Source organism: Azotobacter salinestris (genome assembly GCF_009363155.1).
Taxonomy (GTDB): domain Bacteria; phylum Pseudomonadota; class Gammaproteobacteria; order Pseudomonadales; family Pseudomonadaceae; genus Azotobacter; species Azotobacter salinestris.
In genome coordinates, this window is the sequence record NZ_CP045302.1 from 984177 (window position 1) to 1041178 (window position 57002).

The 57002-nt window shown below is 63.3% G+C and carries 48 protein-coding genes and 2 pseudogenes (1 of these 50 only partly in view); 21 read left to right on the forward strand and 29 right to left on the reverse strand.

What is annotated here, in order from left to right; translation table 11 throughout:
- From GCU53_RS04740 to GCU53_RS04750, 3 genes are all read left to right on the forward strand, one after another.
- A protein-coding gene (locus tag GCU53_RS04740) for a ribonucleoside-diphosphate reductase subunit alpha (protein ID WP_152386595.1) crosses the window boundary here: on the forward strand, nt 1-2590 show its 3' portion. Its footprint begins 293 nt before the window's first position; 2590 of the gene's 2883 nt are visible here — the last part of the coding sequence; its start codon lies beyond the left edge, outside the window; its stop codon occupies nt 2588-2590.
- Nucleotides 2591-2876: 286 nt separating this feature from the next.
- Complete coding sequence (locus GCU53_RS04745; RefSeq protein WP_152386596.1) at nt 2877-4124, forward strand: ribonucleotide-diphosphate reductase subunit beta; 1248 nt, start codon at nt 2877-2879, stop codon at nt 4122-4124.
- A 331-nt stretch (nt 4125-4455) separates the two neighbouring features.
- A complete protein-coding gene (locus tag GCU53_RS04750; protein WP_152386597.1) occupies nt 4456-5091 on the forward strand; it encodes a toll/interleukin-1 receptor domain-containing protein in 636 nt (211 codons plus the stop codon).
- A gap of 137 nt (nt 5092-5228) precedes the next feature.
- Here GCU53_RS04750 and GCU53_RS04755 read toward each other — a convergent pair whose 3' ends face one another.
- Nucleotides 5229-6209, reverse strand: a complete 981-nt coding sequence (locus GCU53_RS04755) for an IS5 family transposase (RefSeq protein ID WP_152385958.1) — start codon at nt 6207-6209, stop codon at nt 5229-5231.
- Nucleotides 6210-6730: 521 nt separating this feature from the next.
- On the opposite strand from GCU53_RS04755, the pseudogene GCU53_RS26655 reads away from it, so the two are divergent.
- Nucleotides 6731-6805 (forward strand): annotated as a pseudogene (locus GCU53_RS26655) (REP-associated tyrosine transposase); the annotation flags it as partial.
- Nucleotides 6806-7011: 206 nt separating this feature from the next.
- Nucleotides 7012-7545: an REP-associated tyrosine transposase gene (locus GCU53_RS04760; RefSeq protein ID WP_152386598.1), complete on the forward strand. Its 534-nt coding sequence runs from the start codon at nt 7012-7014 to the stop codon at nt 7543-7545.
- 107 nt (nt 7546-7652) lie between these two features.
- Here the strand turns inward: GCU53_RS04760 and GCU53_RS04765 are convergent, their stop codons facing one another.
- From GCU53_RS04765 to GCU53_RS04775, 3 genes are all read right to left on the reverse strand, one after another.
- The gene (locus GCU53_RS04765) at nt 7653-8396 is read right to left on the reverse strand and encodes a class I SAM-dependent DNA methyltransferase (protein WP_208845492.1); all 744 of its coding nucleotides are present in this window, start codon (nt 8394-8396) and stop codon (nt 7653-7655) included.
- A gap of 260 nt (nt 8397-8656) precedes the next feature.
- Nucleotides 8657-8905 (reverse strand): FmdB family zinc ribbon protein, encoded by a 249-nt coding sequence (locus tag GCU53_RS04770; RefSeq protein ID WP_152386600.1) that lies wholly within the window; start codon nt 8903-8905, stop codon nt 8657-8659.
- A gap of 573 nt (nt 8906-9478) precedes the next feature.
- On the reverse strand, nt 9479-9703 hold the full coding sequence (locus GCU53_RS04775) for a hypothetical protein (protein WP_152386601.1): 225 nt from the start codon (nt 9701-9703) through the stop codon (nt 9479-9481).
- A gap of 423 nt (nt 9704-10126) precedes the next feature.
- On the opposite strand from GCU53_RS04775, the gene GCU53_RS04785 reads away from it, so the two are divergent.
- A complete protein-coding gene (locus tag GCU53_RS04785; protein ID WP_152386602.1) occupies nt 10127-11164 on the forward strand; it encodes an IS630 family transposase in 1038 nt (345 codons plus the stop codon).
- Between the two features lie 139 nt (nt 11165-11303).
- Here the strand turns inward: GCU53_RS04785 and GCU53_RS04790 are convergent, their stop codons facing one another.
- The 3 genes from GCU53_RS04790 to GCU53_RS04800 form a co-directional block, all read right to left on the reverse strand.
- On the reverse strand, nt 11304-11513 hold the full coding sequence (locus GCU53_RS04790) for a hypothetical protein (protein WP_152386603.1): 210 nt from the start codon (nt 11511-11513) through the stop codon (nt 11304-11306).
- A 166-nt stretch (nt 11514-11679) separates the two neighbouring features.
- Entirely contained in the window at nt 11680-12021 is a 342-nt protein-coding gene (locus tag GCU53_RS04795) for a hypothetical protein (RefSeq protein ID WP_152386604.1), read from the reverse strand.
- Between the two features lie 154 nt (nt 12022-12175).
- Nucleotides 12176-13027 carry a CAP domain-containing protein gene (locus tag GCU53_RS04800; protein ID WP_152386605.1) on the reverse strand — a complete coding sequence of 284 codons (852 nt, stop codon included), beginning with the start codon at nt 13025-13027 and terminating at the stop codon, nt 12176-12178.
- Nucleotides 13028-13367: 340 nt separating this feature from the next.
- Here GCU53_RS04800 and GCU53_RS04805 point away from each other — a divergent pair, with 340 nt between their 5' ends.
- Entirely contained in the window at nt 13368-14111 is a 744-nt protein-coding gene (locus tag GCU53_RS04805; protein ID WP_152386606.1) for a hypothetical protein, read from the forward strand.
- Nucleotides 14112-14256: 145 nt separating this feature from the next.
- Here the strand turns inward: GCU53_RS04805 and GCU53_RS04810 are convergent, their stop codons facing one another.
- Complete coding sequence (locus GCU53_RS04810) at nt 14257-14667, reverse strand: HPF/RaiA family ribosome-associated protein (protein WP_152386607.1); 411 nt, start codon at nt 14665-14667, stop codon at nt 14257-14259.
- A gap of 641 nt (nt 14668-15308) precedes the next feature.
- Between GCU53_RS04810 and GCU53_RS04815 the strand changes: the two genes are divergently transcribed.
- Nucleotides 15309-17309 (forward strand): peptidase U32 family protein, encoded by a 2001-nt coding sequence (locus tag GCU53_RS04815; RefSeq protein ID WP_152389788.1) that lies wholly within the window; start codon nt 15309-15311, stop codon nt 17307-17309.
- Between the two features lie 129 nt (nt 17310-17438).
- Here GCU53_RS04815 and GCU53_RS04820 read toward each other — a convergent pair whose 3' ends face one another.
- Nucleotides 17439-18011, reverse strand: coding sequence for a histidine phosphatase family protein (locus GCU53_RS04820; RefSeq protein WP_152386608.1), 573 nt, complete (start codon nt 18009-18011; stop codon nt 17439-17441).
- 522 nt (nt 18012-18533) lie between these two features.
- Here GCU53_RS04820 and GCU53_RS04825 point away from each other — a divergent pair.
- From GCU53_RS04825 to GCU53_RS04830, 3 genes are all read left to right on the forward strand, one after another.
- Nucleotides 18534-18863 (forward strand): hypothetical protein, encoded by a 330-nt coding sequence (locus tag GCU53_RS04825; protein WP_244307051.1) that lies wholly within the window; start codon nt 18534-18536, stop codon nt 18861-18863.
- A 276-nt stretch (nt 18864-19139) separates the two neighbouring features.
- Complete coding sequence (locus tag GCU53_RS26475; RefSeq protein ID WP_280115867.1) at nt 19140-19271, forward strand: hypothetical protein; 132 nt, start codon at nt 19140-19142, stop codon at nt 19269-19271.
- A gap of 116 nt (nt 19272-19387) precedes the next feature.
- Complete coding sequence (locus tag GCU53_RS04830) at nt 19388-19669, forward strand: peptidylprolyl isomerase (protein WP_152386610.1); 282 nt, start codon at nt 19388-19390, stop codon at nt 19667-19669.
- Between the two features lie 183 nt (nt 19670-19852).
- Here the strand turns inward: GCU53_RS04830 and GCU53_RS04835 are convergent, their stop codons facing one another.
- From GCU53_RS04835 to GCU53_RS04865, 7 genes are all read right to left on the reverse strand, one after another.
- A complete protein-coding gene (locus tag GCU53_RS04835) occupies nt 19853-21094 on the reverse strand; it encodes an acyltransferase family protein (RefSeq protein WP_244307053.1) in 1242 nt (413 codons plus the stop codon).
- A gap of 612 nt (nt 21095-21706) precedes the next feature.
- Nucleotides 21707-22000 (reverse strand): hypothetical protein, encoded by a 294-nt coding sequence (locus GCU53_RS04840; RefSeq protein WP_152386612.1) that lies wholly within the window; start codon nt 21998-22000, stop codon nt 21707-21709.
- Between the two features lie 223 nt (nt 22001-22223).
- Complete coding sequence (locus tag GCU53_RS04845) at nt 22224-22508, reverse strand: cell division protein ZapA (protein WP_152386613.1); 285 nt, start codon at nt 22506-22508, stop codon at nt 22224-22226.
- On the reverse strand, nt 22505-22732 hold the full coding sequence (locus tag GCU53_RS04850; RefSeq protein ID WP_152386614.1) for a hypothetical protein: 228 nt from the start codon (nt 22730-22732) through the stop codon (nt 22505-22507). The genes GCU53_RS04845 and GCU53_RS04850 overlap by 4 nt, the downstream gene beginning before the upstream one ends.
- Nucleotides 22733-22875: 143 nt before the next feature.
- Nucleotides 22876-23661: a TSUP family transporter gene (locus GCU53_RS04855; RefSeq protein ID WP_152386615.1), complete on the reverse strand. Its 786-nt coding sequence runs from the start codon at nt 23659-23661 to the stop codon at nt 22876-22878.
- A gap of 171 nt (nt 23662-23832) precedes the next feature.
- Entirely contained in the window at nt 23833-24675 is an 843-nt protein-coding gene (locus GCU53_RS04860; protein WP_152386616.1) for an MBL fold metallo-hydrolase, read from the reverse strand.
- Nucleotides 24676-24813: 138 nt separating this feature from the next.
- Nucleotides 24814-25854, reverse strand: a complete 1041-nt coding sequence (locus GCU53_RS04865) for a DUF1176 domain-containing protein (protein ID WP_152386617.1) — start codon at nt 25852-25854, stop codon at nt 24814-24816.
- Between the two features lie 241 nt (nt 25855-26095).
- Between GCU53_RS04865 and GCU53_RS04870 the strand changes: the two genes are divergently transcribed.
- Entirely contained in the window at nt 26096-26473 is a 378-nt protein-coding gene (locus GCU53_RS04870) for a DUF3597 domain-containing protein (RefSeq protein ID WP_152386618.1), read from the forward strand.
- 293 nt (nt 26474-26766) lie between these two features.
- Here the strand turns inward: GCU53_RS04870 and GCU53_RS04875 are convergent, their stop codons facing one another.
- The 3 genes and pseudogenes from GCU53_RS04875 to GCU53_RS25935 form a co-directional block, all read right to left on the reverse strand.
- Nucleotides 26767-36987 (reverse strand): VCBS domain-containing protein, encoded by a 10221-nt coding sequence (locus tag GCU53_RS04875; RefSeq protein ID WP_167520033.1) that lies wholly within the window; start codon nt 36985-36987, stop codon nt 26767-26769.
- Between the two features lie 646 nt (nt 36988-37633).
- Entirely contained in the window at nt 37634-38119 is a 486-nt protein-coding gene (locus GCU53_RS04880) for a hypothetical protein (protein ID WP_152386620.1), read from the reverse strand.
- Nucleotides 38120-38581: 462 nt separating this feature from the next.
- Nucleotides 38582-38800, reverse strand: a pseudogene (locus tag GCU53_RS25935) (beta-barrel domain-containing protein); the annotation flags it as partial.
- A 60-nt stretch (nt 38801-38860) separates the two neighbouring features.
- Between GCU53_RS25935 and GCU53_RS26480 the strand changes: the two are divergent.
- Both GCU53_RS26480 and GCU53_RS26485 read left to right on the forward strand, forming a co-directional pair.
- Complete coding sequence (locus tag GCU53_RS26480) at nt 38861-39262, forward strand: IS5 family transposase (RefSeq protein ID WP_152388120.1); 402 nt, start codon at nt 38861-38863, stop codon at nt 39260-39262.
- Nucleotides 39214-39714, forward strand: a complete 501-nt coding sequence (locus GCU53_RS26485; protein WP_244307155.1) for an IS5 family transposase — start codon at nt 39214-39216, stop codon at nt 39712-39714. The genes GCU53_RS26480 and GCU53_RS26485 overlap by 49 nt, the downstream gene beginning before the upstream one ends.
- On the opposite strand, the gene GCU53_RS04895 is transcribed toward GCU53_RS26485, so the two are convergent.
- Both GCU53_RS04895 and GCU53_RS04900 read right to left on the reverse strand, forming a co-directional pair.
- The gene (locus GCU53_RS04895) at nt 39659-40918 is read right to left on the reverse strand and encodes an HlyD family type I secretion periplasmic adaptor subunit (protein WP_152386621.1); all 1260 of its coding nucleotides are present in this window, start codon (nt 40916-40918) and stop codon (nt 39659-39661) included. The genes GCU53_RS26485 and GCU53_RS04895 overlap by 56 nt on opposite strands.
- The gene (locus tag GCU53_RS04900; RefSeq protein ID WP_167520034.1) at nt 40915-43065 is read right to left on the reverse strand and encodes a type I secretion system permease/ATPase; all 2151 of its coding nucleotides are present in this window, start codon (nt 43063-43065) and stop codon (nt 40915-40917) included. Before GCU53_RS04900 ends, GCU53_RS04895 begins: the two co-directional genes overlap by 4 nt.
- 270 nt (nt 43066-43335) lie before the next feature.
- Between GCU53_RS04900 and GCU53_RS04905 the strand changes: the two genes are divergently transcribed.
- Nucleotides 43336-44034, forward strand: a complete 699-nt coding sequence (locus tag GCU53_RS04905) for a YebC/PmpR family DNA-binding transcriptional regulator (RefSeq protein ID WP_039803344.1) — start codon at nt 43336-43338, stop codon at nt 44032-44034.
- Between the two features lie 75 nt (nt 44035-44109).
- Here GCU53_RS04905 and GCU53_RS04910 read toward each other — a convergent pair whose 3' ends face one another.
- Nucleotides 44110-44355: a hypothetical protein gene (locus GCU53_RS04910; protein WP_152386623.1), complete on the reverse strand. Its 246-nt coding sequence runs from the start codon at nt 44353-44355 to the stop codon at nt 44110-44112.
- Nucleotides 44356-44568: 213 nt separating this feature from the next.
- Between GCU53_RS04910 and GCU53_RS04915 the strand changes: the two genes are divergently transcribed.
- Entirely contained in the window at nt 44569-44844 is a 276-nt protein-coding gene (locus tag GCU53_RS04915; RefSeq protein ID WP_244307054.1) for a DUF3144 domain-containing protein, read from the forward strand.
- A gap of 68 nt (nt 44845-44912) precedes the next feature.
- Here GCU53_RS04915 and GCU53_RS04920 read toward each other — a convergent pair whose 3' ends face one another.
- The 3 genes from GCU53_RS04920 to GCU53_RS04930 form a co-directional block, all read right to left on the reverse strand.
- Complete coding sequence (locus tag GCU53_RS04920; protein WP_152386624.1) at nt 44913-45398, reverse strand: MaoC family dehydratase; 486 nt, start codon at nt 45396-45398, stop codon at nt 44913-44915.
- Nucleotides 45399-45426: 28 nt separating this feature from the next.
- The gene (locus tag GCU53_RS04925) at nt 45427-46689 is read right to left on the reverse strand and encodes an OprD family porin (protein ID WP_208845443.1); all 1263 of its coding nucleotides are present in this window, start codon (nt 46687-46689) and stop codon (nt 45427-45429) included.
- 704 nt (nt 46690-47393) lie between these two features.
- Nucleotides 47394-47654 carry a hypothetical protein gene (locus GCU53_RS04930; protein ID WP_152386625.1) on the reverse strand — a complete coding sequence of 87 codons (261 nt, stop codon included), beginning with the start codon at nt 47652-47654 and terminating at the stop codon, nt 47394-47396.
- Nucleotides 47655-47984: 330 nt separating this feature from the next.
- On the opposite strand from GCU53_RS04930, the gene GCU53_RS04935 reads away from it, so the two are divergent.
- The gene (locus GCU53_RS04935; protein WP_152386626.1) at nt 47985-48341 is read left to right on the forward strand and encodes a heavy-metal-associated domain-containing protein; all 357 of its coding nucleotides are present in this window, start codon (nt 47985-47987) and stop codon (nt 48339-48341) included.
- Between the two features lie 177 nt (nt 48342-48518).
- Entirely contained in the window at nt 48519-48863 is a 345-nt protein-coding gene (locus tag GCU53_RS04940; protein WP_152386627.1) for a zinc ribbon domain-containing protein YjdM, read from the forward strand.
- A 132-nt stretch (nt 48864-48995) separates the two neighbouring features.
- Here the strand turns inward: GCU53_RS04940 and GCU53_RS04945 are convergent, their stop codons facing one another.
- Entirely contained in the window at nt 48996-49736 is a 741-nt protein-coding gene (locus GCU53_RS04945; protein WP_152386628.1) for a DUF2076 domain-containing protein, read from the reverse strand.
- A gap of 484 nt (nt 49737-50220) precedes the next feature.
- On the opposite strand from GCU53_RS04945, the gene GCU53_RS04950 reads away from it, so the two are divergent.
- The 3 genes from GCU53_RS04950 to GCU53_RS04960 all read left to right on the forward strand — a co-directional run bounded on the left by GCU53_RS04950 (nt 50221) and on the right by GCU53_RS04960 (nt 53043).
- The gene (locus tag GCU53_RS04950; RefSeq protein ID WP_152386629.1) at nt 50221-50661 is read left to right on the forward strand and encodes an anthrone oxygenase family protein; all 441 of its coding nucleotides are present in this window, start codon (nt 50221-50223) and stop codon (nt 50659-50661) included.
- Nucleotides 50662-50806: 145 nt separating this feature from the next.
- On the forward strand, nt 50807-52564 hold the full coding sequence (locus GCU53_RS04955) for an AAA family ATPase (RefSeq protein WP_152386630.1): 1758 nt from the start codon (nt 50807-50809) through the stop codon (nt 52562-52564).
- Between the two features lie 83 nt (nt 52565-52647).
- The gene (locus tag GCU53_RS04960; RefSeq protein ID WP_152386631.1) at nt 52648-53043 is read left to right on the forward strand and encodes a group II truncated hemoglobin; all 396 of its coding nucleotides are present in this window, start codon (nt 52648-52650) and stop codon (nt 53041-53043) included.
- 159 nt (nt 53044-53202) lie between these two features.
- Here GCU53_RS04960 and GCU53_RS04965 read toward each other — a convergent pair whose 3' ends face one another.
- From GCU53_RS04965 to GCU53_RS04975, 3 genes are all read right to left on the reverse strand, one after another.
- A complete protein-coding gene (locus GCU53_RS04965; RefSeq protein WP_152386632.1) occupies nt 53203-53586 on the reverse strand; it encodes a DUF1850 domain-containing protein in 384 nt (127 codons plus the stop codon).
- Nucleotides 53583-55607 carry a TRAP transporter permease gene (locus GCU53_RS04970; protein WP_152386633.1) on the reverse strand — a complete coding sequence of 675 codons (2025 nt, stop codon included), beginning with the start codon at nt 55605-55607 and terminating at the stop codon, nt 53583-53585. The genes GCU53_RS04965 and GCU53_RS04970 overlap by 4 nt, the downstream gene beginning before the upstream one ends.
- A 115-nt stretch (nt 55608-55722) precedes the next feature.
- A complete protein-coding gene (locus GCU53_RS04975; RefSeq protein ID WP_152386634.1) occupies nt 55723-56679 on the reverse strand; it encodes a TAXI family TRAP transporter solute-binding subunit in 957 nt (318 codons plus the stop codon).
- Nucleotides 56680-57002: the final 323 nt, after the last annotated feature.

The window sequence follows — 57002 nt, forward strand, 5'->3', positions numbered from 1 at the left end:
CGAGGAAATCCAGGACCAGGTGGAGCTGGCGCTGATGCGCGCCGGCGAGCACAAGGTCGCCCGCGACTACGTGATCTACCGCGAAGCCCGCGCCCAGGAGCGCAAGCGCGCCGCCGCCGTCCAGGAAGTCGCCCAGCCGCACCCGAGCATCCGCGTCGCCCGCGCCGACGGCGTCCTCGTGCCGCTGGACATGGGCCGCCTGGACACCATCATCGGCGAGGCCTGCGAAGGCCTGGCCGAGGTGGATGCCGCGCTGATCCAGAAGGAAGCCCTGAAGAACCTCTACGACGGCGTAGCCGAGAAGGACGTCAACACCGCGCTGGTGATGACCGCGCGCACCCTGGTCGAGCGCGAGCCGAACTACTCCTACGTCACCGCGCGCCTGCTGATGGACACCCTGCGCGCCGAAGCCCTGGGCTTCCTCGGCGTCGTCGAGTCCGCCACCCACCACGAGATGGCCGACCTCTACGCCAGGGCCCTGGCGGTGTACGTCGAGAAAGGCATCGAGTTCGAACTGCTCGACCCGAAACTGCAGGGCTACGACCTCGCCAGGCTGGGCGCCGCCCTCGATCACGAGCGCGACCAGCAGTTCACCTACCTCGGCCTGCAGACCCTCTACGACCGCTACTTCCTGCACAAGGGCGGCGTCCGCTTCGAGCTGCCGCAGGTGTTCTTCATGCGCGTCGCCATGGGCCTGGCCATCGAGGAGCCGCAGAAGGAAGAACGCGCCATCGAGTTCTACAACCTGCTGTCGTCCTTCGACTACATGGCCTCCACGCCGACCCTGTTCAACGCCGGCACCCTGCGCCCGCAGCTGTCGTCCTGCTACCTGACCACCGTGCCGGACGACCTCTCGGGCATCTACAACGCCATCCACGACAACGCCATGCTGTCCAAATTCGCCGGCGGCCTGGGCAACGACTGGACCCCGGTGCGCGCGCTCGGCTCCTACATCAAGGGCACCAACGGCAAGAGCCAGGGCGTCGTGCCCTTCCTCAAGGTGGTCAACGACACGGCCGTAGCGGTCAATCAAGGGGGTAAAAGGAAGGGCGCGGTCTGCGCCTACCTGGAAACCTGGCACCTGGACATCGAGGAATTCCTCGAGCTGCGCAAGAACACCGGCGACGACCGCCGCCGCACCCACGACATGAACACCGCCAACTGGATTCCGGACCTGTTCATGAAGCGCGTGTTCGAGGACGGCCCCTGGACCCTGTTCTCGCCGTCCGACGTGCGCGACCTGCACGATCTCACCGGCCGCGCCTTCGAGGAGCGCTACGAGTACTACGAGGCGCTGACCCAGTACGGCAAGATCAAGCTGTTCAAGACCCTGCCGGCCAAGGACCTGTGGCGCAAGATGCTCTCGATGCTGTTCGAGACCGGCCATCCCTGGCTGACCTTCAAGGACCCGTGCAACCTGCGCAGCCCGCAGCAGCACGTGGGCGTGGTGCACAGCTCCAACCTGTGCACCGAGATCACCCTCAACACCAGCGCCGACGAGATCGCCGTGTGCAACCTGGGGTCGATCAACCTGGTCAACCACATCAATGACGGCAAGCTGGACACCGCCAAGCTCGCGCGCACCGTGAAGACTGCCGTGCGCATGCTCGACAACGTCATCGACATCAACTACTACAGCGTCGACACCGCGCGGAACGCCAACTTCCGCCACCGCCCGGTCGGCCTCGGCATCATGGGCTTCCAGGACGCGCTGTACCTGCAGCACATCCCTTACGGCTCGGAGGCGGCCATCGCCTTCGCCGACCAGTCGATGGAAGCCATCAGCTACTACGCCATCCAGGCCTCCTGCGACCTGGCCGAGGAGCGCGGCGCCTACTCCAGCTTCGCGGGTTCGCTGTGGTCCAAGGGCGTCCTGCCGCTGGACTCGCTGGACATCCTCACCGAACAGCGCAGCCAGAAGTACATCGCGGTGGACCGCTCCAGCACCCTGGACTGGGCGCCGCTGCGCGAGCGCGTGAAGAAGGGCATGCGCAACTCCAACATCATGGCCATCGCCCCGACCGCGACCATCTCCAACATCGTCGGCGTGTCGCAGTCGATCGAGCCGACCTACCAGAACCTCTACGTGAAGTCGAACCTCTCCGGCGAGTTCACCGTGATCAACCCCTACCTGGTCCACGACCTCAAGGCGCGCGACCTGTGGGACGGGGTGATGGTCAACGACCTCAAGTACTACGACGGTTCGGTGCAGCAGATCGAGCGCATCCCGGCCGACCTCAAGGCCCTCTACGCCACCGCCTTCGAGGTGGAGACCAAATGGATCGTCGAGGCCGCCAGCCGCCGCCAGAAGTGGATCGACCAGGCCCAGTCGCTGAACCTGTACATCGCCGGCGCCTCGGGCAAGAAGCTCGATGTGACCTACCGCATGGCCTGGTTCCGCGGCCTGAAGACCACCTACTACCTCCGCGCCCTGGCCGCCACCAGCGCCGAGAAGTCGACCATCAACACCGGCAAGCTCAACGCCGTGTCCTCGGTGATCGACGAGAGCCTGTCCGCCGCCGAACCCAAGCCGGCGCCGGTGCCGCAGGCGTGCAGTATCGACAACCCCGACTGCGAAGCTTGTCAGTGACAGGTGCCGCACGAATCTGAGCGGCGCCCGCGTTGTTGCCGGCCCGCCCGACCCCGGTCACGTACTTCAGTACGCTCCCGGGGCCGGGCAACCCGGCGCCTAGCGCTCACTCGCTCAGCTTCGCGCTGGTACGGAGATGACTTCGACGCCCTCTCCCCCAAGGGAGAGGGCCAGGGAGAAGGCGAAGCCAACGCCCCGTTCCCCCAGATTCCGCGCTTCCCGCGCCGCGGGAAGCCAACCGACTTGCACCGACCGGCCCGCCCGGTCCCGACCAGGAGAACCCGCCATGCTCAGCTGGGACGAATTCGATCAACCCGAAGAAGGCGCCGCCAAGCCCGCCGCCGCCGCGCAACCGCAGGCCACCATGACCCTGGAGCGTCTGAACAGCGTCGGCGACGCCGCCGCCCACGAGGCCCGCGCCGTCACCGCCGACGACTCCGACGCCGTGGCCCGCGCCAAGGCCGCGCTCAACGAACTGGACATCCGCGAGGGCCTCGAAGACCTCGAAGGCGCCAGCGCCCGCGTGCGCGTCGACGAGAAGCGCATGATCAACTGCCGCGCCGACCTCAACCAGCTCGTCCCCTTCAAGTACGACTGGGCCTGGCAGAAGTACCTCGACGGCTGCGCCAACCACTGGATGCCGCAGGAAGTCAACATGAACGCCGACATCGCCCTGTGGAAGAGCCAGGACGGCCTGACCGAGGACGAGCGGCGCATCGTCATGCGCAACCTCGGCTTCTTCTCCACCGCCGACAGTCTGGTCGCCAACAACCTGGCGCTGGCCGTGTACCGCCTGATCACCAACCCCGAGTGCCGCCAGTACATCCTGCGCCAGGCCTTCGAGGAGGCCATCCACACCCACGCCTACCAGTACTGCATCGAGTCGCTGGGCATGGACGAGGGCGAGATCTTCAACATGTACCACGAGATCCCCAGCGTCGCGAAGAAGGCGTCCTGGGGCCTCAAGTACACTCGCTCGATCTCCGACCCGACCTTCGACACCGGCACCCCGGAAACCGACCGCCAACTGCTGCGCAACCTGATCGCCTACTACTGCGTGCTGGAAGGCATCTTCTTCTACTGCGGCTTCACCCAGATCCTCTCCATGGGCCGCCGCAACAAGATGACCGGCACTGCCGAGCAGTTCCAGTACATCCTGCGCGACGAGTCCATGCACCTGAACTTCGGCATCGACATGATCAACCAGATCAAGATCGAGAACCCGCACCTGTGGGACGCCGAGATGAAGGACGAAGCGACCCAGATGATCCTCCAGGGCACCCAGCTGGAAATCGAATACGCCCGCGATACCATGCCCCGCGGCGTGCTCGGCATGAACGCGGCGATGATGGAGGACTACCTCAAGTTCATCGCCAACCGCCGCCTGAGTCAGCTCGGCCTGCCGGAACAATACCCCGGCACCACCAACCCCTTCCCGTGGATGAGCGAGATCATGGATTTGAAGAAGGAGAAGAACTTCTTCGAGACGCGGGTGATCGAGTATCAGACTGGGGGGGCGTTGAGCTGGGATTGAAGTAGGGCCAATGAGCTTCGGCTTGCCGCCCATGGTGCATAACGCCCTGAAAGACACCAGCTTCATGCTGAAGGCCGCAGCCCACAAGAGGTTCACCGGGATCGGCGAGGGAATGTTATGCACCAAATGGTGTGTTTGTTCACAACATCTGGTGTCGAATAGTATTAATCCGGCAATACGAAAGCACAAATAAGGCTCATACCAGTATCGGCATATATCCTTGATTTTCAAGGAGAAACCAAAATACAGAAAGTGCCCTATTGTATTGCCGGATTAATAGTTAGGCCACAAGTTTCGCCGCCTATCACCATGTTCAATTTTTGAGGACCTCATGACAATTCCAAAGGTTTTCATCTCTTATTCACATGATTCACAGGATCATAAGAAGTGGGTCATGGATCTGGCTGTTCGACTACGAAACTCAGGGGTCGATGCAATTCTGGATCAATGGGAGCTTCAACCTGGAGATGACATTCCTCACTTCATGGAGCGCCACGTGGCGTCCTCGGATCGAGTGGTCATGGTATGTACTGAAAAGTACGTTGAGAAGGCAAACGCGGGAAGGGGAGGTGTTGGCTACGAGAAAATGATTGTGACCTCCGATCTCATGAAGTCGATCGACTCCAACAAGGTGGTCCCAATCATCCGCCAAGCTGGAACGCATCATGTACCAACGTTTTTGAAGAGCAAGCTCTTTGTCGACTTCTCTCAGAATGCAGATATTGAGTTCTCCTTTGACGAACTCGTTAGAACACTTGTGGGAGCACCACTCTTCCAAAAGCCACCGATTGGGAACAACCCATTCAAGCCGGTCTCCGAGACGCCTGTAGAGAGGACCGCCGACGCCGTAATGGAACTCATGCGATTCGTCGTGGGACGATTTGAGAGGAGCGTCCTGGATTGGGTCCTGTACTCCGAAGTCGTTGCCGGAATGCGCGTGTCTCGGATTCTTCTAGGGATGGTCTGAAGTAGTCATGTATTTCTGGCTGACTTCAGCCCCCCGCCGACTTTGAAAGCGGAGAATCGATCAAAAACGATCAGATCACCCGCTCGTTTCTGCGTTTTTTAGCTGCCGCGAGCACGTCGCAGCAACCGTTTCCCGCATTACAGGCGCACCTCTCCTGCATTCGCCAGTAAATATCGGCGCGCCATCCACAGATTCGACAAGGCGAACAGCGTCACCAACTGTGACGTGTTTTTGGCCAATCCCCGGAAGCGCACCTTGGTGTAGCCAAACTGGCGCTTGATCACGCGGAACGGATGTTCGACCTTGGCTCGTACCTGGGCCTTGGCCTTCTCGATCTTGCGGATCGCTTTGTATAAGGCGCTACGCTTGCCATGCTTCTTGTAGGTACTGCGCCGGGCCGCGACCTGCCAGATGACCTGCCGACCTTCATGCTCGGGGCGCTTCTCTACGCCGGTATAGCCCGCATCGGCACTCACTACGTTTTCCTCGCCATGCAGCAGTTGGTCGACTTGGGTGACATCTGCCACGTTGGCTGCCGTGACCACCACGCTGTGCACCAGACCCGACTCAGCGTCGGCACCAATGTGAGCTTTTGCGCCGAAGTAGTACTGGTTGCCCTTCTTCGTCGAGTGCATTTCCGGGTCGCGCTTGCCGTCCTTGTTCTTCGTCGAGCTCGGCGCATGGATCAGGGTGGCGTCGACAATGGTGCCCTGGCGCAGCGACAGTCCGCGCTCGCCCAGATAGCCGTTGATCACCTCCAGTATTCCCCCGGCCAGTTCGTGCTTCTCCAGCAGGCGACGGAAGTTGAGGAGGGTCGTTTCGTCCGGGATGCGCTCCAGGCTCAGGCCGGCGAACTGGCGCAGGAGAGTGGTTTCGTACAGCGCTTCCTCCATCGCCGGATCGCTGTAGCCGAACCAGTTCTGCATCAGGTGCACGCGCAGCATGGCTGCCAGCGGGTAGGCGGGCCGACCGCCTTCGCCCTTGGGATAGTAGGGCTCGATCAGGGCGATCAGCCCCTGCCACGGCACCACCTGGTCCATCTCGAGCAGGAAGCGCTCGCGGCGGGTCTGCTTGCGCTTGCCGGCATACTCGGCATCGGCGAAGGACAGTTGCTTCATCGGGAAACTCGGACAAGGGAGCGGGTGTATTTCACCAGAATCGGGAAGTCTTTTTCAGGATTTCCCTAGACATGACGATTGGGCAGGCGGTAAAGCAAGGACTGATCGAGCTTGACGCCTCAGGCGACCTGTACTTGACCGCTGTAGGAAAGCACTATGCCGTTCAGCACAACCTCATTCGGAAGTAATGTGGCCTAACACCTCAATCCACCGGACCTCCGGCAAGCTGCGCTTGCCTACGTCCGGTGATTTACAACGTTTTGATCGTTCCCACCTCGCCTTGTGACGCAAAGCATCACCCTGCTCCCACGCAGCGAGTTGCCCGGACATCCCCGGTGGAAAATCGCTTCGCGAGTTTTCCACCCTACGCGGAGTTGCGGCCACGTAGGGTGGACAACGGCGCAGCCTTGTCCACCAATCAGGCAGGCAGCGGCCCACAAGATCAGTTCTGTAAGGTGGACAACGCTTCGCTTGTCCACCGACCATGGTCATGACAGGCACGAGGCTCAGGGAGGCAGCCCATGTCCAACTACCGCCGCGCCCGCGTGCCGGGGGCGGCCTACTTTTTCACGGTGAACCTGCGCGATCGGCGCAGCAAGTAGCCCGGGTATCCCCAGTGGAAAATCGCTTCGCGAGTTTTCCACCCTACGCGGAGTTGCGGCCACGTAGGGTGGACAACGGCGCAGCCTTGTCCACCAATCAGGCAGGCAGCGGCCTACAAGATCAGTTCCGTAGGGTGGACAACGCTCCGCTTGTCCACCGAGCATGGCCATGGCAGGCACGAGGCTCAGGGAGGCAGCCCATGTCCAACTACCGCCGCGCCCGCGTGCCGGGGGCGAGCTACTTTTTCACGGTGAACCTGCGCGATCGGCGCAGCGACCTGCTGGTGCGGGAGGTGGACCTGCTGCGCGCCACGGTACGGGCGACCAAGGCGCGTCATCCCTTCCACATCGATGCCTGGGTGGTGCTGCCGGAACACATGCACTGCATGTGGACGCTACCGCCGGGCGACAGCGACTTCGCCCTGCGCTGGAAGGTCATCAAATTCGCCTTCTCCAGACGCCTGCCGGATGACGAGACGCACACGGCCGCACAGGCCGCCCGTGGCGAGCGCGGCATCTGGCAACGACGCTACTGGGAGCATTTGATCCGCGATGATCGGGACTACCAGCGCCACCTCGACTACCTGCACTACAACCCGGTGAAACACGGGCATGTCGCACGGGTGGCGGACTGGCCGTGGTCGAGCTTCCACCGTGCGGTGCGCGAGGGGATCTATGCGCCGGATTGGGCGGGCGATGGAAGCGACGGTCGGGCAGGAAGTTGGGGCGAGTGAGGCGGGAGTCGGCGCGGTCGTGGTGGAAAATCGCTGCGCGAGTTTTCCACCCTACACAAGACGATGCTCCGGGCGGCGGCGAGAAGTGCCCCCTGGCCTGGAACAACTCAGCGCTTCACACAGGCAAAAAGGGCATTCCCCGAGGTTCCGCTCCAGGGAATGAGCTTTTCGTAATCATGCTCGAACACATGGACCTCGAAGTACGGTTGCAGCAGCATCTGCAACTCGTCGAAACTCACCGCGACCATGGGGTGTTCGTCGTGCCACACCTGGGTTTCGCCCGCCACGCTGCGTTCGATACGCAGTTTGAGCGACTGCCGCTCGCCCTGGCCGGGGTAGTTCCAGCCGGAACTGAAGCGGAACAGGCCGTCAGCGTGCCGTACGCTGTGCGTCACGAATGAAGCGTTGTCGATTTGGTGCTTGTCGACCGCGTTGAAGCAGAAGAGCCCGTTGGCGGCCAGTGCGCGGTGCGCGCTGGCGATGCATGCCTTCAGCCTGTCGACTCCGCCGCTGTAATGGATGGAATACAGAAAGCAGGTGATCAGGTCCTGCGGTTCGTCCACCCTGAAGGCGCACATATCCTGGCGGGAGAATTGCGCCTCCGGACAACGCATGACGGCGCGGTCCAGCATCGGCTGATTGATGTCGAGGCCACTGCCCGAATAGCCGGCATCGATGAAATGGCGGACATGCGGCCCGGTTCCACAGGCCAGATCGAGATGCCGGCGCCCGCCATTGCCGAACAGTTGCTGCAGCCGGTGAACGCAGTGGCTTTGCGCCTGGTAGTCGATATCGGCGCACATCAGGTCGTAATAACCGGACAAGTCGTTATAAAGGGCATTGCCGGACATGATGGCCTGATGTTCCAAGCGGAGCGTGGGGGCGCGCATCATAGCCCAACCCAGGCATGGGAGGCATGGCCACAGATGGTGAAAGCAGGGGACATCGTCATCCGCCCGCCATCCCAGGTGCTGCGACGCCGTGTAGACAATGGCGCAGCCTTGTCTACACGAAGGGGCTCACGACAACGCCCACCACAACGAGCAATCCGGAACGCTGCGGTGGAAGATCGCTGCGCAAGTCTTCCACCCTACGAGGTGCGGCTGTCCGTTCAGCGGCAGTTGCCGGCGCAGTTTCCCCGGGCGCAGGCCGGGGGTTCCGGGTTCTTCAGCACCCGGCTGTTGACCACGCCGGCTGCGCTCATCAGCTTGGTCACCGGCGCGTCGTCCGGGATCGACGGATCTTCCGCCAGCGTGCAGGCGGCGCGCAGTTCGCCCCAGGTTTTCGGGCTCAGGGCCATCGGATGCTGGACTTCATACACCTGACCGTTGGCTTCGCAACGGTAATCGTAGGTCGGCATGGGTATTTCTCTCGCGGTTGATGCGTGATCGGCAATCTGCGGCAGCCGGCGTGAATGGCAGGCGCGGCCGCCGTCATGCCCCTCCCGTGCTGGAGAGGGGCGGGACAGGTCAGGATTGTACGCCGCGCGGGGCGACGCGGCCCAGCGACCAGTCTGGCCCTCCCCTGCGGGAAAATCGCTGCGCCGGTTTCCTGCAGGGGAAATATTCGCTCCGCCACAACGGCAAGATCCGTCACACAGGCTTCAGCTCCAGCAACACGAACCCGCAAGCGATGCCGGCCATGGCGATCAGGTAACCGATCCGATAAGCATGATTCTTCTGTGCCTGGCGAACGGGGTCCAAGGGCTTCTTCTTTCTCACAAATCCACCTGCCTCTCGATAAAACCAGAACGATGCGCGGCAACCGGCGGCTCTCGCGAGCCGGCGGCCGCTTACGGCAGGCGGGCCCGCCCTGCGCGACGCGGTCCTTTGTAGGGCGGACGGGCCGGCTTGTCCAGCCCGGCGAATTGCATTCCCGCCCTCGCCCACACGGCATCCCCGGTGGAAAACCGCTGCGCGGCTTTCCCACCCTTTCACCCCTGCAACTCGGGATGATCCTGGCTTGCCCACACCAGGCCGAGCCGGCTGTGCCGGCGCACGCAGTACCTCGTGTACTGGCCTCCGCTGAGCGGCGCCCAGATCGGAGCCGTGACGACGACGAACGAATCCATCGGCCAGGTCCTCATGCCTCCGGCTTCCGGCCCGTCGATGATGGGCAAGGCGACATTCGGGTCACGCAGGGATTGTTCGATATTCATTTCAGGGGACCTCCCATCACTGGTTTTCCGTTTCTCGCCTCGCGATGGCGAAAGCAGTAGTGACTGAATACGAGCTATCGCGCCAACTTCGGCAAACCACTGAGGATTTGTCAAAGCTCCTCTCCCTGGCAGGCCATTACTCTGCCAGTGCATGCGATGATCGCCGCACCGATTCCGACCTCCGGGAAACATGCTTTCAATCCGATATCCGCAAGGATATGCCCAAGCATTCCTGCGACATTTCATATAACTTCGAGGAAACTCGACTTTCCCAACAGTCATATCGGTCTTGAAAGCATCTCTTACGCGGGAAGATACGAACTTCGAAGTGAAAAAAAGCAAATGAAAATGTGAAAAATAGATTCTTCGTCGGCCTCAACATCGATTATTAACGCGGCAATCAAATTCACGATATAAAGAGGCATGAAAAAGATCGATGCCCGAAAGCTCTCTCGAGAAACTCAGGACCAGATGCGGCGCCTGGCCATGAATCTGCGTGAGCAGCGCGAACTGACTTGGCAAGAGGTTGCCGACGCATTGGGCGTACATCTGAGTACCGTACTAGCCTGGTCCAAACGCTACAGCGAGCAAGGCAGCGAAGGTCTGAAATCCAGGACACGAGGTCGGCGCCAGGCAAGCGGACGGACCTTGACGCTCGCACAGGAGTGGCAGTTGCGCTCGATTCTGGTGGGCCAGACCCCGAACCAGTTGCAACTCGACTTTGCCCTGTGGAACCGCCGGGCCGTCATGCAGTTGATCAAGCACTTGTATGGCATCGAGATGCCGATCCGGACGGTGGGTCAGTACCTTCAGCGCTGGGGATATACCCCACAGCGGCCGACCCGGCAGGCGCTGGAACAGAACCCGGAGGCGGTCGAGCACTGGCTTGAAGAGACCTATCCGGCCATCGTGGCACGCGCCAAGGCCGAAAACGCGACGATCTACTGGGGCGATGAAACGGCCGTAGCTGAAGATGGGCATTGGATTCGAGGCTATGCGCCGGCAGGCGTCACGCCGGTGCTGGTGGCGCCGACTCGGCGTCATGGCCTGAGCATGGTCTCAGCGATCAGCAACCAGGGACTGGTACGGTTCGAGTTCCTGGAGGGGGCCATGAATACTGAGCGGATGATCGGTTTCATGTCGAGGCTGGTGGCGGACAGTGACAGGAAGATCTTTCTGATCCTGGACAACCTGCGTGTCCATCATGCGCGTCTGGTCAGGGAATGGCTCGAAGGGCACCAGGAAGAAATCGAAGCGTTCTACCTGCCACCCTATTCGCCTGAGTGTAATCCGGACGAGTATTTGAACCGCGACCTCAAGACACGCTTGCGCACCAGTGACCGGGCGCGAAACAAGTCGGAATTGCTGGAGAAGGCCGAGGCATTCATGAGCTGGTTGGCCAAAACCCCGGAGCGGGTAGTTGCCTATTTCCAGCATGCGTCGGTGCGTTATGCCACTTAGATTGGGTATTTGATTGCCGGGTTAATAAGGCAACGATCCCCCTGATCTGGACAAGGATTATGACCGCAACGAAGTCATCCGCCACGCCAAAACGCAAAACCCCGGCACAAGGCCGGGGCTCCGCACAGGTTCGCCTTTTCTAGGCGACGCCAATCTTCTTCGCGAACGCCTCGATATTCACATGGTGGTCGAGCACTTCGCCGGAAGCCATTTCGATCAGATACAGGTTTCCCAAACCCTCGTACCTATCGCTGTCGGGCTGGCAGCGCTTGATCTGCCGTTTCCCTTTCGCAGCCAGAAAATGATTGACCTTGGCCGACAATGCCAGACTTGCCCCTGCCGTGCTCATGCCTGTCCCCGGTAGCGGATCAACGTGGAGCCTCAGGATGGGCGAAAGCGTTACAGCAATAAAGCCATAAAAAACGCCCCAGCCCCATCGGGCGCCCCTTGCACTGGATACTCGGGGCACTCCGGATAGCGCCGGCTATCCCCACGCGTTCTCCGGGCCGGCGACGCTACATCAGTGAGTCGATCAGCAGCGCATTGCTGTAGATCAGACTGCCGTCGCTGGCCCGATGGCCGACCAGGTGAAACTGCCCGCGCTGGTCATCCGGCCGCAGGTAGACCCGCAAGTGGCAGTCGGACAGTGGACCGCATCCGGGCGGAGTGACCAGCTCCAGGGTCCTCCGGTCGACATCGACGAGCACCTCGGATTCGCCACTGTTCTGCAGACGCTCCTCGGCCTGCTCCAGCCTCACGCGGTCGTCGCCGCTGATATAGAAGTGGATCAACCCCTGGGGAACCGATTTCTCGGTAGGGCTGGTCTTGCACCAGCTCTCGATCTCGAAGCTGCTCATCGCGCGTTCTCCCGAGCCGACTAGAAAGACAGGCCCCATGCCCACCCTTCAGCATAGCCAAGTGGGCATCATCCTCGCGCCCGCTCGCCCACCTTGTCCTCGGCCGCCATGCCGCGGCATCCGGACCTCCACTGGCTGTCGCACCCCCGAGCGCTCAGGGCGCCCCGAACAGCGCCGTCCAATAGATGCCCGCATCGCTCTTCGGATCGGCCGCGTAGGCGGCGCCCAGCTCGCTGAACTGCGGGTTCATCAGGTTGGCGCAGTGACCGGGACTGGCCAGCCAGCCGTCGACCACCTTGCTCGCGCTGTCCAGCGCGGCGGCGATGTTCTCGCCGACCAGAGTGCCGCTGTAGCCGGCCAGTTCCGCCCGGTCGCTCGGGGTGCGGCCGTCGCGGTCCTTGTGATCGAGGAAGTTGCCGTTGGCCATGGCCCGGCTGTGGCTTTCGGCCGCGGTCGCCAGCGTGGCATTCCAGGCCAGCGGCGCCGCCGCGGCGAAGGACTGCCGGCCGCACTGGCGAGGCTGCGCACGGGCTGCGTTGATCCGTTCGAGCACCTTCTGTCCTTCCGCCTGCCAGTCGCCCATGCGCCCGGCCAGCAGCGGCCGCGCCAGCACGATGCGCCAGTCGCGCCCCGCGTGGCTGACGCCGATATCGACGAATTGCGGGTTCAGCAGTACCTGGCAGAAGCTCTGCTGCAACACCGTCATGGCCGCCTGTGCATCGCGCGGCCCGGACAGGTTGATCGCCTGGGCGTTGACCAGCGGATAGGCGGCGAGGCTCAGGGCTTCCCGCAAATCCCCGACACTGCCGGCCGGCAGAACCAGCCGCGGATCGTCCGCCAGCGGCGGCAGCTCCCCGGACGCCTGGCCGGCACAGCTCTGCACCTGCGCCCGGTAGGCGTTGATCGACTCCACCAGCCGCGCCTCCTCGGCGGCCCCGGCAGCAGCGGCGAACAGCAAACCCAGCGACACGGCGGCAAGCCGCGCCACGAATGAAGCAATGCGCATGGAAACCTCCTCGATATGACGGCCTCCATGATGCGCGATTGCAGGCCTTTCGATCACGTTCGGGGTTTCGATCGCGCCTACGCAGAGCGAGCGATCGGGTTCGTAACGCCTTGCCATGCAGGCCTACAGCCAGTCATGGCGGCGACTCTATCCGTTCGGACTTTTCGTACGGAACCCAACTTGGCCGTTCGTAGAATTCCGTTGCTCATGGGCCACTTTGTGCTTTCGTTGATGTGTTGCAGAGAAAAAGCCCGTAGTAGCAAATGCATGACAGTGGAATATCAAGACTAGCCTGGCGAGGGCTCTACACCACTATCGAAACGGCACTGAGGAGACAGTCATGGAAAACATCAATCAATGCCTGAAGGGATTTCAGGAGCAACTGGAACACCTTCAGAACAATGCGGCGCTGAAAACTCTCCAGGAGCAGATGGAAAATTTTCAGAAGAATGGCGCACTGAAAGCGATCCAGGAGCAGATGGAGCACTTACAGAGCAATTCGATGCTGAAAACGCTCCAGGAGCAGATAGAGCAACTTCAGAACAATCAGGTGCTGAAGGGATTTCAGGAGCAGATGGAAAAATTCCAGTGCAATCCGCTGCTGAAGGAGTTTCAGGAGCAGATGAAGTGCTTTCAGAACGATCCGGAGCTGAAAGCGCTCCAGGAGCAGATGGAGCAACTTCGAAACAATCCGGTAATGAAGGGATATCAGGAGCAGATGGAGTACTTTCAGAACAATATGGAGCTGCAAGCGATCCGCGAAGAAATGGAGAAACTGCAAAACAACCCGGTGCTGAAAGCGCTCCAGGAGGAGATGGAACACCTGCAGAACAATCCGGCGCTGAAAGCGATCCAGGAAGAAATAGAGCAATTTCAGAATACTGAGGCACTGAAAGCGATTCAGGAGGAAATGGAGCACTTTCAGAACAACCCGGCGCTGAAAACGTTCCGGGAACAGATAGAGCATCTTCAGAACAACCCGGCGCTGAAAACGATTCAGGAGGAGATGGAACACTTTCAGAACCATCCGGCGCTGAGAGCGATTCAGGAGCAGATGGAGCAAATCCAGCAAAAACCGGCCTGAACCACAGGCGCAGCGCTAGCCCAGCGCTTGCGCAAAGGCACACCGCTGCCCCGCTCCCACGCAGCCTGGTGGGAGCAATCATTCAAGCGGGCAATAAAAAACCGCCGGCAGGTCCGGCCTGCCGGCGGTTTTTTCTGCTGTGGATTCAGGCGATGCGCAGTTGCTCCTCGGCGAGGAAGTCCTCCTCCAGCAGGCGGTCACGGCTGGCCACGCTGCCGGCGACGTCACGTCCGCTGGTGATGCGCTTGTTGCGCTGCTTGCCGAGCCGGTGGGCCAGGGCGTGGCCGAGTTTCTCCATCGCACCGTCCAGGGCGAATTCCAGGGACTCGGCGTTGTGACTCACCGACAGCGGCTGGTATCCCTTGGCGCGGGCCTCGATCTGGCAGCGCTTTTCGTTGGCGCCGGCCTTGTTGCCTTTCTCGTCGTTCAGGTGGACGACAACGCGGGTCAACTCCTCGTCGTAACGCTCGAATTTGCTGGCGACAGTGGCACGAACCCAGCCCGCCAGGCGGGCACTGCCTTCGATATGGTTATCGCTGTGAACCTGGAGTTGCATACGCCATTCCTTCTTCAGCCGATCAGCAAGGGTGCCGCGTAGTAGCATCGCGACGCCTCCAGACTACTCCGAACCGAGGCGCCTGGAAGCCCCTGCAGCAGGAAAAATATGCATTGCTGACTTCTGTCAGAAGTTCGTAACAATGGCGGCGATGAGGGATGGACATGGAGTCCGGGACAGGCCTAGGATCGATTTTTCAGTCGCTCCCGAACCCTCACCGCCCCCGTCGGCTACCTGTCCTGCCTTTACGCAGGCGCATGGAGTCGACCGGTGAAAGACGCCCCTGCCGAGGATCGTTCCCACGCAAAAGCATGGGAACGACCGGGCAGGCTATTTGCGATCCTTCTCCTTCCTCTCCCTCACGGTCGCGCGTCCGCCCATGCTGGGCTCGCCGGTCGTGGACGGCCAGTTCTTGGGCGGCAACCCTTCGCCACCGCCCTTCTCGTGGGTGGGCTCGCCCTTGTGTCCACCCTTGGATCCGCTGGTCTTCGGCATAACGATCACCTCGCTGGGTACTTCGCGGCATGCACCCTGTCAGTCTAGACGACGCATCGCCCGACTCCCGTTCGGGCGCGTGATGCGATCAGAAATCGCACAAGGCGGGTACAATGGCCGCCCTGTTTCACACCGGTTTCCACGCCATGTCATTACCTAAGCACCATCTGGAACTGCTGAGCCCGGCACGGGACGTGTCCATCGCCAGGGAGGCCATCCTGCATGGCGCCGATGCCGTGTATATCGGCGGCCCCAGCTTCGGTGCGCGGCACAATGCCGGCAACAGCGTGGCGGAGATCGCCGGGCTGGTGGAGTTCGCCCACCTGTTCCATGCCCGGGTGTTCGTCACCCTCAACACCATCCTGCACGACGACGAGCTGGAGCCGGCCCGCCAGCTGATCGGGCAGCTGTACGACGCCGGTATCGACGCGCTGATCGTGCAGGACATGGGCATCCTGGAGCTGGACATCCCGCCCATCGAGCTGCATGCCAGCACCCAGTGCGACATCCGCACCCCGGAAAAGGCCAGGTTCCTTTCGGATGCCGGCCTTACCCAGCTGGTGCTGGCCCGCGAGCTCAGCCTGCAGGAGGTCCGCGCCATCGGCGCGCAGGTGGACGCGACCATCGAGTACTTCATCCATGGCGCACTGTGCGTGGCCTTCTCCGGGCAGTGCTACATCTCTCATGCGCAGACCGGGCGCAGCGCCAACCGCGGCGACTGCTCGCAGGCCTGCCGGCTGCCCTACACCCTGCAGGACGACCAGGGCCGCGTGGTGGCCTACGACAAGCACCTGCTGTCGATGAAGGACAACAACCAGAGCGCCAACCTGCGCGCCCTGATCGATGCCGGCGTGCGCTCCTTCAAGATCGAGGGCCGCTACAAGGACATGGGCTATGTGAAGAACATCACCGCCTACTACCGCCAGCGGCTCGACGAGATCCTGAACGAGCGCCCCGAGCTGGCGCGGGCCTCCAGCGGCCGGACCGAGCACTTCTTCGTGCCGGACCCGGACAAGACCTTCCACCGCGGCAGCACGGACTACTTCGCCAACGAGCGCCAGATCGACATCGGCGCCTTCGACTCGCCGACCTTCACCGGCCTGCCGGTGGGCGAGATCCTCAAGGTCGGCAAGAAGGACCTGATCGCCAGGACCCATGAGCCGCTGTCCAACGGCGACGGCCTGAACGTGCTGGTCAAGCGCGAGGGGGTGGGTTTCCGCGCCAGCGTCGTCGAAGAACTCGAGCGGTTCGAGCAGGACGGCAAGCCCCGCTGGCAGTACCGCATCGAGCTCAACGAGATGCCGCCGGCGCTGAGGCAGCTGCGTCCGCAGCATGCGCTGAACCGCAACCTGGATCACAACTGGCAGCAGGCGCTGCTGAAGACCTCCGCCGAGCGCCGCGTGGCGGTCCGCTGGTACGTCCAGCTGAGCGAAGAACGACTCGTCCTGACGGTGACCAGCGAGGAAGGCATCGGCGCCTCGGCGAGCCTGGCGGGGCCCTTCGGTCTGGCGAAGAGGCCGGAGCAGGCGCTCGAGCAACTGCGCGACCTGCTCGGCCAGCTGGGCACGACCCTCTACCATGCCGAGGGCGTGGAGATCGACGCGCCGCAGGCCTTCTTCGTCCCCAACTCCCAGCTCAAGGCCCTGCGCCGCGAGGCCATCGACGCGCTGAGCGCCGCGCGCCTGGCCGCCCACCCGCGCGGCGGCCGCAAGCCGGTCAGCGTGCCGCCGCCGGTGTATCCGGAATCGCACCTGACCTTCTTGGCCAACGTGTACAACGAGAAGGCCCGGGCCTTCTATCACCGCTACGGTGTGCAGCTGATCGACGCGGCCTACGAGGCCCACGAGGAAACCGGCGAGGTGCCGGTGATGATCACCAAGCACTGCCTGCGCTTCTCCTTCAACCTGTGCCCGAAACAGGCCAAGGGCGTTACCGGCGTGCGCACCAAGGTCGCGCCGATGCAACTGGTGCACCAGGACGAGGTGCTGACCCTGACCTTCGACTGCAAGGCCTGCGAGATGCACGTGATGGGCAGGATCAAGGGCCACATCCTCGACCTGCCCCAGCCCGGCAGCACGGCCAGCGTGGTCGGCCAGATCAGCCCCGAGGATCTGCTCAAGACCATCAGGAACAGGCCGCAGCGCTGAGCCCGGCTGCTCTTCTGCCTTGATCGTTCCCACGCTCCCGCGTGGGAACGCCACTCCGGACGCTTCGGTCTCCATGTACACGCCGAAGAACCGCCGCGCGGGTTTTCCAGCCCTCGGCGCCACCGCTGCCTACCGATCAGGCAGCGCTTTCCGATAAACGCTGGCATGCCAGTAGCCCTTCATCAGCAGATGCCGCGGCCCTGCCCAGCCGCGCCTGCGCAGTTGCCGCGCGATGAGGATGTTCATGATGCCGTGGCCCATCAGCAGCACGCTGCCGTGCGTCTCGGCCAGCTGGACGAGCCGCTCCGCCGCCGCGCCGGCCCGTCTGTTCGACTCACGGATCGGCTCGGTGTGCCGGGCGAAACCGCAGAACCAGGCGCTGCGAAACAGCAGTCGCCAGAAGCCGGCCGGCAGCTTCGGGAAGGGCCAGTCCAAGTAGGGCAGATGGGCTTCGGCGAACAGCGGATCGGGCTGCCGGCAGCTGTCCACACCCAGGCAGGCTCTCGATTGCACGCAGCGCGCGATGGAGCTGCAGACCACCGCCCCCGCCGCACGGGCGAGCGTGACGAGCCCGTCGGGCATCTCATGGACGGCCACGTCGGCCTCGTTGTAGCGCGCGAGCCAGTCCTTCATCTGCGCCGGACTGCACCAGCACGCAGCGCCATGATCGGGCCTGCCATGGCGCACCAGAATGATCTGCATGGACAACCCCCTGTAGTGGACTAAAAAAAACACTACAAAACCATTGACACAACCGTGTCTGCCCTTGGATGATGGAACTGCTTCCCTAAGAGGGAGCCCTGGTAAGGGTGTTCGCGGTTTGCTCGACCCACTCGTCGAGCCACTTCGCGGCTGTACTGCCCACAAGGCGGACTGATGAAGTTGACTGGCAGTAATCGCATCTGGCGGCGAGAAGTGCTGGCGAAACATTCGGATGATGCTTGTGGCGGGCCGTACTACCCCTCCGGCCCCGCTACCGGACACCATCGATGCTCGCCTCCTTCCTCCTCCTCGCGATCTTCCGTCCCGGCTTCTCCAGGCTTGCTTTGTGTAGTTAGCTCAGATCAGCGCTACATAAGGCTCATGTTGTGATCTGAACCCAGCTGCACGGCATGCAGGCCGCCGTCCGATCCGTAGATTCACGGACGGCGGGCCTGAATCCGAAGACAGCACACGTTTTTTCGCAAAACGTTCGATCAATGGATGACCATGAGGACCTTGCACATGAACCTGAACGATGCACTCTCCCCCGAAGACCTGGCTCAACTGTTCGCCCAGCGCAGGGACAAGAGCGAAAGCCATATCCTCTGGGTCTGCGAAGAGGGTGAAGTCCATCTCGATCGCCTTCCGGCCGGCATGGAGGAAGAGGAGTTCGAAAAACGTACTCCCGCCATGCGTGTCAGGCTCAGAGCCTATCACCGTGGAAAAGGCTACGTCGGGAAGAAGGCCGCGGCCGACCGGGAATTCATCGGGCGCGTTCACCAGACCCTGACCGAGCACTGGCGCGTCGCCCGGAGCAAGCCCGGCGTTCACTACCTGGACAGGTACTGCTGATCGGCTGACCATTCCACCACTGACCCTGCCTACCCGGTTCGCCGGCGATCCCCAGCGAACCGAGTAGGCATCTCCGTTCCCACGCACCCGCGTGAGAACACCGCCCCGCTCCGGCGCTCCCCGCAAAAACGCCCATCCGTCGACGCCCCACCGCCGTCCCGCTCCGGTACTAGACTGAAAGCGACCCCACAACCGAGGCCCAACGCCAGGGAGGTGATGGTGCACGCCCCGCGCACTCCCCTTTGATCCACTCCCCTTTCCCTGGAGATCGCCGTCATGAGCAAAAAACACGAGTCGCACAAGGAAGCCAAGAAGAAACCGCTGAAGAGCGCCCAGGAAAAACGTCAGGCCAAGCGCCTCAAGAAGTCCGAGCACACCCTGCTGGGCAGCCACAGCGCCACATCCTGAACACCACCCCGGCCCGGCCGCCACGCGCCGGGCCTGCCCATCGCCCCGTACCCGCCAGCTTGCACGGCCTGCGCATTAGGGTAGGCTGGGCGTCCTCATTGAACAGGAGTCTCCCCATGGCCCGTGCCACCGCCCGCCACATTCTGGTTCCCACCGAAGCCAAGTGCCTCGAACTGAAGGCCGCCATCGAAGCCGGCGCCGACTTCGCCCAGGTCGCCCGTGACAACTCCACCTGCCCCTCCGGCCGCGACGGCGGCGACCTCGGCTCCTTCGGCCGCGGCCAGATGGTGAAGGAGTTCGACGCCGTGGTGTTCAGCGCCCCGCTGAATGTCGTGCAGGGTCCGGTCAAGACCCAGTTCGGCTACCACCTGCTCGAAGTCACCAGCCGCCAGGACTGAACCGGCCGGCGCCATGCCGGGGCTGTCCGGCGTGGTCTCTCCAGGGCCGCCGCCCGCTCTCGCCCCCTCCAGCCCTCATGAGGCGTCCACGGGAACACGGACGAACGCCCATGCCCGGCTGTCTTTGCGAAGAACCAGCCCAGAAGCTCCCGCAAACCGGCCCCCGCCACCTGTCCGGCAGGATCAATTCTGCCTGCGATCGGAGGCCGTCGCAGGCCGGGCTGCAGGCTCCGCGAGGACCTGGTCGATACCGAGCAGTCTGCCGCCGTTCATCAGAGTGAAACAGCGCGGCGCCGTGCGTGTCAGCAGCAGAGCGGCGAGCAGCGCGACGGTCACGGTGACGAGGACACTGGCCAGGTAGTGCGCCAGCATCCAGCCGTCGGTCGGGGCCGGGATCAGGCGCCACAGCTGGATTTTTACCGCAGCGATGAGCGGAAAATGCGTGGCGTAGAGGAAGAAGGCCAGCCCTCCATAGCGCGCGACGGCGGCGCCCAGCGGAGTCGCCGCCAGATGCAGAACGATTCCCCAGCACGCCAGCACGCCGATCAGGCGCATGGCGCGGGTCGCCGTCGTCAGCCATTCGGGGCGTTGGTCGTCCCAGGCCAGGAACAGCGGTGCTGCGGCCCGCAGGGCGACGAGAGCGACATAGAGCGCCGCCAGCAGCAGTGCAGCGCGCTGCCCCATTTCCAGCGACACGCCGCGCACACGCAGCCAGCCGCCCAGGAAAAAGAAGAACACCACGTCGGAGCGGAAGAAGATCAGCAGGTCGTGGCCGGCCATCCACGCCAGCCCCAGTGTCGCCAGCCCCAGGTAGGGCGCATGGCGCAGCAGCAGCCACAGGACCGGACTGACCAGCACGGTGACGAACAGGTCGCGCACGAACCAGAACTGGAATCCCACCGGGTGGCGGGTGAGGCCGAAGACGGCGTTGAGATAGTCGAACCAGCCGGCGCGCGCGAAGCGGATATTGAGGTCGTCCAGGAGCGGGTCGTCCGAGCGCCAGATGAACAAGGCCAGCAGGAGCGCCAGGAACACGGCGTTCCAGAATACCAGCGGCAGGTACAGGGACAGCAGGCGCCGCCGGATACGCCGCGGCAGTTCGAAGCGGGCGGCATGCGGGCGCTCGGCGAAGGAGAAGAACAGCCAGCCGGAGATCAGGCTGAGCAGGGGAACCGCGCTGAAGAAGAAGAACAGGACGAAGCTGTTGACGAAGGTCGCCAGCGGATGATGCGCGACATCCATGCCTTCGAACGGCGAAACCTGTGCGTTCGGGAACTTCAGGTAATGCAGGAAGACCAGGCCGACGATCAGGGTGATGCGCGCAAACCCGATGGCCTGCGACAGGTCCCGATCAGTCAGCGGACGTGCGTCACGGCGTAGCCACCGCGTAAAACCATCGCCGAATTTCACTGCCTGGAGTTTCACTGGCGTGTCCTCCATGGTTCATGATCAAGGGCGCGTATTTACTTCGAGGATATGGCTCCGCTGGCCTTGAATGTGGGTCGTCGCCCGGCGGCACGAGCCGCCGGCCTTCCCAAGGGACTCCGGGCGCTCCCCCAAGGTCCGGCCAGGCGACGGCCTGCACGCCATTCGTCCAGAAGACTCGGGCAAGGAAAACCTGCGGGATGGTCCCGCTCTCCTCCGCCCTCGCCAGGGGCGCGGTCGCGGGCATCAGGCGGCACCATACCCACGGCGGCAATGGCCGGGCTGGTCATTGCCTGGCTCTGGCCTCGTAGACCGGATTGCCTTCGATCTCGAAGTAGTCTTGGCCATAGGGTCTGTTGACGTTTTGGCGTAGGCCGCGACGGAGGCCCGTTTGGCGCAGAACAAGGAACGAGGAGAGAGGTTTGGTCATTCCAAATGAACGACGAGCGACGCGGTGCTGCGCCAAACGGGCCCCGTCCCTGCGGGTTGCGCGGCAAATGCCGCCATGCGGCGTTGCGGGTCTTGGCAAGGGAACACCATTGCCGGCGACCCGCGCCTTGCCTGGCGGCATTTGGCGCGGCAACGCGGCTCACGCCAAAACGTCAACAGACCCTAGTGGATGTACCAGACGCCGCGCTTGACGGTCACATCCGACAGTGCGACGGCGCCCGGCGCCTTTTCTATGGCGTTGTCCATGGCTTCCTTCATGCTCGGGTACATGCCGGTCGGGATGAAGGAGATGATATGGATGACATCCCGCCCCTGGACTCGCCGCCGCGTATCGACGCGGTGCGCTTCGGATTTGATGTCGATGTTCTTGGTCGAGGCGACGGTGAAATCGCCGACCCGGTTGACGCAGCCTTGCAGGGCGGACATGGCCAGCACGGACAGCAGCAGCTTTTTCAATCTCGAATCCTTTGTCCATCGAATTGAAGTCGTTCCGTCGTGAACGCCCGATGGCGACAGTAGCCATGGCCGTGAACGAACATGAATAATATCAATTTGATGACAAAGTCCCCATGCCGCCCCCTGACGCAGCCCGCTGGAAAACCGCTGCACGGGTTTTCCACTACAACGGGGGGCGTCAGGTCTCGCCAGGCAAGGGTCGGGGAATGGCCGGGCTGCCGATCTACGTCGTCTGCAACTGGCGGGCGATCTGCTCGATGCAGGCAGCGAGGCGTTCTTCGGCCTCGCGCAGCTGCTGGCCCTGCTGCAGCAGGGGGACGCAGAGGTTGAGGGCCGTCAACACCAGCAGTTCGTCCTTGCTGGCATTGGGGAAACGCTGGCGGCTCTCCGCCACGCGCTCCTGGAGCAGGGCGGCGGCCTCCTGCAGGACGCGCTCCTCGTCGGCGGAGGCCTTGATCGGGTACTCGCGCCCGAGAATCCTCAGGACACGGACGCCATTCTCCTTCATGCGGCGCTACTGGTGCCGGCACGCTCGATCAGCGCCTGCAGGCGGGCGACCATGGCGGCCTGCCGTTCTTCCTGCTCGAGGGCAGCCAGTTGAAGGTTGTCGTTCTCCTCCCTGGCATGGCGCAGGTCCTGCTCAAGCTGGCTGCAGTTCTCGGCCAGCGTCCGGTTTTGCTGGAGAAGGTCGGCCACAATGCGTTCGAGTTGTGCGAGGGTTGTTTCAAGCATGGTAGGTATCTGGATCCGTAGAGAAGCGTGGAAGGTTAACTAAGAACACTGGCAAGGGGGAAAGTTTTTGACTCGATCATTGCCATGCTGTGACCTGGAGCATCACCTGCCCCGGGCCCACGCCGGAATGCGGGCAGCGATGCTCAGCCATGCCCGAACCAGTGCTGCCAGGCCAGACGCGCCGTCAGGGCCAGTACCACGCAGATGAACATCGGACGAATGAAGCGGGCCCCTCCGCCGATGGCGGTGCGGGCGCCCAGCCAGGCGCCGGCCATCAGGGCGCTGCCCATGCCCAGTCCGAGCACCCAGGCCACATGGCCGGTAGCGATGAAGACGCCCAGGGCCATGGCGTTGCTGACGAAGTTCATGGTGCGGGCCACGCCGCTGGCGCGCACCAGGTCGAGCGGGTACAGCAGCAGGGAGCTGACCGTCCAGAAGGCGCCAGTGCCGGGGCCCGCCACGCCGTCGTAGGCACCGAGGGCGAAACCCTGGGGCCACTGGCGTCTCTTCGCGATCCGGGCATCGGGCCGGTGGGCGGTATCCGGGGTCCGGTTGAACAGCAGATACAGCCCGCAGGCAAAGACGATGACCGGCAGCAACTGGTTCAGCCAACTGGCCGGCAGGTAATGGGCGACGGCGGCCCCCAGCAGCGCGCCGAGGGCGGTGGCGACCAGGGCGCCGTACCACTGCCGGGGATGGAACAGGCCACGCCGGATGAAGGTCAGGCTGGCGATGGCCGAACCGAAGGTGGAGCTGAGCTTGTTGGTCCCCAGCACCAGATGCGGCGGCAGGCCAGCAGTCAGGAGCGCGGGCACCGTGATCAGGCCGCCTCCGCCGGCGATGGCGTCGATGAAGCCGGCGACGAAGGCCACGCTCGCCAAGACGGCAAGGGTGACGGGGTCCATGGCGATTTCGAAGGCAAAGGGCATCGGCTGGCGCGACCAGGGGGAAGCAGGCCGCGGATGGTAACGCGTCGCGCCGGCTGCCGCGAATGCGATGGGGGTGGCTTCAGGACGATCGCATGAAGCTGCAGGTATAGCCGTTCACGCCCTCTCCTTCATGCCGAAAAGGGAAAAGGACCGAGGGAAAGCGTCGCCGCATCACGCAGCCGTGACGCTCCCCGCCTGCATCCGCTCCAGCTCCTTGGCGTCGTGGCTGCAGAAAAGACTCACCTCGTTGCGGTACTCGAGGGACAGCGAGCACAGCCGATGCTGGTTGGCCAGGCGCGCCGTGCGGTCGACCTCCATCATCCGCTGGTAGAGGCTCAATCCAGGCGTGCAGCGGGGCTCCAGCTGGCCGACTTCCTCGCGGTAGAAGTAGGCGTCGCCGGCATGCAGCAGCCAGCCGCCCTGGGTCTGCAGGGCCACTCCGGCGTGGCCGAGGGTATGGCCGCTCAGGGGCACGAAGAGAATCTCCGGCGGCAGACCGGCCAGCTCCCGCACGGCCTGGAAGCCGAACCACGGCTCGCCGCCCGGCGCGTAGAACTTCCAGTCGCGCACCCCGTCCCACTGCCGGGCACGGTAGCGGTTGTGATCCAGGAAGCCGCGGGGCGCGCGGGCCGCGTCCATCTCCCGCTGCAGCACATGGACCCGCGCGGCGGGAAAGTCCTCCAGCCCGCCGGCATGGTCGAAATCCAGGTGGGTCAGCAGGATGTGCCGCACATCCCCTGCGGAAAAGCCCAGCCGGCGCACCTGCTCCAGCGCCGTGTAGCGCGGCTCCAGGCGGATGTTGTCGACGATCCGGAAGAACAGGCTCAAACGCTGCCTCGGCGCGGTCACGTCCCGGCTGCCGAAGCCAGTATCCACCAGCACCAGGCCGTGGCGCTCCGTCTCGATCAGCAGGCAGTGGCAGACCAGCGAGGCGGTCGGCCCCTGGCTGAAGCCGTCGATCAGGGCGCCCCCGAGGGGACACATGCAGCCGCAGTTGAGATGATGGACATGCATGGAAGGGCTCCTTCGGCCGGCGGGAGGCGGGCTGTCGCCGAGGCCATGCAGGTTGAGAGGCTGGGCGCGGGAAGGAGTTCAGCACCTGACGCGGGCCTCGTCGGCTGCCGCAACGGCCGAACCGGAGAGCGCCCTTCCCTACGGTCTGGCCGTGCGCCACAGCTCCGGCCAGTCGTCGGGCGGGCTGCCGGCGCAGCGCTGCATCATCTGTGCGGACTGCAACTGGAAACGCTCGCCGTCGAACAGCCAACTGGCCGCATCGCCGCAATCGCCGACGCCCCTGCCCTTCATGAAATAGCCCAGCTCCCCGGTCCCCTCGTCGTAGTCGACCCAGCCGCCGAGGCCCTCGCCGCCGAGCGGCAGGGGCTCGATACGCAGCGGCTGGCGCGGATAGGGGGGCTGGCGGGCGACCCGGTAGAGGGCGAAGTTGCAGTTGTAGGCCGCGCAGGAGGTCTGGATCAGCACCAGCGCCTCCCGCTCGTTGAGCGCATGGGCCTCGGCTTCGGGCTCCTGGTTCTCCATGTCGGCCTCCTGCCACTCGCTGCGGGTGGCCTCCATCACCGCCTGGGCGATGCGCAGGCGCTCGGCGCCGGCCAGCGGCGCGACACCGGGGAAGGGCCGCAGCAGCGGCAGCGGCGGCTCCTCCGGCACCGCGTGGTCGTCACGCTCGCCGGGGCGGTACAGCGCGCCGCGGGTACCCAGTCTCCCCTGCACCGAGTCCATCAGCAGCAGTGCCGCGGAAAGGCCCGCCAGGGAAACCTCGGCCTCCTCCCCCGCCATATCCAGGCGCAGGGCGTTGCCGTTGCGCCACTCGGCCAGCAGACCGCGCGCCGTGTCGCCCTCGCCGCGGAGGACCAGCGCCTCCCCGCCCGCCTCGGACCGCAGGGCGCCCGCCAGCGTGTCCGGCAGCGGGCGGCCGTCGGTCGACAGCGCGAAATGCCCGGCCTGCCCGCTGTAGCTCAGACGAACCCGCGGCTCGGCCCCGGGGCCGGCATCGCGGCTGACCACCAACCGCAGCGGGCTGAAGCCGAAGGCCGCGGCGCTGATGGCCTGACAGCCGCGCAGGTTGTCGCAGGCCACCACCCAGTCCTTGATCTCGCGGTACAGGGGCACCGGCTCCGGCGCGGCCTGAGCGGCGCCTACGATAAGGAGAAGGGTCAAGGGCAACAGGCGCGACATGGGGGACTCCGTTCGTCATGGGGCGATCTTGCCGCGCATCTTGCGCGCCGGGCCGCGGTGCCACAAGCACGCCCGCAGGGCATCTCCGGCCGCCGCCTGCGGCGAGTTCTGCCGCAACCAGCAATCACAGCTGCCACCTTCCGGCAAATTGCCAGCATTTTCTCGACAGCTACCGTCCGGATTAACAGTGCTTCCCTGATCTATGCTCCTTGCGCCACAACCAAAAACCGGAGGGAACCCCATGGGTCTGTTCAGCAAGATTCTCAACTCGCTCGGCTTCGGTTCCAAAGCGCATGCGGAAGAAGCGATCCCCAGCGGCACGCCGACGACGGCACCGCCCGCCCCGGCAGGTACCGGCCAGGTGGACGTGGTGGGCAAGCTGGAAGGACTGGCGGCCAGGCACCCGGAAAAGCTCAACTGGAAAGCCTCCATCGTCGACCTGCTCAAGCTGCTCGACCTGGACAGCAGCCTGCAGGCCCGCAAGGAGTTGGCCAGCGAACTGGGTTGCCCGCCGGAGAAGATGGGCGACTCGGCGCAGATGAACATGTGGCTGCACAAGACCGTGCTGCAGAAGCTGGCGGAAAACGGCGGCAACGTGCCGCCCGAACTGCTGCACTGATGGCCCTGCGCGCCCGGCCGCCGCTCTCCGAGGGGATGCGGGCGCCGCATTGCCGGGCAATCGATACCAGCTCGGCCACTGTGGAAGACAGCAGATGGAACGGGCGACGCCGGTTGCCTCGAACACTTCGTCGAGGGCAGCCGGCATCGCCCTCTCCAGCACCAGACGCGTCATGACGCTAGCCGGTGCCTGCTTTTCAAGCCGTGTCAGAACTTCACCTACATCCTCCTGCTTTCCCGAACGACTGTCCGGGAGGAGTTGATGCGAAGACCTTGAAAGAGGGGTAGGCCTTATTACCCCTGTACCGCAATGGTCATGCTCAGTTGATCACGTTGCCCCTGTACCAAACTGGTCTCCCCTCCTGCAGGAGCGCCAAATGCCGACATAACATTGACCAGCGCGTGCAATTGTCCCTCGAGTACAGCGTTAGTGTTTATTGCCCCAGGGTTGCCTAGCGAGGCTCCCGGACCGTCGTTCCAGTTCGAGGCGTGTCCAGGTGCGGCTGCATCCTGACCATTGCCCAGCCCCTGGTTGCCGTGGCTGAAGAACATCCGGAAGGTATCGGAAACCGACAGACTCCCCTCAGTGCTTCCGCTAACCGCAACGCTATCGGTTGCCGTCACCCGGATATCCAGATAGTCGGCCACCTTCTTCGGCGAGATTGAGGTAAAGGATGCCGTAGCCTCGTCAAAGACCAGCCAATCCGGCAAGGCGGACTCATCTGCCAGAGTCGCACTGAGACGCAGAGCATCGCCATCGTCGATGTCCGCGAAGCTTCCCTCGGGCAGTTGCCACGAGAATTCGCGGTTGATCGGCACATATTGATCGCTCAAGGCCTGTACCAGAACCGGCGCATCGTTGCTGCCCTGGACCATTACCCCAAGGGTTGAGGATACAGTCGCCAACCCATCGGTTACCTGAAGCAGGAACTCTTCGCAGGCTTGCGCTTCACGCCCCAGGGACTGCACTGCGGCACGCTCATTGTCCAGCACATAGCGGTAGTCGCCATTCGCCTCGACCGTCAGGTTGCCGAAGAGCCCCTCGTATACACCGGGCTCGGCCATGCGGAGGATGTCGCCAGAGTCGATATCATGGTCATTCAGCAGAACGTTGCCCCCTGCCCAAGTCTGCGCATCCTCCACGACCAAAGCGCTGTCACTGGTCACCACCGGAGCATCGTTGGTGCCCACGATACCGACATTGACCACACTCATGGCCGTCGCACCCTTGCTGTCGCTGATGGTGTAGGAGAAGCTGTCGTTCAGCACCTGGCCGGCCGCGAGGCTCTGGAAGCGATCACCGATGTCGTAAGTGATGGCTCCATCGTGCAGAACCACACTCACCCCAAGGGCCGACTCACCGATGGACAGGACTTCGAGCACATCCTTCGGATTCGGGTCGGTATCGTTGGCCAGCAGGTTGCCTGCAGCGAAGAGCAACGGGCCACCATCCTCGTGGACGAGGATCTCGTCAGGGTTGGCTACCGGAGGACGGTTCATCAGCTCTTCCATCCCCAGCCGATCCAGGACTGCCCCGTCGTCGAACGCAATCGAGCCGACCCCTTCTGTCTGGATAAACCAGTTGGCCAGCACAACCGTGTCGGTCGAGCCGATGACCTGCACCAGCAGATCGTCACCCAGTCGCTCGGCTTGCAGATCGTTGGCCGTCAACCCACTGGTAACGCGCAGCACATCCAGGCCCTGGCTGTCGATGATGCGGTCATTGCCACTGCCAAGACCGAAGACGAAGTGGTCATTACCGGCACCACCATCCAGCGTGTTGTTACCGCTGTTGCCGCTGATGACGTTGTCCAAGGCATTACCGTTGCCATCGATGTCGGCCGAACCGGTCAACTCGAGGTTTTCCACGTTCGAACTCAGGCTGTAACTCACTGCAGCCTGTACGGTGTCGATACCCTCGTCGGCGGCTTCGATCACTTGATCGCCCGCATTGTCCACCACGTAGGTGTCGTTCCCCGTGCCGCCGGCCATATTGTCGATGCCGACACCGCCATCCAGCCAGTCGTCCCCCGCGCGCCCCTGCAACTGGTTGTCGCCGCCGTTGCCCTGGAGCAAGTTGTCCTGAGCATTGCCGACGCCAATGATGTGGGCAGTACCGGTGAGGGTGAGGTTCTCGACATGGTCACTCAGGACATGGCTGACGGAGGATAGAACAGTATCGATGCCCGCGCCGCTGCTCTCGATGACGACATCGCCGGCATTGTCGACGATATAGGTATCGTCGCCGGCACCGCCGATCAAAGTATCCGCTCCCTCACCGCCGTCCAGCACGTTACTGCCACTGTTGCCGGTGATCAGGTTGGCCAGGTCGTTGCCGGTGCCGCTGAGGCCGGCGCTGCCGGTCAGCGTCAGGTTCTCCACGTTGGCCGTCAGGCGGTAGTCGATGGAGGCCTGGACCAGATCGGTACCCTGCCCAGCGCTTTCGATCACCTGGTCGTCGGCATCGTCCACCACATAGGTGTCGTTGCCGCTGCCACCGCTCATGCTGTCGGCGCCGCTGCCGCCATCCAGGGTGTCGTTGCCGGCATTGCCGACCAGCGTGTCGTTGCCCTCCATGCCGCGTAGGACGTTGCTGCCGCCGTTGCCGGTGATCAGGTTGTCCAGCGCATTGCCGGTGCCGTTGATGCTGGACGAGCCGGTCAGGGTCAGGTTCTCGACGTGCTCGCTCAGCGTGTGGCTCACCGACGCCTGCACGAGGTCGATGCCCTCGCCGGCGTGCTCGATCACCACATCGCCGGCGTTGTCCACCACGTAGGTGTCGTCGCCCACGCCGCCCGCCATGCTGTCGGCACCGTTGCCGCCATCCAGCAGGTCATTGCCCTCGCCACCCAGCAGGGTGTCAGTGCCCGCCCCGCCGTACAGCGAGTCGTTGCCCAGCCCACCGTCCAGCAGGTTGGCGCCACTGTTGCCGGTGATCACGTTGGCCAGATCGTTGCCGGTGCCGTCGATGTTGGCACTGCCGGTCAGGGTCAGGTTCTCGACATGCTCGGTCAGTTGGTAGGTGATCGACGACTGCACCAGGTCGGTACCCTCGCCGGCGCTCTCGATCACCTGGTCTCCGGCAGCGTCCACCACATAGGTGTCGTTACCCGAGCCGCCCAGCATCAGATCGGCGCCCGTGCCACCGTCCAGCAGGTCGTTGCCTTCACCGCCCAGCAATTGGTCGTCGCCGGCGTTGCCGTACAGCGAGTCGTTGCCCGCGCCGCCATCCAGCACGTTGGCGCCACTGTTGCCGATGATCACGTTGGCCAGGTCGTTGCCGGTGCCGCTGAGGCCGGCGCTGCCGGTCAGCGTCAGGTTCTCCACGTTGGCCGTCAGGCGGTAGTCGATGGAGGCCTGGACCAGATCGGTACCCTGCCCAGCGCTTTCGATCACCTGGTCGTCGGCATCGTCCACCACATAGGTGTCGTTGCCGCTGCCACCGCTCATGCTGTCGGCGCCGCTGCCGCCATCCAGGGTGTCGTTGCCGGCATTGCCGACCAGCGTGTCGTTACCTTCCAGGCCGCGCAGGACGTTGCTGCCGCCGTTACCGGTGATCAGGTTGTCCAGCGCATTGCCGGTGCCGCTGATGCTGGACGAGCCGGTCAGGGTCAGGTTCTCGACGTGCTCGGTCAGGGTGTAGCTCACCGACGCCTGCACGAGGTCGATACCTTCGCCGGCATTCTCGCTCACCACGTCGCCAGCGTTGTCCACCACGTAGGTGTCGTCGCCCGCACCACCCGCTAGACTGTCGGCACCAGTGCCGCCATCCAGCCGGTCATTACCCTCACCGCCCAGCAGGGTGTCGGTGCCCGCCCCGCCAGCCAGGGAGTCATCCCCCAGCCCGCCGTCCAGTACGTTAGCCCCACTGTTACCAGTGATGACGTTGGCCAGCTCGTTGCCGGTGCCGTCGATGTTGGCACTACCGGTCAGCGTCAGGTTCTCGACATGCTCGGTCAGTTGGTAGGTGATCGACGACTGCACGAGGTCAGTGCCTTCGCCCGCGCTCTCTATCACCTGGTCGCCAGACTCGTCCACCACATAGGTGTCGTTGCCCGCCCCGCCCAGCATCCGGTCGGCGCCCGTACCGCCATTGAGCAGGTCGTTGCCTTCGCCACCCAGCAATTGGTCGGCGCCTTCGTTGCCGTACAGCGAGTCGTTGCCCGCGCCGCCGTCCAGCAGGTTGGCGCCACTGTTGCCGCGGATCTCGTTGGCCAGGCCGTTACCGGTACCGTTCAGGTCGGCACTGCCGGTCAGCGTCAGGTTCTCCACGTTGGCCGTCAGGCTGTAGTCGATGGTGGCCTGCACCAGGTCGGTCCCCTGGCCCACGCCCTCGATCACCTGGTCGCCGGCATCGTCCACCACATAGGTGTCGTTGCCGCCACCACCGCTCATGCTGTCGGCACCGCTGCCGCCGTCCAGGGTATCGTTGCCGGCATTGCCGACCAGGGAGTCGTTGCCTTCCAGGCCGCGCAGAACGTTGCTGCCGCCGTTGCCGGTGATCACGTTGTCCAGCGCATTGCCGGTACCGTTGATGCTGGATGAGCCGGTCAGGGTCAGGTTCTCGACGTGCTCGGTCAGGGTGTAGCTCACCGACGCCTGCACGAGGTCAATGCCCTCGCCGGCATTCTCGGTCACCAGGTCGCCGGCGTTGTCCACCACGTAGGTGTCGTCGCCCCCCCCACCCGCCATACTGTCGGCACCGCTGCCGCCATCCAGCAGGTCGTCGCCGGCATCATCGATCAGCGTGTCGTTGCCCGCCATACCGAACAGGCGGTTGTTGCCGACGCTGCCCCGTACGACGTTACCCAGCTCATTGCCTGTACCGCTGGTGTAGTCCGCTCCAGTGAGAATCAGGTTCTCCACATTGGCCGCCAGCGTGTAGCTGACCGAAGAGTAGGCAAGATCGATGCCTTCGTTGGCCTGTTCGACCAGTGTGTCGAGTGCATTGTCGACGATATAGATGTCGTCGCCGGCGCCACCGAGCATGGTGTCAGCGCCTCCAGATCCGTCCAGCACGTTGTCACCGCTATTGCCGGTGATGATGTTGTCGAGCTCGTTGCCAGTACCGTGCAGGTGCTCCGACCCGGTCAGGGTGAGGTTCTCGACATGCTCGGACAGTACGTAGTCCGCCGAGGACTGCACGGTGTCGATGCCCTCATCGGCATTCTCGATCACCACATCGGCACTGCTGTCGACGACGTAGGTGTCGTCGCCGCCAAGGCCGGCGAGGGTATCGGTACCGCTGTTGCCGGTGATGATGTTATCCAGGCTGTTGCCAGTTCCTTTCAGGTCGGTGGTTCCCGTCAGAATCAAGTTCTCGACATTGTCGGTCAGGGTGTAATCGATGCCAGCACGTACGGTATCGATGCCACCGGCAGGTGCCGATGCAGCGGCAAAGCTGGCCATACGCATCAGGCTGAAACTGGCGACAACCGGTTCGCCCTGCTCGATGACCAGATCGCCGGCATCGTCGACCACATAGGTGTCGTCACCGTCACCACCAGCCATGGTGTCGGCGCCCATACCGCCATCCAGCAGGTTGTTGCCGCTGTTGCCGGTCAACTGGTTGTCTAGGGCATTACCGGTGGCCGAAAGGTCGCTGCTGCCTGTCAGGACCAGGTTCTCGACATGGTCGGTCAGGCGGTAGTCGATGGAGGCACGAACGGTATCAAGGCCCTCGCCGGCGTTCTCGACAACAACATCCGCGGCGTTATCGACCACATAGGTATCGTCGCCCGCCCCGCCCGCCATGGTGTCGGCACCGGCCGCGCCGTCCAGCACATTGTTACCCAGGTTGCCGGTCAGCTGGTTGTCGAGCGCGTTGCCGGTGCCATCGAGGTTCTCTGCCCCTGTCAGAATCAGATTTTCGAGGTGACTGCCCAGCGTGTAGGAGATGCTGGACTGGACGGTATCCGTCCCCTCGCCAGAGAGCTCACTGACCATGTCGCCAGCGTTATCGACGACATAGCGATCATCCCCCGTCCCGCCGACCATCAGGTCGCGGTCGCTGCCACCATCCAGCAGGTCGTTGCCCGCACCGCCATAGAGCCGGTCGACGCCCTCCATGCCCAGCAGGATATTGTCGCCGCCATTGCCGGTGATCACGTTGCCCAGTGCGTTGCCGGTACCCGCGAGATTGCCATCGCCGGCCAGCTTCAAGTTTTCCACATGCTCGTTGAGTGAATAGTCGATGGACGCCGTCACCATATCGAGACCTTCGCCGGCCAGCTCGACGACCGTATCGCCGAGATGGTCGACGACATAGCTGTCGCTCCCCGCGCCCCCCTGCATGACATCGGCACCCGCACCACCATCGAGCCGGTTGTTGCCCGCGTTGCCCACCAGCAGGTTATCCAGCTCGTTGCCGGTGCCATCGATGGCTGCCGTGCCGGTCAGGGTGAGGTTTTCGACATGGGCCGATAGCGCATAACTGACCGAGCTGTGCACGCTGTCCAGCCCCTCGCCAGCCTGCTCGACCACCACGTCCGCGGCGGAATCGACGATATAGGCGTCGTCACCGATCCCCCCAACCAGCGTGTCGGCGCCCTTGCCGCCATTCAGGGTGTCGTTGCCCTCCAGGCCATAAAGGATGTTGTTGCCGTCGTTGCCGACAAGGACGTTGTTCGACTGGTTGCCCGTCCCCGTGAGGTTGGCGCTACCGGTGAGTTCGAGGTTTTCCAGGGTGTCGATCAACCGATAGTCGATGGAGGCCTTGACGGTATCGATACCCTCGCCTGCCAGCTCGACCACTTGGTCGGCCACATTGTCGACCATGTAGGTATCGTTGCCGGTACCGCCGATCAACACATCCGCACCGGCCCCGCCATCGAGGACATCGTCGCCCTCCAGGCCCATCAGCACGTTGGCGCCGGAGTTACCCTGGAGCACGTTGTCCAGCTCGTTGCCAGTGCCGTCGATGGCGGTATCGCCGGTCAGCGTGAGGTTTTCCAGATTCTCGCCCAGGGTCCAGGCCACGCTGCTCTGGACGGTATCGATGCCTCCATCGGCCTGCTCGACGATACGGCCCCCGGCACTTTGAACCACGTAGGTATCATCGCCACCCAGGCCCGTCAGGACGTTGTCCAGTTCGTTGCCAACGAGGATGTTGTTCAGCTCGTTGCCCGTCCCGGTCACAGCGGTGCCGGTGAGGGTCAGGTTCTCGAGATTGGCGCCCAGCACATAGTCGAAGGGACTGACGACGGTATCGATACCCTGCCCAGTGTGTTCGAGAATCGAGTCGCCGTGGTCATCCAAGATATAGGTATCGTCACCATGGCCGCCGGCCATGCTGTCGGCTCCCAGACCTCCGTCCAGAACGTTGTTGCCAGCGTTGCCGACCAGCACGTTGTCCAGCGCGTTGCCGGTACCATCGATGGCGGCACTGTCGGTTAGCTCGAGGTTTTCCAGATGAGCGCCAAGCCGGTAGGAAATGGAGGAGCGGACGGTGTCGTTACCCTCTCCCTCGTTCTCGACGACCAGATCCCCGGCGTTGTCGACCACATATATATCGTTACCCAAGCCGCCGATCAGGGTATCCGCCCCTTTGCCGCCATCCAGCACATCGTTGCCGGCCAAACCAAACAGGGTGTTGGCCGCATCGTTGCCGGTGATGACGTTGTCCAATTCGTTACCGATGCCGTCGATGCTCGCAGCCCCGGTCAAGGTGAGGTTCTCGACCTCCGCAGTCAGGGTGTAGGCGATACTCGACTGGACGGTGTCGACGCCCTCACCCGGGCTCTCGACCACGACGTCGGCCAGGTCGTCGACCACGTAGGTATCGTTGCCCACCCCACCTACGAGCTGGTCGGCACCGCTGCCGCCATCCAGCCGGTCATTACCCTCGCCACCCAGCAGCGTGTCGTTGCCCGCGCCGCCTTCCAGGGTATCGTTTCCAGCCTCGCCCGACAGGAGGTTGTCGCCGGCGTTGCCGGTGATGACGTTGGCCAGCTCGTTACCCGTACCGCTCAGGTGAGCCTCGCCGGTCAGCACCAGATTCTCCAGATGGGCGCCCAGGGTGTAGTCGATGGAGCTCCGGACGGTGTCCTCGCCCTGGTTGGCCAGCTCGCTCACGCTGTCGCCGACATTGTCCACCACATAGGTATCGTTGCCGGCACCACCGAGCATGTTGTCGTTGCCGGTACCGCCATCCAGCAGGTCGTTGCCGTAATTGCCGATCAGGGTGTCGTCACCCTCCTGGCCCAGCAGACGGTTGTCGCCGTCATTGCCAACCACCTGGTTGTCGAGCGCGTTGCCAGTGCCGTCGATGTTGGCTACGCCCAGCAGGCTCAGATTCTCCAGATTCTCGCCAAGCGCGTAGCTGACCTTGCTTTCGACCGTGTCGACGCCGCCATCCAGCTCTTCGACGACCACATCGTGGGCGTTGTCGACCACATAGGTGTCGTTGCCCTCGCCACCGGCCATGCTGTCGGCACCAGTACCGCCATCCAGCCAGTCATCACCGGCACCGCCTTCCAGGCTGTCGTTGCCGGCACCGGCCATCAGCATGTCGTTGCCATCGGTGCCCACCAGGCTGTCATCGCCCGCGGAGCCGAACTGCATGGCGGAAAGGTCGAAGCTGCGGCCGTCGGCGAAGCGCAGGGTATCGATGCGCTTGGGCGAATCGCTGGAGCCGGCCAGCCAGTTGGCTACCGTGAGGCTATCGCGGCCATTGATATGGCTGAGCAGCAGATTGTTGCCGTCGAGGCTGATGCTGATGTCGCCGGCCCTGATGCCCGGCCCAAACTCGATCACGTTGCGGTCAGCCTCGCCGAGGCTTTCGATGATGACATCGTGACCATCGCGCAGGTTGAAGCGATAGACGTCGCAGCCCTTGCCGCCGTACAGCGTATCGCTGCCAGTACCGCCACTCAGCGTGTCGTTGCCCGCTCCGCCCAGCACCAGATCGTCGCCTGCCAGTCCCTGCAGAATGCCGCCGTTGGCATCGCTGATGACCACATCGTTGCCGTTGCCTTCCTCGCCTTGCAGGCGGATACCGGAGTAGCCGAAATCGGCCAGAGCGGCCAGCACCGCTGCTTCGTTTGGCCCGCCCAGGGCTTCGTTGAGCCACTGGTTGAGTTGGCTGAGGCCCTCCCAGCCTTGCGCCGCCAGCCCTGTTCCAACGATGCGCTGTAAATCCAGAATATCGCGAATCGCGTCGATAGGAGCGCTGTCGTAGTGTGATTGGAACAGTAAATCGAGTTGTGAGAAATCAAACCTCACCTCGCCAGAGTCATAAATATCAAGATAAACCTCATCAAGATACGGCTTCAATATAGTCTGCATCAAGAGGGCATCATAAATTGAGCTCTTTAAATCATTATAAGACTTTTCTAGAAATCCAGCCTGTGCCGAGTTAACAGCAAGATCTTCTTCGGTAATGTAAATTGTATGGACCCCAAACGCGATCCCTTGTAGCGCTCCACCAGAATTGCGAGAAATTGCTCCGGAAGAGAGTCGAAACAAGATATCGCCATCTCCGTTTTCGCTTTGCGTCTCCTGCTTGGCAAAATTGAAGAAGTTCTGCGCATTGAAAATCTCAAGGACTTTAATTTTTTCCAGAAGTGCCTTTTTCTCGAGCTGCTCTGCGGTAGGTCCGGAGTTGCCGCTTTCGTCAATAGATATTCCGGCACCTCCACCACTCCCCGCCCCTGCCCCCCCTGAAGAGAATGAAAGGCCGCTGCTCGGCTTGTTCCAGGAATAGGCGAACTTAAACTCAACCTCCAGATAACCCAAATCATGACTTAGATCACTGACTCGCTGATCAAAAGTACGAAAATTGCTACTACTCGCCCACTCGGCAATCAACTTATCAAGCAATGCAAGTTGATGGCCACGAGTAGTCGCCTGCGAGTATTGAGTCAATACAACACGCAGGCCGTCATCCAGCATCGCGGCTTCCTGCAAATCCCGAACCGCACCGGATCCCTGCATATGGGGTAAAACTGCAACCTCTTCACTAACCTCAATTCGGTAAGTATATTCCCGATAGAATGGATTGCTAGCCAGGTCCAGGTTTGCGGCCAGACTCTGGTTGGCATTAACTTCACCTTCACTGCCATCCAAGCGCACGAAACTGCCAACGACGCTTATCAGGTTGCCGTTGCTTGTCTGAGCAGTACTCTTAGCCGTGAGATTGATGGATGCGATATTGCTTTCCGCCAAGGTTATCAGCTCATCAGGCTGGGATACGCCATCCTGATTGATATCCTGCCAGACCATCACACTGGCAAAGTGATTATCCTTGGAATCGAATATGCTGTCTTTATTGCTGTCCAGCTCACGCAGTGCGTCGAAACCGTCGCTGGCCTTGCTACCACTCTGCTTTACGGTATCAACTCCGAAAAGCTCACTCCCATTATCAACGAGGCCATTACCATTCAAGTCACGCACTACGAAACCATCATCGCCCTTGATCCAGCCAGTTCCGGTTTTTAGGCTATCGCCGTCAAAGTCGAAGACAATGCCCGTATCGGCGGAAGTGGTCTCTATACCGTCGCCATCAATATCAAGCACAAGAGGATCATAGCGAGGAAGCCATCTTATGGCTGATTGATAATTAGTAGAAACCATCGATGCAATGGCGCAGCTCGATCCAGTATCATAGTACTGATGTAAAGGGCTAGGAATCTCAATGCCCTTCCAGTCGCTATCAAATGGCCCTTCAGGCCAAGCTGGAGGGAAATTAAGCCTAGGGTCACCAGTTGGTATTCTATCCTCTGGATCGTTTACGGTAGTATCATCTAGCGGGTTCTCCTTCCAATCGAAATACGGGAACCAAACAGCACCATCACCGCCAGCCCCATGATCTTCAGAAAGTCCACCGTCCGCGCCGTTAGACCTATCCATGATCTCTCTTGCTCTACGAACAACATCCTCCCAGCTTGTGGCATCTTTGCCAACGCTGATCCCAAGCTCATTATTCCTATTGTCCATATTTTCAGCCTGCGGCAACTGCCCATCGGCATTGCCCGTCAACTCATGGCCTGACAATATAGTCCGAGCGTATGCTTCGTTTGTGAGCCTAGTAAGCTCCGCCGCCAACAACATATGCCGATATGCATCCGCAGGCCCATCAGTCCTCCCTGGAAGCTGGGACTTAAGGGATTCCCCTATCGCCTTATTAGACGCACCAATGGTTGCTGCATTGTATGCAGTCAACTTAACCTTGGCTAGTATAGACATAAAACTCCCTATAAAGAAGTGCCAGCAATGAACTCGCAAACACAACGCAAAATTCCTGGCTCTGCGTATCGAGCCAAAATAAAGCAGCTAGTATGCGGCGAAGTGTAAACATTACAGTGCGCGACTTTAATCCCCCCCCTCTCTCCCTCAAGGTCAAAGCCACATCAAACCTTCCAGCCTTTGATCGAAGCTTAAATTCGGAGTAGTCCGTCGAGCTAAAGTGTGGCTTGCTGTTATGCTCAACAAACACAACTTCATCTCGAATAACAACTCCATTTACCGACGCAGAAAGAATTTCAACATCAGAGCCACTAGTGTTCGAAACCACAAGCCTATGTCTATCGAACATATAAAAATCCAACAACCAAAGCATCGCTATCGCAAAGATCGCGACCCCAAAAGAAAAAGAAATATACCCAATGAAATGGCGTAGGATAATTTTGCTTTTTTTGCTCTCACCCATAACTTCCCCCTTTTAAAAACAGCCCCACAAACCATGCAAGCACCTAGGAATATATAGCCAACCCCAACATGTATTTATACCAGCAACCACAGCAACCCGCGCACCACTTAAGCTCTTAAAAGAATGTTTTCCGATCTTCTTTCTTCCTCTTAGCTGTGTAGTCCAGTGCTTTAAGTAGACACACAGAGAGGCACATCGAAATATGCCCAATCACTTTCATTAGATTCTTATAAAAGACAACCAAGATCAATCCCTTGAAGCCAGCAGCTCACAACTGAAGGTCATAAATTCTCCTTTAGGAAATTGCAGAAGCACCAATAACCAACACGCACAACAATACATCAGCCGTAACCAAAATAGCCTTTTTAAAAAGACCCAAAGCCAGCTACCCATATTTACAATCAAGCAGATACAGATACCTGGAATCCACTTAATGCATTAACCAACACACACGCGCAGCTATTACCGTTCAGATAAGCTCTCATTTGTGTATTGCTTAAGCGGATTCAGAAAGTAATCGATCACTCTCCGCTTGTCCGTCCTCACCTCCGCCCGCACCGCCATCCCCGGCGACAGAGCGATATCCTGGTCCCCCACACGCATGTGCTTCTCCTTGAGCTGAATCCGCGCGCTATACACCAGCCCCAACTTCTCGTCCTCGATGGCATCGTTGGAAATATTAGGGTTTGTCTGAAAAGTCGATTTGGCTAAAATGCCGCCTCCGTTGTTCCGAGCGCAGCCATGTCAGGCCGTTACGAGATTTCTGCCCAGCGCTGGGCGATGATCGAAGCCATCGTTTCTCCCCCTCAACGCATGGGCCGCCCCCGGCGAGATGACCGCCAGATGCTCAACGGCATCTTCTGGATTCTGTGCTCAGGGGCCAAGTGGCGCGATCTTCCCGAGCGTTATGGCCCCTGGAAGACGGTATATCAGCGCTTCAGGCTGTGGCGTGACAACGGCACCTTCGAGCAGGTGCTGCGGCATCTGCATCTGCGTCTGCGTGAGGACGGCTTTATCGACCTGGATACCTGGATGGTCGACTCAACGTCGATTCGGGCCACCAGAGCCGCCAGCGGTGCGAGAAAAAAAGGGGCCTGCAAGAGCCGCAGCACCAATGTCTCGGCCGAAGCCGTGGTGGGCTGACCACCAAGCTTCATCTGGCCTGTGACAGCAACGGGTATCCGCTGGCAGTGATGCTTTCACCCGGGCAGGACGCCGACTCGCGCTATTTCATGCCCTTGCTTGAGCAGATCAGCCTGCCTGGCAGCCAGGGTCGTCCGCGCAAGCGCTGCCGGTATGTACTGGCTGACAAAGGCTACGACAGCGAAAGCCTGCGCCAATACTGCGACCGGTATGGCATGAAGCCCATCATTCCCTTACGCAAGATGCACCGTAAGCCTCGACCGGGCTTGCCTCGCCTATTTGACAGACCACAGTACCAAAAGCGCAACGCCATTGAACGACTGTTCAGTTGGCTCAAGGAAAAGCGCCGTCTTTGCACCCGTTATGACAAGCTGGCCAGCAGTTTCAAGGCCATGGTCACGCTGGCCTGCATCGAAAAATGCTTACGTGCCGACTTTTCAGACAAACCCTAGTCACGGTGCCATGCACCACCCCGTACTTGGTAAAGGTAAAGGTCTCGACCTTGATCTCCACTTCCTGCCCTGGACGGACGAAGCCGATGTCCTTGTTTTCCAGCATGGCTTCCACTTCCACCGGCTCGTCGCTGGGGACGATGACCATCAGCGGCTGGGCGGCGGTGACCACCCCGCCAGGAGTGTGGATGTCCAACTGCTGTACAGTGCCGTCCACCGGGGCGGCGAGGGCCATCAGGCGATTGCGCTGCTCGGCCTTCTTCAACTCCTGGGCCAGGGCCGCAGCGCGCTGTTCGGACTCGTGCTGCAGGTCGAGCATGGCGCGGCGGGTTTCGGCGAGGATGCTGGCATGGCGACTCTCGGCGGCCTTCCTGGCCGCCGCGAGCTCGACGATACGCCCCTGCTGGGCGGCCAGTTCGCGTTCCTGGTCGAGGCGCAGCTGCTCCTTTTCCAGGTAGGCATTGCGGGTCATGAATTGCTCTTTCAGCAGCTCCTTGTAGTCGCTCGCCAGCCTCCGGCTGATCGCCAGGGTCTGCTGGAGGGTAGCCACGCTGGCCCTGGCGGACGAGATTTCCGCCGCACGTTGCTCGATCTCGGCCTTCGCCTGGTCAAGGGCGCTTTGCAACTCCAGGTACTGGCCCTGCAGCCAGCGCTGGGCGGCCAGTCGCTGTTCGGGGCTGGCTTGTGGGAGGTGTTCGACCAGCGAAGGCGGTTCGCGCCGTGTCTGGATCGCTTCCAGCAATGCCGTGGCGCGGGCGTTGTCGACCTGGGCAGCCAGCAGGTCGCTCTTCAGGCGTTCGACGTCGGCGGCAGTGATCTGCGTGTCCAGCTCGACCAGCAATTGGCCGGCCTTGACCGATTGACCGTCACGCACGTGGATGGCCTTGACTACGGCCACTTCGCTGGGCTGGACGATCTTGCTCCTGCCACTGGGTACGATCCTGCCGCTGGCGGTGGCGACCACATCGATCTCGCCGATGCAGGCCCACAGCAGGGCCAGGGCGGCGAAGGCCATGATGGTCCACTGGAGGTAGCGCGGCGCCGGATGGACCGGCTGCTCCTGCAGAGCCAGGGCCGCCGGCAGGAATTGCACTTCGTGAGGCAGACGCGGTGGCGCGTCGAGAGCTCGGCGATTGCGCCAGGCCTGATGCCAGACACTGCGATAGCGCCCCAACAGGGATCGTGCGGCGGAAGGCTGGTTCATGCGGCATCTCCCTGTTGTAGGCGGTACAAGCGCGAGTAGTGGCCGGCCTGATGAGCCAGCAACTCGGCATGGCTGCCCTGCTCGACGATCTGCCCGCGATCCATGACCAGAATGCGCTGGGCATCGCGCACGGCGGACAGCCGGTGGGCGATAACGATCACCGTGCGTCCCCGGCAGATGGCCTTCATGTTCTGCTGGACGATCCGTTCGGACTCATAGTCCAGGGCGCTGGTGGCCTCGTCGAAGATCAGGATGCGCGGATTGCCGATCAGCGCCCGGGCGATGGCGATGCGCTGACGCTGGCCCCCGGACAGCGAGGCGCCGTGCTCGCCGACGAGGGTGTCGTAGCCTTCCGGCAGCTCGAGGATGAACTCGTGCGCACCGGCCAGCCGAGCGGCCTGGATCACCGCCTCGATCGGCGCGCCGGGATCGGTCAGGGCGATGTTCTCGCGGATGCTGCGGTTGAACAGCAGGTTGTCCTGCAGCACCACACCGATCTGCCGGCGCAGCGAGGAGACATCGGCCAGCGCCAGATCCACGCCATCCACCAGTACGCGACCACGCTCGGGCACGTAGAGACGTTGCAGCAGGCGGGTCAGGGTGCTCTTGCCGGAGCCGGAGCGCCCGACCACGCCAATCACCTCGCCGGGGCGGATGCTCAGGCTGATGCCGCGCAGCACCTCGGAGCCGTCCGGCCGGTAGCGAAAATGCACCTGATCGAATTCCACCTGCCCCTTGAGCGGCGGCAGTGCGCTGCGTGTGCTCTGGGCCAGTTCGGTACGGGTATTGAGGATGTCGCCCAGGCGCTGCACCGAGACGCCGGTCTGCTGGAAACTGGTCCACAACTGGGCCAGGCGCATGATCGGCTGCGACACGCGGCCGGCGAGCATGTTGAAGGCGATCAGTTGCCCGACCGACAGCTCGCCGTCGATCACCAGCCGCGCGCCCAGCCAGAGGGTGGCGACGGTCACCAGCTTGCCGACCAGGCCGACGCTTTCGTTGGCGATGGTCGAGAGGGTCTGGGTCTTGAAGCTGGCTGCCACGTAGCCGGCCAGCTGGTTGTCCCACCTGCGCCCCATCTGCGGCTCCACTGCCATGGCCTTGAGGGTGTCGATGCCGTTGACGGTTTCCACCAGGAAGGCCTGGTTTTCCGCACCGCGGTTGAAGCTCTCCTGCAGGCGGGCACGCAGCAGCGGCGTGACGAACAGGGAGATGAGGAAATACAGCGGCAGCGAGAGCAGCACGACCAGGGTCAGCCAGCCGCTGTAGTAGAACATCACGGCGATGAACACCACCGAGAACAGCACGTCGAGGATCAGGGTAATGGCGTTGCCGGTGAGGAAACTGCGAATGTTTTCCAGCTCGCGCACCCGCGCCACCGAGTCGCCTACCCGGCGCGCCTGGAAGTACGCCAGCGGCAGACCGATCAGATGGCGAAACAGCCGAGAACCCAATTCGACATCGATGCGGCTGGCAGTGTGGGCGAACACGTAGCTGCGCAGGCCGCTCAGGGCAGTCTCGAACAGCATGATGCCGAGCAGGCCTATGGCGATGACGTCCAGGGTGCTGAGGCCTCGATGCACCAGCACCTTGTCCATCACCACCAGGAAGAACAAGGGTGTGACCAGGGCGAAGATCTGCAGCACGAAGGACACCAGCAGCACCTCGCCAAGCAGCTTGCGATACTTGACGATGGCCGGGATGAACCAGGTGAAGTCGAATTTCGCCAGCTCGCCGGCCAGGGAAGCCTCGGAGCGGATCAAAATCAGCTCGCCGGTCCAGCGCGCCGCCAGATCCTCGAAGCTCAAGACCTCGGGACGCTGGGCCAGGGGATCGTGGATCAGTGCCTTGCCGTCGTCGATGCGTGCGACGATGAAGAAGCGCCCGTCGGTCGAAGCGGCAATGGCAGGAAGCGGGGTGTGGACGAGGCGCTCGACCTTGCTGCGAGCCGCCTTGGCCTTGAGGCCCAGCCGCTTGGCGGCCAGCAGCAGCTCCGGCTGGGCGAAGGGGCGGCCATCCTCGGCGAATTCATGGACGAGTTGTTCGGGGGAGGCGGCAATATTATGGAAGCGGGCCAGCATGACCAAACATGCAAGTCCGCTATCGACGGAAGAGGACGCACCTGCTCCCTGGTGTGCAGCTGACATGGGCATTCCTTTGAACAGAGGTCGCCACTACCGGCGCTTGTCCGTTATCCAGAGCAATAAAAGCGTGATAGCTCATTGACATTACAACAGCCCCTCTCGAATAGAGCTCTTTTGAGCATGAGTTGAGAGGCTGGTCCCACTTTTTCAGCCAGGAAAGACGCAGCCATGCGTGGGTGCCTGGCAGGTGCCGGCCCGACCGCGAGGCGCTAGAATCGCTCCCTTTCGCTCCCGGGCCAGCCGGGGGCCAACCGTCGCAGCGAGAGAACCGATATGGGCGCCCAGTGGAAAGCCAGACCCAAGGAAATTGCCGCCAACGCCAAGGGCAAGATCTTTGGCAAGCTGGTCAAGGAAATCATGATTGCCGCGCGCAACGGCGCGGACCCGGACATGAACCCCAAGCTGCGCCTGGCGGTGCATCAGGCCAAGAAGGCGTCGATGCCCAAGGACACCCTGGAGCGCGCGATCAAGAAGGGCGCGGGCCTCTCCGGCGAGGTGGTCAACTACGAGCGCACCATCTATGAAGGCTTCGCCCCGCACCGCGTGCCGGTGATCGTCGAGTGCCTGACCGACAATGTGAACCGCACCGTGGCGGAAATCCGCGTGCTGTTCCGCAAGGGTCAGCTGGGCACCTCGGGCTCGGTGAGCTGGGACTTCGACTACTTGGGCATGATCGAGGCGACCCCGGAGGGAGGCGCCGATCCGGAACTGGCCGCCATCGAGGCCGGCGCCCAGGACTTCGAGCCCGCCGAGGAAGGCGCCACCCTGTTCTACACCGAGCCGACCGACCTGGACGCGGTGTGCAAGGCACTGCCGGAGTTCGGCTTCACCGTGCAGTCGGCCAACCTCGGCTACAAGGCGAAGAATCCGGTGAGCCTGTCCGGCGCCGAACTCGAGGAGGTTGAGGCCTTCCTCGAAGCCCTGGACAACCACGACGACGTGCAGAACGTCTACGTCGGCCTGAGCGCCTGAGTCCCCGCGCCGCCCGGCAACGGACCCGAACGCATCGGGACCTCGGCCGGGCAGCTCGCCCGGACGGCTGGCGCCTCACGGCGCACCGGACTCCCAGATCAGCTCGCCGTCGTCGCGGACCTCGATCACCTTGGTCAGCGCAGCCTCGGCCACCGTGTTGGCCTCGGAGGCCAGGTCGTATCGATGACCATTGGCCATCCAGTGCACGCGGGCGTTTTCGTCGATGCCGCGGCGCTTGACGGCAATCACCGCTTGGAAGGCCTCGCCGTCCGGTACGGCCGAGGAAATGGCGTCGAACTTGGCAAAATGCTTGCGGGCCATACGACTCTCCCTGGTAGGTCGCTGTGCAGTAATAGACAACGCCAGCCCGCGAAAGCTTCGGCCCAACGGCGCTCCGCGGCATCTCGCGGACGTCCCCGCAACAGCCGGCCCCGGGCGGGGCATCGCGTCGGCATGCAACCGTTTACTTGCATATGCGTGCCACGTATAACGGAAAAACCTCCATTCACTCCCTAATGCCAACAGGATCCGAACATGTCCAACAACCCGGTAAACATGGAAATCTTCGACTTGGCCGATGAGTTCATCGCCGTCGCCAACCGCCTGCTCGAAGAGGAACAGAAGGATCTGGGGCACATCAGCGCCGCCATCCGCTACGCTGCGGCCCGCTTCAGCGCCCACGAAGCGGCCTGCCGCTCCGGCGATCTGTCGGCCGACAAGGAAAAGGCTTTCAACTGGTACAGCGAACAGTTCGGCAAGATGCTGGACGAGAACCTCAACCAGCATATCGAGATGGCCAAACAGCACTGAGCAAGCGCCGGACAGGCGGGACGCCCGCCCCGCCTGCCGATGCCCGCATCATCTTACGCTGCAGGCGGCTACACCGGTCGCCGGAACACGACCAGCTTGGCCAGCAGCCTCTGCACCACCTCGCCACGCTGATTCAGCGTCAGGCTTTCCAGGGCGACGATGCCGCGATCCGGCCTGGAGCGCGACGGCGTGATCGCCTGGATGCAGCTCTCCACATGCAGGACGTCTCCCGCCCGCGTCGGCCTGGGCCAGGTGATCTCGCCGCCGGCCCCGATCAGCCCGTCGGCCAGCGGCATGCCGCTGGTGACCAGAAGGCGCATGGTGATGGCTGCGGTATGCCAGCCGCTGGCCGCCAGCCCGCCGAACAGGGTCTGCCTGGCCGCCTCGTCGTCCAGATGAAAGGGCTGGGGATCGAACTGCGCGGCGAAGGCCTTGAGACCGGCCTCGTCCAGCACGAACTCGCCGCTGTGAAAGCGCGCGCCCACCGCCAGATCGTCCAGGTACAGGGTTGCTTGCCGTCGGCTGTCGTTCATGGTGCATTCCTCTTGTCCCATTGCAGGCATCCTCCCGTGCAGGCCCGCCCTAGAGCAAGGGCATGGTGTAGGTGACGACCAGGCGGTTCTCGTCGAGGTCGTTGCCCCTGCCGTCGTTGCGCAGCGTGGCGTTGCGCCATTGCAGGCTGAGGTTCTTGAGGGGGCCACTCTGGAACACGTAGTCGATATAGGTGTCGCGCTCCCACTCCTCCCCCTTGCTGCCATCGGCCCGACGGATGTCGCGACCGCTGATGTAGCGGGTCATGAAATTCAGTCCCGGAATGCCCAGGGCGGCGAAGTCGTAGGTGTAGCGCACCTGCCAGGACTTTTCGCCGGGGTTGGCGAAGTCGTTCACCTGGGCGAAGTTGACCAGATAGGGATCGGTTCCTGTGATGTAGGCGAAGCCGGTGTCGCCGATCATCTTCTGATAGCCCAGGCCGAAGCTGTGGGCCGCCAGTTTGTAGACGAACATGGCGTTGATCGCCTTGTTATCCACGTTGCTGTCGCCGTCGTCGGAGGAACGTGCGAAGCGCAAGTCCGTCGCCAGGGACTGCCCGGCAACGATGGGCAGCAGATGGTTCAGGGTGAAGAAATGCTGGTGGTAGTTGTTGTCCAGGTTGGCGTAGTCGTAGGCGGTGGTCAGGTTGTCGCTCCACTTGTACTTGGCCCCGGCGAAGTCGAACTGGTCGGTGGCATCCAGTCCCCTCATGCCCTTGTTGTTCATGGTGATGTCTTCGCTGGCACTGGAGTTGCGCTCGATCAGGTGGGTCAGGCGACCGACATTCAGGGTCAGGCCGTCGATCTCCTGGGAAACCAGGCTCCCGCCACGGAAGTAGGTGGGGAACAGGCGCGTCTCGTTGGGCATGACCGTCGGCATCCTGGGAAACAGGCTGCCGTAGCGCAGCAGGCTCTGGGAGTAGCGCAGCTTGAGCGTGGCGCCCACCTTGCCGTAGTCGTTGGGCACGTCGCCGTCGTTGTGCACCGGCAGCAGGCCGGTGCCCGCCCGGCCGGGACTGGAGTCGAGGCGGATGCCCCACATGCCGACGGCGTCGATGCCGAAGCCCAGTGCGCCTTCGGTGAAGCCGGATTCGTAGTTCAGGATGAAGCCCTGGGCCCATTCGTCGGCGTGGGACTGTCCCGTGCTGCTGCCGCCCTCCTGGCGGAAATCGCGGTTGTAGTAGTAGTTGCGTATCAGCAGGCTGGCCTTGCTGTCGGCGAAGAAGTCGGCCAGGGCCAGCGAGGGCATGCTGCCGGCCAGCGCCAGGCCGGAAAGGGAAAACATCATGCTCCTGAGGTGGGGAGACTTGAACATCGCATCGTGGTCCTTCTGTCTTGTTGTTCTTGTCGGGCACGGTGGACATCGCCACCGCTCGGCCATGACCGGCCGCCACGCCGGGTAACCGCGCAGGCAAAGGCTGGCCGTCACGCCCATTCGGCCGAATCGGGCGAGTTCCGCTTCAGATCGGTGTCCACGGCAGGGCCGGCGGCGTGCCTGCCGCTTGCGAGCCGGCCGTACCGGCTCAGCGCAGCGACAGAGCGACGCCCGGCATCCCGAGGGGCAGCCGGCTCAGGCGGGATCGATGGAAATTCGGCAGGAGCTCCGGGCCTGGCCGGAGAACGGAGCAGCGAAAGGCTTGACTGTTTCGGCCATGGATGCCGGAGCCGGATCGGCGGGGATGCGACTGTTCAGGCCACCGCCATGGCCTTCGGTCACTGGAGACATTCCCCTGGGGAGGACTGCTTTCCATGCTTGCATGAGTCTTTTTTTCCGAATGATTGTTGTGAACTCATTGCCAGAACTACTGCCCGCCATGGGGATGACCGGATCGCCAGCCAGGCGGAGTGGCATTAGAGTGGCTGGCGGGCAAGGGCGCGACAATAACGCTTGCAGCCTAATCCTTGACATTAACGGACAGGAGATCGCGGCAAAGCCTTTGCGGCACCGGGGATCACGGCAGTCGGGGGTGGAAAAGCGCCTTGCGGCTTTTCCACCCGGCCAGGAGGTCGTCAGGCTGTTCAGGCGGCTTCGGAGAAGAGCGACTTGCCGTGGTCGAGGCACTGGTCGACCAGCCACTTGCCGTGGGCGATGGAGGCGTGCTGGGCCTGCTCCAGCTCGGCCATGAGGGCATAGCCGACCGGCAGGGACAGCCGCCGGGTGGTGCGGCCCTCGGGGGTGGTGATGCGGCAGCCGCCGGCCCAGGGCATCGGGCTGTCCTCATGCTGCAGAACGTCGGCGGTGATGGTGTGGTCGCGGTAGGTGCATTGCATCAGGGACATGGTCGGAACCTCGCTGTCTGCAGGCCACCCGTGGGTCGGCCGATGGCATCCGCTGCCCCGGCACGACCGGCGTGCGGCCCGGATGCGCCGCCGGGCACCGGCGGCTCGAGCGCCGGCAGGGATCACGATCCTTGCGCCTCATCCAGCCCTGAGAGGGGTATAGCACAGGCCATCGCCGGCGTGCCGCCACCAGTCGGTCGCGCCCCCGGAGGTCTATAGTTGCTGGTGAGCCAGGCAGCATTCCGGGGCTTCGTGCCCGGGCTCCGGAGCAGGCATTCCCTGGTGCAGGCACCGCCATAACACATGTGACTCAAGCGCGGGAGAACGATCATGTCCGATATGGATCACCGACCGGGAGTTCACGAAGCCTACCTGGTGAAGCGTCACCTCAAACTCGAAGCGCTGGATGCGGCCAAGGCTGACGCCATCGCGCAGGAAATCGACCGGCTGCTGGGCGTGGACAAGGTCGCGCTCGACGAGGCCAGCGGTCGTCTGGATGTCGCCTATGACGCTTCGCACCTGAGCATCGAACGACTGGAGGAGATCGTGCGCAAGCACGGCAGTGATCTCGATCATGGCTGGTGGACGCACTTCAAGGAGGGCTGGTACCGCTTCACCGACCAGAACGTCAGGGAAAACGCCCAGCACGAACCCTGGTCCCACCACAGGATAATGCCCCGAAGGTAGAGGGCCTGGAGACCGGGAGCGGCGGGCCGGCGCCGCTCCCGGCCAGAGCCGCCACTGACCGGCACCCGTCACCCGCAGGCCTCCCCATCGACCTGATACCCCGGCACGAGCACTGCAAGGGCCGACCAGAAGCTTTACAATCCCCGCCCTTTTCATCCCCGTAGCCGAGGACACCTCATGAGCACCCTGCCGCCCTGCCCCAAATGCGCTTCCGAATACACCTACGAGGACGGCACCCAGCTGGTCTGCCCGGAATGCGCCCACGAGTGGTCCGCCGACGGCACGGCCGAGGCGACGGGCGAAGGCGACCGGGTGATCAAGGACTCGGTCGGCAACGTCCTGCAGGACGGCGACACCGTCACCGTGATCAAGGATCTCAAGGTCAAGGGTTCGTCCCTGGTGGTGAAGGTCGGCACCAAGGTGAAGAACATCCGCCTGTGCGACGGCGACCACGACATCGACTGCAAGATCGACGGGATCGGCGCGATGAAACTGAAGTCGGAGTTCGTGAAGAAGGCCTGACGCCCGAAGGCTGGCGCCTCTTGCGCCAGGCGCCGCCAGGACGTCGCGTGGCGGGGGTTGCCCCGTCCACGACCGCGAATGCCGCCTCTGGCGGCACCGCGATCGAGGCCGCACGCCTGCGGCCGGAGCAGGTCAGACGAAGTCTTCGTCGTCGCCGAAGAAGTCGCCACCCTCGCCGCTGTCGGCGAAGTAGTCGTCACCCTGGCTGCTATCGGCGAAGTAGTCTTCCTGCGGCGCGTAGCTCTCTTCCGCGACCTGGGGCTCGGCGGCCGGCTCCGGCGCGGCTGCGGCGGTTGCGGCGGCGGCCGCCTGCTCGTCGTCACCGTTGAACATGTCCATCAGCACGTTGCCCAGCACCATGCCGCCGGCCACGCCGGCCGCGGTCTGCAGAGCCCCGGAGAGGAAACCGCCACCGCCGCCAGGCTGGGGCGCGTAGGCACCGCGCTGGAAGCCCGGCTGCTGGCCGAAGCCGCCCTGGCCGCTGTGGCCGGGCTCGCTCCAGCCCGAGGCCGCCGGGCGGGCCACCGGCTGCTGCGGGCGGGCTACCGGCTGCTGGGGCTGCGGCTCGCTGCGGCCACCGCCGAACAGGCCGGCCAGGAAGCCGCCGCTGCTCTGCTGGCGGCTGGCGTTCTGGGCCTGCTGCTGCAGCTGCTCGACCTGGGCCTGCAGCTCCTTGACGCGGCCATCGAGCTGCTGGATGGCGCTTTCCTGCACGATGATCGCCTGGGCCATGTAGTAGGGAGCAGCCGGCTGACGGGCAACGTACTCCTTGATCACGTTCTCAGCCTGCGGATCGCGGGGCGCGGATTGGCCTTCGACATCGCGGAGGCGGGAAAACAGGCCATCGATCAAATTCTTCTCTTCAGACTGCATGGTTTTCTCTTGACTGGGTTGCCAATGGAATACTGCGTGCCGCAAGGCATGCGCTACTTATATATGAAGCCAAATATTGGAAAATCAAACTCATTGTGCAGCGAGACTTTCCGAAATCTGGAATATGCCGTTTCATTCCATGAAAAACAGCAAACATGGAGCAAAAAGCAGAGAAGCCGACACCAACTTTCCAGGCCGGAAAATGTAGGTTAATACTGCGACCGCACTGGTGAAATGTCAAAGTCCAGCTATTACAAAAATTGTCTCTTCAACTGGCCAACGGGCCGCCTGCACTTGCACTGGATTTCATGCCAGCGGTGATAAATGCCGTCTCAATGCGGGAATGGAAATGAACCGGCGCCATTTCAAACGCGCAAGCCGTATATGGCTCCGCACGACGGGCACGCATGCCGATGGCCGACACACTCGCTGCCCAGCAGCCAGAATTGCGTCTCCGGCCCTCTACCGCTGAAGGAACGCATCCATGCTCGAAACGACCCAGTTCCTTGCCGCCCTCTGCTGCACGCTGTTCACCGGCGCGGCGGTCTACATCAACCTGGTCGAGCATCCGGCACGGCTGGAATGCACCACCGAGATCGCCGCGGCCCAGTGGGCGCCAAGCTATCGGCGGGCTACGCGCATGCAGGCATCGCTGGCGATCGCCAGCTCCCTCGCCGGCATCCTCGCCTGGCTGCTCGGCGGCGGCATCGCCTGGCTGCTCGGCGCACTGCTGATCGGCCTGGTGGTCCCGTTCACCTTCGTTGCGATCATGCCCACCAACCATCGCCTGCTCGAGCGCGGACGCGACCTGTCATCCCCGGAGACCCGCCAGTTACTCGACAGATGGGGCCGCCTGCACGGAGTGCGCAGCGCCCTGGGCCTGGTCGCCTCGGTGGTCTATCTGGTACGCCTGCTCGGCGCCTGAAGCCGCCGCTCGGCATGCCCCAGCGCCGCCCGGCCCCGACAGCAGTGCCGGCACTTTGTCCCCTACCCCACACAGGCGCCTTCCCGTTATGTAGCGAAGCGCACAGAAAACCAAGGAGAGTCGTTTAAAATCAAAAAGTTACACCATGGCACGCCGCTTGCTGGAATACCTGTTCCGTGGTTACCAAGGCTGGTCCGGCATGAAACTTCTCATCGATCGACCCTACGTCGAGGCGTTGGTCAGCGAATTCCCCGAGCTGTCGGCGCTGACCCATCAACTGAAATTCGGCAACCGGGCCGAAGTGGTCTTCGAGCAGCTGACGCTGGCCCAGCTCGACCACCTGCACCGGCTGTACCTCGCCGCAGGTCCCGGCATGGAGCTGCGCGCGGCGCAGATCGCCACCCTGCGCCGCGCGGTCAGCGACGGCGGCGAGCGCTACGGCGAGCGCGACCTGGAGCGGATGGTCCCGGCGGTCGCCGAGTTCCTGATCCGCGGCGCGCTCCGCGGCTGGCTGTTCAAGATCAACATGGCCGGCAAGCCGCTCGCCTACCTGGTGTCGCGCATCGACTTCACCCCGCCGGGCGAGGAGGAAAGCGGGCGCATCCTGATCGAGCTGAAGGCCAACTCCATGGCGCGGGTCACCTTGCAGACCCTGACCATCCTCGAGCGCGACATCGTCGGCCGGACCATCGCGGAAATCCTCATCGCCAAGGGCTTCCTCAAGGAAACCCCGGAGCTGATCGCCGCCTACGACCACTCCACGGCGCGCTTCTTCGAGCACCGCGCCGACTACGGCCGGCAGTTCTCGGCCAGCGGCACCGGAATCTTCGCCGAGGACCCCACCGCCACCCACCGCAACACCGACTGGACGCGCAAGGAGCGCGTGGTGCTCTCATCCACCGGCGGCAGCGCGCGGCTGGTCAACGACGAGGAGATCCTCAAGGACCGCGCCCTGGTGCTCGATGCCACGGGCGACGTGCTCGGCAAGTACCTGCGCAAGGCCGGGCGCAGCGTGAAGTACGACGAGCGCGTGGAAAAGGCCGCCGAGGCAGTGCGCGCCGACATCCCCGAAGGGGTATTTTCCGAACTGCCGGTGCACGGCTACATCCTGATGTTCCACCTCGACCTGCACCACCACCTGTGGGTGCACGTCGACGACATGCAGCCCTACGTCTACCAGCCGGAGCTCAAGGACAAGCTGATCCTGCCGCCGGAGCAGACCGACCTGATCGACATCCTCACCGCCGAGATGGACGTGCTGATGGACGACATCGTCGAGGGCAAGTCCGGCGGCACCACGGTGCTCTGCGCCGGCCCGCCCGGGGTGGGCAAGACGCTGACCGCCGAGGTCTACTCGGAGATCATCAAGCGCCCGCTGTACCGCGTGCACTCCGGCCAGCTCGGCCTGAACGTCGCGGAGATGGAAAAGACCCTCAAGGCCACCCTGACCCGTGCCCAGCGCTGGGGCGCGGTGATGCTGATCGACGAGGCCGACGTGTACATCAAGCGGCGCGACGACAACATCACCGCCAACGCGGTGGTCGGCGTGTTCCTGCGCGTGCTGGAGTACTTCAACGGGCTGCTGTTCCTCACCACCAACCGGGTCGACGACATCGACGAGGCGGTGGTGTCGCGCTGCATCGCACTGATCAAGTACCACCCGCCCGGCCTGGAGGATCGCCGGCGGATCTGGCAGGTGATGACCGAGCAGTTCGGCCTGGACGTCGCCCCCGCGCTCTGCGAGCGCCTGGCCGCCCTCTTCCCCGACGCCAGCGGCCGCGACATCAAGGGCCTGGCCAAGCTGGTGGCCAAGTACTGCCACCACAAGTCGGTGGAGCCGAGCCTGGCGGTGTTCGAGCGCTGCAGCATCTTCCGCGGCATGGATATGGGCGGGCACGCCTGAACGGCGTCCGTAATTCAGGTCAAGGCCGCCCTGCTGCCGGCCGGCAGCAGGGCGGCAATCGGAAAATCCACGGAGCGTTCTGCATGATCAACGTCCTCACCCCCTATCAACTGCTCGGCGGCGCGGAAGGTGTGCGCCGGCTGTGCAACGCCTTCTACGACAACATGGAGCGCCTGCCCGAGGCGCAGACCATCCGCCGCATGCACGGCGCGGACATGGGGCCCGTGCGCGAGAAGCTCTTCGAGTACCTGTCCGGCTGGCTCGGCGGCCCGAAGCTGTACCTGGAGAAATACGGCACCGTGGCCATGGGACCGGCGCACCAGCCCTTCGCCATCGGCCCGAAGGAGCGCGACCAGTGGATGCTGTGCCTGAACAAGGCGCTGGACGACATCGGCGCCAGCGAGACGGCCAAGGGGCTGATCAAGGCGCCGATCTACGCCTTCGCCGACCACCTGCGCAACCGCGCGACCTCGGGCTGAGGACGCATAAGCCATTGATATTCGAAGGCCTGCCGTAGGGTGGAAAACCGCGGAGCGTTTTCCACCGAAGCCCGCTCGGTGGGTAAGGCTGCGCCGTTACCCACCCTACAAAAGCCGGCTCCTTGAAGGTTTCCAGCGCCTGCTCCGACGCCGCTCAGGTCACTGCGCGCAGCTCCACAGCTCGACCGCCGGTCGCTCCGCCTGCGGCGGGCCGAGCCATTCGGCCAGGGCGTGGCAGCGCCCGTCGAAACACAGCTGGTAGTCCCCCGCCTCGGGCGTGCGCCCCAGGCGCAGGGGCTGCAGCGGCGGCAGCGCGCGCCGGTAGCGCCAGCTGCCATCCTCCAGCACGGCGCCGTCCGGGATCTCCATGCCGGCGCCGCTGCCCCTGACCCGCGCCTCGCCGAGCAGCAAGCCCTCCGGCGTGACGCGGTAGTCCTCCTCCCAGCGGATCCTCTCGATCGTATGGGTCCAGGCCAGGGTGAAGGCCGGCACGGGCAGTTGTGCCCACAGCGTGCCGGTCAGCCCCAGGCACAGGCCGATCATGCGCCGACCACCGCCGGCTGGCGGGTGCGCCAGAGATGCACGCCGAGCACCAGCGCACCTAGGCCGAAGCCCAGCTCGTCGGTCACCGGCAGGGCGAGGATCAGGCAGGCGCCGGCAGCGAAGGCCGGCAGGCGCTCCCACCAGGCCAGCGGCTCGCGCAGGTAGCCGATCGAGGCCACGCCCCACAGGCCAATGGCGAACATCGCCTTGAGCGCGACATAGGCAGTGGCCGCCAGGCTGTCGCCCTGCAGCATCAGCGCCGGGCTGTACACCGCGATGAAGGGCACGACGAAGCCGGCCACCGCGATGCGCACCGCCCACAGGCTGATCTTCAGGCCTTTCTCGCCGGCGATCGGCGCCGCGGCGAAGGCGGCCAGGGCCACCGGCGGGGTGAGGTCGGCGAGGATGCCGAAGTAGAAGACGAACATGTGCGAGACGATCAGCGGCACGCCGAGGTCGAGCAACGCGGGAGCTGCGATCGAGCTGGTGATGATGTAGTTGGGAATGGTCGGGATGCCCATGCCCAGCACCAGGCAGGTGATCATGGTCAGCACCAGGGAGAGGAACAGGTTGTCCTGGCCGATGGCGAGGATGTAGCCGGCGAAGGTGGAGGCCACCCCGGTCAGCGACACCACGCCGATGATCACCCCGACCAGGGCGCAGGCGATGCCCACCGGCACCGCGTGGCGCGCGCCCTCGACCAGCGCGTCGACGCACACCCGCAGGGTGTCGCGGCCGCCCTTGACGAACCAGCAGGCCGCCACCAGCAGGCCGATGACCGCGAACACCACGCCGATGCCGAGCTGGAAGAAACCGGCGCAGAGCACGCCGAGGGCGATCCAGAAGGCCAGGCGCAGGCCGAACGAGGACACCCGGAGGATGATCGCCGAGCCGAGGATGACGATGGCGGTCAGCGCCAGGCCGACGGTGCCGGAGAACATCGGCGTGCGCCCCGAGAACAGCAGGGCGATCAGCACACCCAGCGGGATCAGCAGGAACCAGCGCTCCTTGACCGCCGCCCAAGGGTCCGGGCACTGCTCCTTGGGCAGGCCCTTGAGGCCGGCGCGCTTGGCCTCCAGGTGAACCATCCAGAACACCGAGCCGAAGTACAGCAGCGCCGGGATCAGCGCCGCCTTGGCCACCTCGACGAAGGGTACGTTGATGGTCTCGGCCATGATGAAGGCCACCGCGCCCATCACCGGCGGCATCAACTGGCTGCCCATGCTGGCGGTGGCCTCGACGCCGCCGGCGAAGCCGGCCTTGTAGCCGAAGCGCTTCATCAGCGGGATGGTGAACTGGCCGGTGGTGACCACGTTGGCCACCCCGGAGCCGGTGATGGTGCCCATCAGCGCCGAGGAGAACACCGAAACCTTGGCCGGGCCGCCGAGCTTGTGGCCGAACAGGCCCATGGCGAAGTCGGTGAACAGCCTGATCATCCCGGCCTGCTCGAGGAAGGCGCCGAACAGGATGAACAGGAAGATGTAGGTGGCCGAGACGTAGGTCGGCGTGCCGTACAGGCCCTCGGTGCCGAAGGCCAGCTGGTTGACCACCTGGTCGAGGCCGTAGCCGCGGTGGGCTAGGTCGCCCGGCAGGTATTCGCCCAGCAGCGCATAGGCGAGGAACAGACCGCAGATCAGCGGCAGGGCGATGCCCATGACCCGCCGCGCCGCCTCGAACACCAGGGCGATCAGCAACAGGCCGATGGCCATGTCGGTCGTGTTCAGGTCGCCGGAGCGCTGGATCAGGTCGGCCTCGAAGATCCACTGGTAGGCGAAGGTGGCCATGCCGCCCAGGCCGAGCAGCCAGGCCAGCGGCTGGAACGGACGGCCGGTGCCGCGCGCCGGGTAGCAGAGGAACACCAGCAGCAGCAGGAAGCCGACGTGGCCGGCGCGCAGCACCTGGCTGGTCACCGGATGGAAGGCGGCGGTGATGATCTGGTAGGTGGAAAACAGCAGGGCGACATAGAACAGCGCCCGCGGCCACTGGCTCGGGCTGGCGCTCATCCCTTGGCTTTCGCTCATGGAAATACTCTCGCGGCAGGAATGACGGACAGGGACGAACGGGTCGACCGGCGCCTGCGGCGGCGGCCGGCCCGTCTACCCGTGAAGGGCGGACACCAGGCCCGCGCCTGTCGGCTTACTGGAGAACGCCGGCTTCCCTGTAGAAGCGCTCGGCCCCCGGATGCAGCGGGATCGGCAGGTTCCGGGTGGCGGTTTCCAGCTTGATCTCCTTGGCCGCGGAGTGCGCGGTGGCCAGGCGTCCGAGGTTGTCGAACATCAGCTTGGTCATCTGGTAGGCCACCTCGTCGGATACTTTGGCATGGCTGACCAGGATATTGGTGATGGCCACGGTGGGCACGTCTTCCTTCTGGCCCTCGTAGGTGCCGGCCGGAATGGTGCCGGCCTGATAGGCGGGGCTGCCGATCTTCTCCACCACCTCGGCAGGGATGGCGACGAAGGTCACCGGCATGGTGGTGGCCAGGTCGCGGATCGCCGCCATGCCCAGGCCCGAGGATTGCAGGGTGGCGTCGAGCTGGCGGTTCTTGATCAGCTCCACCGACTCGGCGTAGGGCAGGAACTCGACCTTGCCCAGGTCCTGGTAGGACATGCCGGCGGCTTTGAAGATGGCCCGGGCGTTGAGTTCGGTGCCGGACTTCGGCGCGCCGACCGAGATGCGCTTGCCCTTGAGGTCCGCCAGGGTCTTGATCCCGGAGTCGGCGCTGGCGACCACCTGGATGTAGTTGTTGTAGGTGCCGGCGATGGCCCGCAGGTTCTTCAGCGGCGCCTTGAAGCCGGCGTCCTCCACGCCGTTCCAGGCGTCGGCCACCGAATCGCCGAGGGCGAAGGCCAGCTCGCCGCGGCCGGCCTGCAGCAGGTTGAGGTTCTCCACCGAGGCCTTGGTCGCCTGCACCGAAGTCTTGGCGCCCTCGATGCCGCTGCCGTACAGCTGCGACAGGGCCACGCCGATCGGGTAGTACACCCCGCTGGTGCCGCCGGTGAGGATGTTGATGAAGGTGGGCGCGGCAAGGACCGCGGTGCTGGCAGTGAAGGCCGCGGCAGCGGCGAACAGGCCAAAGCGCTTGCTCAGTTTCATTTTTATTCTCCGGTTTTTCATGGGTACTGCATTCGCTGCCCCGAGGCGGCGAAAGGCATGGCTATAACGGCGGACGGAGGACAACGGGCGCGGGAAGGACACGGATTCGCCTGGACGTTGTTCTTGTATTCGACCGGAATAACACTCCAAGCATATAGCAGTCATCGTGCCATGATCGGCAATGGCTCTGGAGTGCAGGTTTGCGCCACACGACCGGAGCATGGTCGGCGGATTCCTGCCGATGAAAGGCCGCTCATCGGCAGGAATCCGCCGATGCGGCGCTCATGAACGGCTCCCGAAGGGGGGGCTGGAACGCCCGCCGG

What these genes read in the sequence shown, in the direction of transcription:
- GCU53_RS04745 (WP_152386596.1), top strand. Translation starts at nt 2,877, where the DNA reads ATGCTCAGCTGGGACGAATTCGATCAACCCGAAGAAGGCGCCGCCAAG.
- GCU53_RS04750 (WP_152386597.1), top strand. Translation starts at nt 4,456, where the DNA reads ATGACAATTCCAAAGGTTTTCATCTCTTATTCACATGATTCACAGGAT.
- GCU53_RS04755 (WP_152385958.1), bottom strand. Translation starts at nt 6,209, where the DNA reads ATGAAGCAACTGTCCTTCGCCGATGCCGAGTATGCCGGCAAGCGCAAG.
- GCU53_RS04760 (WP_152386598.1), top strand. Translation starts at nt 7,012, where the DNA reads ATGTCCAACTACCGCCGCGCCCGCGTGCCGGGGGCGAGCTACTTTTTC.
- GCU53_RS04765 (WP_208845492.1), bottom strand. Translation starts at nt 8,396, where the DNA reads ATGTCCGGCAATGCCCTTTATAACGACTTGTCCGGTTATTACGACCTG.
- GCU53_RS04770 (WP_152386600.1), bottom strand. Translation starts at nt 8,905, where the DNA reads ATGCCGACCTACGATTACCGTTGCGAAGCCAACGGTCAGGTGTATGAA.
- GCU53_RS04775 (WP_152386601.1), bottom strand. Translation starts at nt 9,703, where the DNA reads ATGAATATCGAACAATCCCTGCGTGACCCGAATGTCGCCTTGCCCATC.
- GCU53_RS04785 (WP_152386602.1), top strand. Translation starts at nt 10,127, where the DNA reads ATGAAAAAGATCGATGCCCGAAAGCTCTCTCGAGAAACTCAGGACCAG.
- GCU53_RS04790 (WP_152386603.1), bottom strand. Translation starts at nt 11,513, where the DNA reads ATGAGCACGGCAGGGGCAAGTCTGGCATTGTCGGCCAAGGTCAATCAT.
- GCU53_RS04795 (WP_152386604.1), bottom strand. Translation starts at nt 12,021, where the DNA reads ATGAGCAGCTTCGAGATCGAGAGCTGGTGCAAGACCAGCCCTACCGAG.
- GCU53_RS04800 (WP_152386605.1), bottom strand. Translation starts at nt 13,027, where the DNA reads ATGCGCATTGCTTCATTCGTGGCGCGGCTTGCCGCCGTGTCGCTGGGT.
- GCU53_RS04805 (WP_152386606.1), top strand. Translation starts at nt 13,368, where the DNA reads ATGGAAAACATCAATCAATGCCTGAAGGGATTTCAGGAGCAACTGGAA.
- GCU53_RS04810 (WP_152386607.1), bottom strand. Translation starts at nt 14,667, where the DNA reads ATGCAACTCCAGGTTCACAGCGATAACCATATCGAAGGCAGTGCCCGC.
- GCU53_RS04815 (WP_152389788.1), top strand. Translation starts at nt 15,309, where the DNA reads ATGTCATTACCTAAGCACCATCTGGAACTGCTGAGCCCGGCACGGGAC.
- GCU53_RS04820 (WP_152386608.1), bottom strand. Translation starts at nt 18,011, where the DNA reads ATGCAGATCATTCTGGTGCGCCATGGCAGGCCCGATCATGGCGCTGCG.
- GCU53_RS04825 (WP_244307051.1), top strand. Translation starts at nt 18,534, where the DNA reads ATGAACCTGAACGATGCACTCTCCCCCGAAGACCTGGCTCAACTGTTC.
- GCU53_RS26475 (WP_280115867.1), top strand. Translation starts at nt 19,140, where the DNA reads ATGAGCAAAAAACACGAGTCGCACAAGGAAGCCAAGAAGAAACCGCTG.
- GCU53_RS04830 (WP_152386610.1), top strand. Translation starts at nt 19,388, where the DNA reads ATGGCCCGTGCCACCGCCCGCCACATTCTGGTTCCCACCGAAGCCAAG.
- GCU53_RS04845 (WP_152386613.1), bottom strand. Translation starts at nt 22,508, where the DNA reads ATGAAGGAGAATGGCGTCCGTGTCCTGAGGATTCTCGGGCGCGAGTAC.
- GCU53_RS04850 (WP_152386614.1), bottom strand. Translation starts at nt 22,732, where the DNA reads ATGCTTGAAACAACCCTCGCACAACTCGAACGCATTGTGGCCGACCTT.
- GCU53_RS04855 (WP_152386615.1), bottom strand. Translation starts at nt 23,661, where the DNA reads ATGCCCTTTGCCTTCGAAATCGCCATGGACCCCGTCACCCTTGCCGTC.
- GCU53_RS04860 (WP_152386616.1), bottom strand. Translation starts at nt 24,675, where the DNA reads ATGCATGTCCATCATCTCAACTGCGGCTGCATGTGTCCCCTCGGGGGC.
- GCU53_RS04865 (WP_152386617.1), bottom strand. Translation starts at nt 25,854, where the DNA reads ATGTCGCGCCTGTTGCCCTTGACCCTTCTCCTTATCGTAGGCGCCGCT.
- GCU53_RS04870 (WP_152386618.1), top strand. Translation starts at nt 26,096, where the DNA reads ATGGGTCTGTTCAGCAAGATTCTCAACTCGCTCGGCTTCGGTTCCAAA.
- GCU53_RS04880 (WP_152386620.1), bottom strand. Translation starts at nt 38,119, where the DNA reads ATGGGTGAGAGCAAAAAAAGCAAAATTATCCTACGCCATTTCATTGGG.
- GCU53_RS26480 (WP_152388120.1), top strand. Translation starts at nt 38,861, where the DNA reads ATGTCAGGCCGTTACGAGATTTCTGCCCAGCGCTGGGCGATGATCGAA.
- GCU53_RS04895 (WP_152386621.1), bottom strand. Translation starts at nt 40,918, where the DNA reads ATGAACCAGCCTTCCGCCGCACGATCCCTGTTGGGGCGCTATCGCAGT.
- GCU53_RS04900 (WP_167520034.1), bottom strand. Translation starts at nt 43,065, where the DNA reads ATGTCAGCTGCACACCAGGGAGCAGGTGCGTCCTCTTCCGTCGATAGC.
- GCU53_RS04905 (WP_039803344.1), top strand. Translation starts at nt 43,336, where the DNA reads ATGGGCGCCCAGTGGAAAGCCAGACCCAAGGAAATTGCCGCCAACGCC.
- GCU53_RS04910 (WP_152386623.1), bottom strand. Translation starts at nt 44,355, where the DNA reads ATGGCCCGCAAGCATTTTGCCAAGTTCGACGCCATTTCCTCGGCCGTA.
- GCU53_RS04915 (WP_244307054.1), top strand. Translation starts at nt 44,569, where the DNA reads ATGTCCAACAACCCGGTAAACATGGAAATCTTCGACTTGGCCGATGAG.
- GCU53_RS04920 (WP_152386624.1), bottom strand. Translation starts at nt 45,398, where the DNA reads ATGGGACAAGAGGAATGCACCATGAACGACAGCCGACGGCAAGCAACC.
- GCU53_RS04925 (WP_208845443.1), bottom strand. Translation starts at nt 46,689, where the DNA reads ATGTTCAAGTCTCCCCACCTCAGGAGCATGATGTTTTCCCTTTCCGGC.
- GCU53_RS04930 (WP_152386625.1), bottom strand. Translation starts at nt 47,654, where the DNA reads ATGTCCCTGATGCAATGCACCTACCGCGACCACACCATCACCGCCGAC.
- GCU53_RS04935 (WP_152386626.1), top strand. Translation starts at nt 47,985, where the DNA reads ATGTCCGATATGGATCACCGACCGGGAGTTCACGAAGCCTACCTGGTG.
- GCU53_RS04940 (WP_152386627.1), top strand. Translation starts at nt 48,519, where the DNA reads ATGAGCACCCTGCCGCCCTGCCCCAAATGCGCTTCCGAATACACCTAC.
- GCU53_RS04945 (WP_152386628.1), bottom strand. Translation starts at nt 49,736, where the DNA reads ATGCAGTCTGAAGAGAAGAATTTGATCGATGGCCTGTTTTCCCGCCTC.
- GCU53_RS04950 (WP_152386629.1), top strand. Translation starts at nt 50,221, where the DNA reads ATGCTCGAAACGACCCAGTTCCTTGCCGCCCTCTGCTGCACGCTGTTC.
- GCU53_RS04955 (WP_152386630.1), top strand. Translation starts at nt 50,807, where the DNA reads ATGGCACGCCGCTTGCTGGAATACCTGTTCCGTGGTTACCAAGGCTGG.
- GCU53_RS04960 (WP_152386631.1), top strand. Translation starts at nt 52,648, where the DNA reads ATGATCAACGTCCTCACCCCCTATCAACTGCTCGGCGGCGCGGAAGGT.
- GCU53_RS04965 (WP_152386632.1), bottom strand. Translation starts at nt 53,586, where the DNA reads ATGATCGGCCTGTGCCTGGGGCTGACCGGCACGCTGTGGGCACAACTG.
- GCU53_RS04970 (WP_152386633.1), bottom strand. Translation starts at nt 55,607, where the DNA reads ATGAGCGAAAGCCAAGGGATGAGCGCCAGCCCGAGCCAGTGGCCGCGG.
- GCU53_RS04975 (WP_152386634.1), bottom strand. Translation starts at nt 56,679, where the DNA reads ATGAAACTGAGCAAGCGCTTTGGCCTGTTCGCCGCTGCCGCGGCCTTC.